General features: G+C 68.5%; 50 protein-coding genes and 1 pseudogene (1 of these 51 running past the window's edge). 18 read left to right on the top strand and 33 right to left on the bottom strand.

Annotated elements, in window-relative coordinates; genetic code table 11:
- Window positions 1-184: 184 nt before the first annotated feature.
- Window positions 185-1,249 carry a methyltransferase gene (locus ABH927_RS02875; protein WP_370017855.1) on the bottom strand — a complete coding sequence of 355 codons (1,065 nt, stop codon included), beginning with the start codon at window positions 1,247-1,249 and terminating at the stop codon, window positions 185-187.
- A gap of 708 nt (window positions 1,250-1,957) precedes the next feature.
- Here ABH927_RS02875 and ABH927_RS02880 point away from each other — a divergent pair.
- Window positions 1,958-2,728, top strand: a complete 771-nt coding sequence (locus ABH927_RS02880) for a BTAD domain-containing putative transcriptional regulator (RefSeq protein ID WP_370017856.1) — start codon at window positions 1,958-1,960, stop codon at window positions 2,726-2,728.
- A gap of 13 nt (window positions 2,729-2,741) precedes the next feature.
- Here the strand turns inward: ABH927_RS02880 and ABH927_RS02885 are convergent, their stop codons facing one another.
- From ABH927_RS02885 to ABH927_RS02900, 4 genes are all read right to left on the bottom strand, one after another.
- Window positions 2,742-3,647 (bottom strand): BTAD domain-containing putative transcriptional regulator, encoded by a 906-nt coding sequence (locus tag ABH927_RS02885; RefSeq protein WP_370017857.1) that lies wholly within the window; start codon window positions 3,645-3,647, stop codon window positions 2,742-2,744.
- Between the two features lie 40 nt (window positions 3,648-3,687).
- The gene (locus tag ABH927_RS02890) at window positions 3,688-4,683 is read right to left on the bottom strand and encodes a class I SAM-dependent methyltransferase (RefSeq protein ID WP_370017858.1); all 996 of its coding nucleotides are present in this window, start codon (window positions 4,681-4,683) and stop codon (window positions 3,688-3,690) included.
- A 65-nt stretch (window positions 4,684-4,748) separates the two neighbouring features.
- Entirely contained in the window at window positions 4,749-5,846 is a 1,098-nt protein-coding gene (locus ABH927_RS02895; RefSeq protein WP_370017859.1) for a type III polyketide synthase, read from the bottom strand.
- Window positions 5,847-6,145: 299 nt separating this feature from the next.
- Window positions 6,146-6,607 carry a MarR family winged helix-turn-helix transcriptional regulator gene (locus ABH927_RS02900; RefSeq protein WP_370017860.1) on the bottom strand — a complete coding sequence of 154 codons (462 nt, stop codon included), beginning with the start codon at window positions 6,605-6,607 and terminating at the stop codon, window positions 6,146-6,148.
- Between the two features lie 178 nt (window positions 6,608-6,785).
- Here ABH927_RS02900 and ABH927_RS02905 point away from each other — a divergent pair, with 178 nt between their 5' ends.
- Window positions 6,786-8,204 carry an FAD-binding oxidoreductase gene (locus tag ABH927_RS02905; protein ID WP_370017861.1) on the top strand — a complete coding sequence of 473 codons (1,419 nt, stop codon included), beginning with the start codon at window positions 6,786-6,788 and terminating at the stop codon, window positions 8,202-8,204.
- 120 nt (window positions 8,205-8,324) lie between these two features.
- Here ABH927_RS02905 and ABH927_RS02910 read toward each other — a convergent pair whose 3' ends face one another.
- The 4 genes from ABH927_RS02910 to ABH927_RS02925 all read right to left on the bottom strand — a co-directional run bounded on the left by ABH927_RS02910 (window position 8,325) and on the right by ABH927_RS02925 (window position 12,941).
- Complete coding sequence (locus ABH927_RS02910; protein WP_370017862.1) at window positions 8,325-9,161, bottom strand: alpha/beta fold hydrolase; 837 nt, start codon at window positions 9,159-9,161, stop codon at window positions 8,325-8,327.
- Between the two features lie 113 nt (window positions 9,162-9,274).
- Window positions 9,275-9,949, bottom strand: a complete 675-nt coding sequence (locus ABH927_RS02915; protein WP_370017863.1) for an alpha/beta fold hydrolase — start codon at window positions 9,947-9,949, stop codon at window positions 9,275-9,277.
- A gap of 73 nt (window positions 9,950-10,022) precedes the next feature.
- On the bottom strand, window positions 10,023-12,719 hold the full coding sequence (locus ABH927_RS02920; protein WP_370017864.1) for an AAA family ATPase: 2,697 nt from the start codon (window positions 12,717-12,719) through the stop codon (window positions 10,023-10,025).
- Window positions 12,720-12,758: 39 nt separating this feature from the next.
- On the bottom strand, window positions 12,759-12,941 hold the full coding sequence (locus ABH927_RS02925) for a LuxR C-terminal-related transcriptional regulator (protein ID WP_370017865.1): 183 nt from the start codon (window positions 12,939-12,941) through the stop codon (window positions 12,759-12,761).
- A 312-nt stretch (window positions 12,942-13,253) separates the two neighbouring features.
- Here ABH927_RS02925 and ABH927_RS02930 point away from each other — a divergent pair, with 312 nt between their 5' ends.
- On the top strand, window positions 13,254-13,625 hold the full coding sequence (locus tag ABH927_RS02930) for a DUF6247 family protein (protein WP_370017866.1): 372 nt from the start codon (window positions 13,254-13,256) through the stop codon (window positions 13,623-13,625).
- 320 nt (window positions 13,626-13,945) lie between these two features.
- Here ABH927_RS02930 and ABH927_RS02935 read toward each other — a convergent pair whose 3' ends face one another.
- The 3 genes from ABH927_RS02935 to ABH927_RS02945 all read right to left on the bottom strand — a co-directional run bounded on the left by ABH927_RS02935 (window position 13,946) and on the right by ABH927_RS02945 (window position 16,175).
- Complete coding sequence (locus ABH927_RS02935; protein ID WP_370017867.1) at window positions 13,946-14,158, bottom strand: hypothetical protein; 213 nt, start codon at window positions 14,156-14,158, stop codon at window positions 13,946-13,948.
- 117 nt (window positions 14,159-14,275) lie between these two features.
- Window positions 14,276-14,932: a response regulator gene (locus ABH927_RS02940; protein WP_370017868.1), complete on the bottom strand. Its 657-nt coding sequence runs from the start codon at window positions 14,930-14,932 to the stop codon at window positions 14,276-14,278.
- Window position 14,933: 1 nt separating this feature from the next.
- The gene (locus ABH927_RS02945; RefSeq protein WP_370017869.1) at window positions 14,934-16,175 is read right to left on the bottom strand and encodes a sensor histidine kinase; all 1,242 of its coding nucleotides are present in this window, start codon (window positions 16,173-16,175) and stop codon (window positions 14,934-14,936) included.
- Window positions 16,176-16,277: 102 nt separating this feature from the next.
- On the opposite strand from ABH927_RS02945, the gene ABH927_RS02950 reads away from it, so the two are divergent.
- Both ABH927_RS02950 and ABH927_RS02955 read left to right on the top strand, forming a co-directional pair.
- Window positions 16,278-17,192: an ATP-binding cassette domain-containing protein gene (locus ABH927_RS02950; protein ID WP_370017870.1), complete on the top strand. Its 915-nt coding sequence runs from the start codon at window positions 16,278-16,280 to the stop codon at window positions 17,190-17,192.
- Window positions 17,189-17,977: an ABC transporter permease subunit gene (locus tag ABH927_RS02955; RefSeq protein WP_370017871.1), complete on the top strand. Its 789-nt coding sequence runs from the start codon at window positions 17,189-17,191 to the stop codon at window positions 17,975-17,977. The genes ABH927_RS02950 and ABH927_RS02955 overlap by 4 nt, the downstream gene beginning before the upstream one ends.
- A gap of 118 nt (window positions 17,978-18,095) precedes the next feature.
- Here ABH927_RS02955 and ABH927_RS02960 read toward each other — a convergent pair whose 3' ends face one another.
- The 10 genes and pseudogenes from ABH927_RS02960 to ABH927_RS03005 form a co-directional block, all read right to left on the bottom strand.
- Complete coding sequence (locus tag ABH927_RS02960) at window positions 18,096-18,737, bottom strand: GNAT family N-acetyltransferase (RefSeq protein ID WP_370017872.1); 642 nt, start codon at window positions 18,735-18,737, stop codon at window positions 18,096-18,098.
- On the bottom strand, window positions 18,734-20,206 hold the full coding sequence (locus ABH927_RS02965; RefSeq protein WP_370017873.1) for an APC family permease: 1,473 nt from the start codon (window positions 20,204-20,206) through the stop codon (window positions 18,734-18,736). Before ABH927_RS02965 ends, ABH927_RS02960 begins: the two co-directional genes overlap by 4 nt.
- A 599-nt stretch (window positions 20,207-20,805) precedes the next feature.
- Window positions 20,806-21,231 (bottom strand): nuclear transport factor 2 family protein, encoded by a 426-nt coding sequence (locus tag ABH927_RS02970; RefSeq protein WP_370017874.1) that lies wholly within the window; start codon window positions 21,229-21,231, stop codon window positions 20,806-20,808.
- Between the two features lie 409 nt (window positions 21,232-21,640).
- A complete protein-coding gene (locus tag ABH927_RS02975) occupies window positions 21,641-26,707 on the bottom strand; it encodes a DNA repair ATPase (protein WP_370017875.1) in 5,067 nt (1,688 codons plus the stop codon).
- Window positions 26,708-26,714: 7 nt separating this feature from the next.
- Window positions 26,715-28,790: a flotillin family protein gene (locus ABH927_RS02980; RefSeq protein ID WP_370017876.1), complete on the bottom strand. Its 2,076-nt coding sequence runs from the start codon at window positions 28,788-28,790 to the stop codon at window positions 26,715-26,717.
- Between the two features lie 12 nt (window positions 28,791-28,802).
- Complete coding sequence (locus tag ABH927_RS02985; RefSeq protein WP_370017877.1) at window positions 28,803-29,363, bottom strand: hypothetical protein; 561 nt, start codon at window positions 29,361-29,363, stop codon at window positions 28,803-28,805.
- Window positions 29,364-29,606: 243 nt separating this feature from the next.
- Entirely contained in the window at window positions 29,607-30,419 is an 813-nt protein-coding gene (locus tag ABH927_RS02990; protein ID WP_370017878.1) for an SAM-dependent methyltransferase, read from the bottom strand.
- Between the two features lie 425 nt (window positions 30,420-30,844).
- Window positions 30,845-31,090, bottom strand: a complete 246-nt coding sequence (locus ABH927_RS02995; protein WP_370017879.1) for a hypothetical protein — start codon at window positions 31,088-31,090, stop codon at window positions 30,845-30,847.
- 10 nt (window positions 31,091-31,100) lie between these two features.
- Window positions 31,101-31,310, bottom strand: a pseudogene (locus tag ABH927_RS03000) (alkaline phosphatase family protein); the annotation flags it as partial.
- A 176-nt stretch (window positions 31,311-31,486) separates the two neighbouring features.
- On the bottom strand, window positions 31,487-31,630 hold the full coding sequence (locus ABH927_RS03005; protein WP_370017880.1) for a hypothetical protein: 144 nt from the start codon (window positions 31,628-31,630) through the stop codon (window positions 31,487-31,489).
- Between the two features lie 374 nt (window positions 31,631-32,004).
- On the opposite strand from ABH927_RS03005, the gene ABH927_RS03010 reads away from it, so the two are divergent.
- Window positions 32,005-33,420 (top strand): WD40 repeat domain-containing protein, encoded by a 1,416-nt coding sequence (locus ABH927_RS03010; RefSeq protein WP_370017881.1) that lies wholly within the window; start codon window positions 32,005-32,007, stop codon window positions 33,418-33,420.
- A 99-nt stretch (window positions 33,421-33,519) separates the two neighbouring features.
- Here the strand turns inward: ABH927_RS03010 and ABH927_RS03015 are convergent, their stop codons facing one another.
- The 10 genes from ABH927_RS03015 to ABH927_RS03060 all read right to left on the bottom strand — a co-directional run bounded on the left by ABH927_RS03015 (window position 33,520) and on the right by ABH927_RS03060 (window position 43,436).
- On the bottom strand, window positions 33,520-34,170 hold the full coding sequence (locus ABH927_RS03015) for a formylglycine-generating enzyme family protein (protein WP_370017882.1): 651 nt from the start codon (window positions 34,168-34,170) through the stop codon (window positions 33,520-33,522).
- 55 nt (window positions 34,171-34,225) lie between these two features.
- The gene (locus tag ABH927_RS03020; RefSeq protein WP_370017883.1) at window positions 34,226-34,933 is read right to left on the bottom strand and encodes an SDR family oxidoreductase; all 708 of its coding nucleotides are present in this window, start codon (window positions 34,931-34,933) and stop codon (window positions 34,226-34,228) included.
- 175 nt (window positions 34,934-35,108) lie between these two features.
- A complete protein-coding gene (locus ABH927_RS03025; RefSeq protein WP_370017884.1) occupies window positions 35,109-36,044 on the bottom strand; it encodes a DUF2332 domain-containing protein in 936 nt (311 codons plus the stop codon).
- A gap of 73 nt (window positions 36,045-36,117) precedes the next feature.
- A complete protein-coding gene (locus ABH927_RS03030) occupies window positions 36,118-37,986 on the bottom strand; it encodes a BTAD domain-containing putative transcriptional regulator (RefSeq protein WP_370017885.1) in 1,869 nt (622 codons plus the stop codon).
- A gap of 68 nt (window positions 37,987-38,054) precedes the next feature.
- Window positions 38,055-38,675, bottom strand: a complete 621-nt coding sequence (locus tag ABH927_RS03035) for an FMN reductase (RefSeq protein WP_370018382.1) — start codon at window positions 38,673-38,675, stop codon at window positions 38,055-38,057.
- On the bottom strand, window positions 38,672-39,745 hold the full coding sequence (locus ABH927_RS03040) for an LLM class flavin-dependent oxidoreductase (RefSeq protein ID WP_370017886.1): 1,074 nt from the start codon (window positions 39,743-39,745) through the stop codon (window positions 38,672-38,674). Before ABH927_RS03040 ends, ABH927_RS03035 begins: the two co-directional genes overlap by 4 nt.
- A gap of 12 nt (window positions 39,746-39,757) precedes the next feature.
- Complete coding sequence (locus ABH927_RS03045; RefSeq protein ID WP_370017887.1) at window positions 39,758-40,702, bottom strand: NmrA/HSCARG family protein; 945 nt, start codon at window positions 40,700-40,702, stop codon at window positions 39,758-39,760.
- Between the two features lie 313 nt (window positions 40,703-41,015).
- Window positions 41,016-41,615 (bottom strand): tetratricopeptide repeat protein, encoded by a 600-nt coding sequence (locus tag ABH927_RS03050; protein WP_370017888.1) that lies wholly within the window; start codon window positions 41,613-41,615, stop codon window positions 41,016-41,018.
- Between the two features lie 25 nt (window positions 41,616-41,640).
- Window positions 41,641-42,570, bottom strand: a complete 930-nt coding sequence (locus ABH927_RS03055; protein WP_370017889.1) for an NB-ARC domain-containing protein — start codon at window positions 42,568-42,570, stop codon at window positions 41,641-41,643.
- A gap of 218 nt (window positions 42,571-42,788) precedes the next feature.
- A complete protein-coding gene (locus ABH927_RS03060) occupies window positions 42,789-43,436 on the bottom strand; it encodes a winged helix-turn-helix transcriptional regulator (RefSeq protein WP_370017890.1) in 648 nt (215 codons plus the stop codon).
- Window positions 43,437-43,507: 71 nt separating this feature from the next.
- Between ABH927_RS03060 and ABH927_RS03065 the strand changes: the two genes are divergently transcribed.
- The 4 genes from ABH927_RS03065 (at window position 43,508) to ABH927_RS03080 (ending at window position 48,176) form a co-directional block, all read left to right on the top strand.
- Entirely contained in the window at window positions 43,508-44,230 is a 723-nt protein-coding gene (locus ABH927_RS03065) for a hypothetical protein (protein ID WP_370017891.1), read from the top strand.
- A 238-nt stretch (window positions 44,231-44,468) separates the two neighbouring features.
- On the top strand, window positions 44,469-46,073 hold the full coding sequence (locus ABH927_RS03070; protein WP_370017892.1) for a GMC family oxidoreductase: 1,605 nt from the start codon (window positions 44,469-44,471) through the stop codon (window positions 46,071-46,073).
- A gap of 28 nt (window positions 46,074-46,101) precedes the next feature.
- Window positions 46,102-46,566: a hypothetical protein gene (locus ABH927_RS03075; RefSeq protein ID WP_370017893.1), complete on the top strand. Its 465-nt coding sequence runs from the start codon at window positions 46,102-46,104 to the stop codon at window positions 46,564-46,566.
- A gap of 116 nt (window positions 46,567-46,682) precedes the next feature.
- Window positions 46,683-48,176, top strand: a complete 1,494-nt coding sequence (locus ABH927_RS03080) for an NAD-dependent succinate-semialdehyde dehydrogenase (RefSeq protein WP_370017894.1) — start codon at window positions 46,683-46,685, stop codon at window positions 48,174-48,176.
- Between the two features lie 155 nt (window positions 48,177-48,331).
- Here the strand turns inward: ABH927_RS03080 and ABH927_RS03085 are convergent, their stop codons facing one another.
- Window positions 48,332-49,711 (bottom strand): ricin-type beta-trefoil lectin domain protein, encoded by a 1,380-nt coding sequence (locus ABH927_RS03085; protein WP_370017895.1) that lies wholly within the window; start codon window positions 49,709-49,711, stop codon window positions 48,332-48,334.
- Between the two features lie 671 nt (window positions 49,712-50,382).
- Between ABH927_RS03085 and ABH927_RS03090 the strand changes: the two genes are divergently transcribed.
- The 8 genes from ABH927_RS03090 to ABH927_RS03125 all read left to right on the top strand — a co-directional run.
- Window positions 50,383-51,225, top strand: a complete 843-nt coding sequence (locus ABH927_RS03090) for a transporter substrate-binding domain-containing protein (RefSeq protein ID WP_370017896.1) — start codon at window positions 50,383-50,385, stop codon at window positions 51,223-51,225.
- Window positions 51,226-51,453: 228 nt separating this feature from the next.
- A complete protein-coding gene (locus ABH927_RS03095) occupies window positions 51,454-52,365 on the top strand; it encodes an amino acid ABC transporter permease (protein WP_370017897.1) in 912 nt (303 codons plus the stop codon).
- A gap of 55 nt (window positions 52,366-52,420) precedes the next feature.
- Window positions 52,421-53,113 carry an amino acid ABC transporter ATP-binding protein gene (locus tag ABH927_RS03100; protein WP_370017898.1) on the top strand — a complete coding sequence of 231 codons (693 nt, stop codon included), beginning with the start codon at window positions 52,421-52,423 and terminating at the stop codon, window positions 53,111-53,113.
- 86 nt (window positions 53,114-53,199) lie between these two features.
- Entirely contained in the window at window positions 53,200-53,703 is a 504-nt protein-coding gene (locus ABH927_RS03105; protein WP_370017899.1) for a hypothetical protein, read from the top strand.
- 44 nt (window positions 53,704-53,747) lie between these two features.
- Window positions 53,748-54,926: an NAD(P)/FAD-dependent oxidoreductase gene (locus ABH927_RS03110; protein ID WP_370017900.1), complete on the top strand. Its 1,179-nt coding sequence runs from the start codon at window positions 53,748-53,750 to the stop codon at window positions 54,924-54,926.
- Between the two features lie 40 nt (window positions 54,927-54,966).
- Window positions 54,967-55,449, top strand: a complete 483-nt coding sequence (locus ABH927_RS03115) for a gamma-glutamylcyclotransferase family protein (protein ID WP_370017901.1) — start codon at window positions 54,967-54,969, stop codon at window positions 55,447-55,449.
- A gap of 12 nt (window positions 55,450-55,461) precedes the next feature.
- Window positions 55,462-56,817: a flavin-containing monooxygenase gene (locus ABH927_RS03120; RefSeq protein WP_370017902.1), complete on the top strand. Its 1,356-nt coding sequence runs from the start codon at window positions 55,462-55,464 to the stop codon at window positions 56,815-56,817.
- 130 nt (window positions 56,818-56,947) lie between these two features.
- A protein-coding gene (locus tag ABH927_RS03125; protein ID WP_370018384.1) for a Glu/Leu/Phe/Val dehydrogenase crosses the window boundary here: on the top strand, window positions 56,948-57,671 show its 5' portion. 422 nt of this gene lie beyond the right edge of the window; only the first 724 of its 1,146 coding nucleotides appear in the window; it begins with the start codon at window positions 56,948-56,950; its stop codon lies beyond the right edge, outside the window.

The following is a 57,671-nucleotide window of genomic DNA, read 5'->3' on the forward strand; positions in this document are numbered from 1 at the left end:
TGATGCCCAGTTCGAAACAGGACAGCAGGTTCATGAACCGCGCGGGTCCAACCATGTATTCACGGAATCGCGCGAGCGTGGCTTCTGCGGTCATGTTCTGATCCCTCCGAGTCATGCGGTTCGTGAAAGAGGTGTACGGGGTGGATTCGCTATCCCTGCGTGGAGCCGGTCCCACGCCGGCCGGTCACACGGTCTTCGTCGCGCTCAAAATGCCCTGCAAGGGGAGGGCGTCCGGGGGCAGTTCGGAAGGATGCTGGGCGATCGCCTTCGTGACGGTGAAACCGCATTCTTCCAACCAGCTCCGGAACGTCGACAGCTTCTGCGGCCCGCCCTGCCCTGTAGCGCAGCCGAGGAAGAAGCTCGGGTAGTAGTCGACGGTGCCGGATTCCTTGATGTCCTCGGAATAGATCGGCACCAGGATGTGGACCTGGCCGCCGACCTCCAGCGAGTCCCGGACGCCGTTGAGGATCTTGAACACCTCGCTCTTGTCGAACATGTTGAGGAAGTGTTTGATCAGCACGACGTCGAAGCCCTTGGGAACCTCCACGAAGACGTCACCGCCGATGAACGAGCATTGCTCGTCCACCCCGTGCTCCCGGAAGTTCCTCAGGCACGCCTCTTCCCGGCCGGGCAGGTCGAACGTCGTCACCCGTAGCCCGGGCGACGGCTTCATCTTGAGGGTGTGGATCGCGCCGAGGCCGGTGTTGCCCGCCAGGTCGAGAACCCGCGAACCCGCCGGGATGTCGACGTTGTCGAAGAACCAGGGGTCGATGCGGGCGGTGACCGAGTCCATCAGCCTCGACCAGGATTCCCGCAGGTCCGCGTGCACGGTCATGGCCTCGTACAGGTCCCCGTCGAACCCGTAGAGCTCGCGAAGGCCGACGGGCTTGCCGGTCCGCACGCTCTCGGTGAGGTAGAACAGCTGCCGGAGCGTGGTGACCTTGATCTTGTCCATGAAGTCGAGCGGCCGCTTGAGGTCGATGTCGTCCAGCTCAGCGAGCGCGTCGAGGGAGTACGCCCCGGACGCCTCGTCGTAGGCGACGAAACCCTCCTTGACCGGCAGGAACAGCAGCTGCTCCACGGCCGCGGGCTTGGCCCCGGCAACGGCGCCGAGCTCGACCGCGGTCATGCCGGGGCCAGCCCGGAGCGCGTCGATGATGCCCAGTTCGAAACAGGACAGCAGGTTCATGAACCGCGCGGGTCCAACCATGTATTCACGGAATCGCGCGAGCGTGGCTTCTGCGGTCATGCACTAATCCCTTCGAGTTGGTTACGCTCCAGCGGCACATAACGCGAACCCGCTGCCACCCCGATGAGGAGCACTGTGGGGCACCGCGCCGCGTCGCCACGATCCGGCGGGGACCCGGGCGGTCGCGGCTACCCACTCTCCAGCATCGGCCACGGGACTTGGCTGGGACTGTTCGGCGAGTTGGCGTCGACTTGGCGGCCGCCACGATGGTGCGGCGGCCGGGCGCACATCGCCGCAGGTCTACCGCTGTAGACGTATCGACAACGGTGATGTCCGACCATTCGCGGCCGACCGCCTCACCAGTACCAGAATGAGTCGGTCACGCGGAATGCCACCACAGAACACCAATTATCAGGTTTCTTGACAACCGCCTGTGGCGAATATACGATCGGTCGGAGTTTATAGTTCACAATTCAAGAGTTCGCGATTCGAGATCAGCCACCGGGTGGCGGCCACTTGGCCATGGCTGTTCATATCACGCGACGCGCGGTGACGAGTAGTTGTCCGCGCCGCCTCCAGGAAAGCCGACTTGGTGCTGGTCCACCGGCACCCGCGACTCGATTGTCGCGCGTGATCTGGTGACCTCACCAGTGCCAAGGCGGCAGGAGAACGTGTCCATGGCTTGGCCATTCGCGTTGTCCGGAGAGGAGAATCGACATCCGGATTCACCTTCTTGGGCCGCTGCGGATTTTCTGCGCTGACGGCGAGATGTCGCCGGTCGCGCGGAAACCGCGGCAGATTCTCGCTCTGCTCCTGCTCAACTACTCGCGGGTCGTGCCCACGGCCGCGTTGATAGATGAGCTGTGGGACGGGTCCGCACCGAAAACGGCGCGCGCGGCCGTGCAGATCTACGTCTTCGAACTGCGCAAGAGACTCGCCGAGGCCACCGGCCTCAGCATGGACGCCGTCGGCAACGAGATCTTGCGCAGGGCGCGCAACGGCTACGAGTTCGTCGCCGAACCGACCTGGTTCGACCTACGGTCCTTCCGTCAACGGGAGCAGACGGGGGTGGCCGCCGTGGCCGAGGGCGACCTGATCAAGGCCGCTCGGGACTTCCACACGGCGCTGTTGATGTGGAGTGGTCCGGCGTTGGCGGGCGTCGAACCGGGGCCGAGCATCCGGGCCGAGGTGGCCGGGCTCGAGCAGTCGAGGGCCACGATGCTGAACCACCGCATCGGACTGGAGCTGAGGTTCGGCAGACACCGGGAGATCCTGGGCGAGCTGATAAACCTGGTGTCGCACGACAGGTTCAACGAGGACCTGCACGCGCAGTTCATCATCGCGCTGTACCGCTGCGGCTACCGCGCCTGCGCGCTGGAGGCGTTCCGCCGGCTGCGCGAGGACATGGTCGCCAGGTTCGGCTTGGAACCGTCCCCCAAGTTACAGAGGTACTACCACGCGATCCTCACCTCCGACCCGGGGCTGGACGAGATGCCGGTATGGCCGCTGCCCAGCGAACTCCCGGCGCTGCAGCCGTAGCGCAAGCCCGCCGCTACACGGCTTTGGCATTGCCGTAGCCGCCTGCGGCGTCGACGGCCGCGGTGTCGGCGACCCGCATGACGTGCCACAGCCGGGAGATCCGGTTGGACGGCGCTATGCCGAGTTCGTCCTGTATGTTCCGCCGCAGCCGGTCGAACACCTCGAGGGCCTGGGTCCGGTATCCCGAACGGTACAGGGCGATCATGAACTGGGCGTGTAGCTCTTCGTGATGCGGATGCCGGACGACGAGCCTGGCCAGCTCGCTCAGCATCTCGCGGTGCCTGCCCATGTCCAACTGCGTACCGAAGAACAGGACCAGTGTGTCCAATCTGGACTGGTCGAGCTCGGCAACGGCGGCCCGGAGCAGCCTGCCGTGGTCGACGTCCAGCAACGCCGGGCCCCGCCACAACCCCAGTGCCTCACTCAGCAGCCGGCTGGCGCCGAGGACGTCCCCGGTGTTCAGCAGTGTCCGCCCCAAGGACCGCAGCCGGTGGAACTCGGGCAGGTCGAAGGACGCCTTGCCGAGGTCCAACCGGTAGCCGCCGACGTGAGTTTGCAGCAGGTCTTGTGCGACCAGGTCGCGCGGAACACCGAGCTTTCGAGCGAACTCCGTACGTAGGTAGAAGATATGGGTCTGCAGCGTGGTCGCGGCGCTCCGCGGCGGCGAGTTGTCCCACAATTCGGTGATCAGCGAACTAGTCGACACCCGGTGCGGTTCGTTGAGCAGCAACAAGGCAAGCAACTGCCGAGGCTTCCCGGTAATGTGCACCAGGTCTTCGCCGTCTCGCTGGATGGACAGCGAACCCAACACCTGAAATTCCATAAACCCACCCAGATGCACCGCGTCGAGAATACCCGCCGGACGGCGGCCGCGCCAGCGCTGTCGCTCTCCTGGAGAACGTGCGACGACGGGCTTCACGGCGATTACGGCAAATAGCGCAATGCCCGCGCCGCCGGGTTTACCGCGCGAAGACCAAAGTGGTGGGCGACGGCGTCGAATGGAACGAGACGTCGTCGAAACCCGCCTCCGTGAGCCAGGCCCGGTAGTCGGCCTGCCGCCAAGTCCCGCCCTTCTTGCTCTTGAGCAGCATTTCCGAGGCGAACAGGAGCGGGAAGAACGGGCCGCCGCGGTCGTCGTCGACGACGTAGTCGCAGACGACCAGCGTGCCCCCGGGCTTGAGGGCTGCCCTGACCTTCGCGAAAATCGCGATGTTGTCCTCCGGCCCTTCCTGGTGCGCGACGTGCGAGTACACCGCGATGTCGTAGGCGGCGGTGCCGAACTCCACAGTGTGGAGGTCCCCGTCGACGCAGGTGAACCGGTCGGCCACCCGCCGCTCCTTCAGCAGCCTGTGAGCGATCGCGTTGATCGGCCCCCAGTCGAGCTGGGTCGAGCGGGCGGCGGGGTTGAGCTCGAGCCAGATGGCCGAGAAGATGCCCGAGCCGCCGCCGAGGTCGAGGATCGAGACCTCCCCGGCCTCCGCCAGCCCCAGCAGGTCGGCGGCGACCGTCGCCACCGGGACCGACTGCGCGGCGATGGCGGGGACCACGTCCTCCCAATGCGGGTTGTCGGCCACCTCGGTCATGGCGTCCACCGGTCCCCCTGTGCGAAACACCTCGAGCAGGCTTCCCATCTTGTCCATCTGCCCCAGCTTGAGCTTGGCGTAGCCGCTCAAGCTGGCGGGCCTGCCGTCGACAAGGAACGCGGCCGCTTCTGCGGTGTTGCGGTAGCTCGCGCCGTGCAGCTCGACCAGGCCCAAGCCGACGAGCCCGTCGAGCAGGGTCTGCGCACCCCGCTTCGAGATCCCAGCTTTGGCGGCCAGCTGGTCCGCAGTGTCCACACCCGCGTCGAGGTGGGTGAAAAGCGAGTACTTCGCCGCCGAACCGAGGATGCCGGTGGCCCAGTAGCCGTTGGCGATCTCCATGATCCGGTCCGGCCTCGGTTGGTCGTTACTCACGCTGCCTCCTGAGTCCTGCGTGTAGGTGGCACGCGACCGCGCGCCGATGTTCCGGCGGCCGGCCCTCAGTGGGACGCCGATACGGCCTCGGGAATCCGCTCCATGCTCGCCGGCGCGTCCAGGGACCAACTACCCACCGCCATTTCCGCGGTGATGCCCGGTCCGAAACCGGCGATCACACCGGTGGCACCGGGTGTCATCGTGTCTTCCTCGAACAGCCTGCGCAGCGCGTCGAGCACCACAGCGCTGGCGATGTTGCCGTACTCGGTCAGCGTCGCCCAGCTGTGGCGGAACATGCTGTTGTCGACACCGAGGTACTTGCTCAGGTCGGCCAGGATCCGCGGGCCGCCCGCGTGGATGACGTAGAAGTCGAGGTTGCCGACGTCCCAGCCGTGGTCGAGGGCGAGTTCGCGCAGCACCGGGGCGAGCGGCTCCATCGTCCCGGGCACCCGGCGATCCAGTTGGAAGTGGAAGCCGGTGGAGCGCACGGCGTAGGAGATCCAGTTCTCGGTGTCCGGGATGATGTAGGAGGCGTTGCGCTCCAGCGCCACACCGTAGCCGCCGCTCCCCCGCACCACGGCGGCCGCGACCCCGTCTCCGAACAGCCCGTCGGACAGCAGGGACCCGACACCGTCGTCCTCGGGCTGGTAGCACAGCGAGCACAGCTCGCAGGAGACGATCAGGACGTTGTTGTCCGGATAGGCCATGCAGAAGTCGTGGGCGCGGTTGATCGCCGCGCCGCCCGCCGCGCAACCCAGCTGCGCGATGGGAATCTGCCGGGTGTTGTACCGGAATCCCATGTTGTTGATCAACCATGCGGTCTGCGACGGCATCGTGAACCCGGTGCACGACACGAAGATGATCGCGTCGATGTCCTGCGCCGTCAGCGAGGCGTTCGCCAGGGCCTCCTCGATGACCACGGGGCACCTCTTCTGCGACTCCAACTCGAAGATGCGGTTGCGCTCCTCGAAGCCGGGGTGGCGCAGCGTATCCTCGATGGGCTGCACCAAATGCCGCTTCTGCACGCCCGTGTTCCTGATCAATCGGAGCGCCAACGGAAGCTGCGGCTTTCCGGCGTGTGCCTTCTCGGCGAATTTCAACGTGTCGTCCAGCGTGATGACATATTCCGGCACACGCACCGACGGCTTGCATAACGTTGGCATGTCTGGAGTCTCCTCCTGTAGAAGTCCACCCTCTGTGCGGAAAGCGCCCTTCCTGTACCCCCGGTAAAGCTGTCAGGTCACAACGCGCGGCATACGCCGCGCCGCGGATCGCCATCGGCTCGGAGATACACGTTCACTACCGTCGCCCATCTCGCTTGCCGTGGGCTTGGCGTGGACTTGGCACCCCTTCCGGCGGCGGAGGAGGAAGACACTTGGGACGCGCTTGCCCCAACGGCGCGGTCGCACCGTCTGACGAGGGTTCCGGTGTCGCACAGGGTGCAGGCGCCCGCGGCGGACTTCTATCCACTGTGGAGGGCGATGATCTCCTCCACCGTCCGGCGCAGCATGGCGATCCGGTCTTGACCGAGGTGCAGCACCCACTGCTGTTCGATGTCCCTGAGGATTCGCGCGGCGGCCGCCTGGCCCGCCACGCCCCGCTCGGTCAGCCGGATGATCTTCGCCCGGCGGTCCTTCGGGTCGGTCGCCCGCTCGACGTAGCCGAGCCGCTCGAGTTCGTCGACCAGCTCGGCGATGGCCTGTTTCGTGAGCCCGGCGCGGTCGGCGAGCACGGTCAGCCGCGCCCCCTCCTCGTCGATGAACCGGAAGACGGAGCCGTGCCGGTACCGGATTCCCTCCAACCCCTCCTCGCCGAGCCGCTGGTGGAGCAACTCGATCGTGATGTCCTTGGCCCGTGTGAGCAGAGCGGGAAGCGGCGCCTGGCCCGCGTCCTCCTCGCCGCGCTCCCCGGATTGCGTCGTCATCCCGAGCGACCTCTCTAATGCAGCCCACTTCGTCAGGCTGCTTGACAATACAATACTCCTAATAGGACAGTAGCTTTACTGAACTTGACAACCATGATGCGACCGAGCGAGCCATCGTGTGTTGTCGTATGGCCGATCCAGTGGCGAATCCCCGAATACCGGTAGAGGTGGGAATTTGATGAGCCGTTTCGACCACGAGGGAAACAAGGTCACCGGCGTCGACGCCGCGGCGATCGACGCTTTGGCCAAGCAGGTGAAGGGTCCGGTGCTCACCCCTGACAACGAGCAGTACGACGCCGAACGCGCCGGGCACCAGACCACCCGCTGGCACCGGCCCGACGTGGTAGTGGGCGCGATCGGGCCCGCCGACGTGCAGGCGGCGGTGGCGTTCGCGCACAGCCACGGACTCCCGGTGGCGGTGCAAGGCACAGGGCACGCGCTCTCCGCCGTCGCCGCCGAGGGCGGAGTGCTGATCAACACCTCACGGATGGCGGATGTCCGGGTGAATACCGAGGCGGGCACCGTGTGGGTGGGCGCCGGGACGAAGTGGGACCAAGTGATCCACGAGGCGGCAGCGGCCGGGCTGGCCCCGCTGTCGGGCTCGGCCCCGGGCGTCGGCGTGGTCTCCTACACCCTCGGCGGCGGCTTGGGCCCGCTGTCGCGGCGGTACGGGTACGCCGCCGACCATGTGCGCAGCATCGACGTCGTCACGGCGGACAGCACGCTGCGGCACGTCACCGAGACCTCCGACCCGGACCTGTTCTGGGCGCTGCGCGGCGGCCGGGACAACTTCGGCGTGGTGACCGGCATCGAGGTCGACCTCATGCCGATCACGACGATCTACGGCGGCGGACTGTTCTTCGACGCCGGGTCGGCCGCCGAGGTCCTCGACACCTACGCGCAATGGACGACCACCGTGCCCGACGAGATGACCTCGTCGGTCGCGCTGATCTCCTTCCCCGAGGTCCCGGCGCTCCCGGAGCCGTTGCGCGGCCGCTACGTCGTCCACATCCGTATCGCCTACGCCGCAGACACCCTCGGGGCGGGCGAGGGCCTGGTGGCGCCGCTGCGGGCGCTCAACCCGTTCATCGACACCGTCGCCGAGATACCCTTCGCCCAGGCCGGATCCATCCACAACGACCCGCCCTTCCCGGGGACCTTCGAGTCCGGCACCGCCCTGCTGGGCGAGTTCGACTCCGCCGCGGTGCGCGCCCTGCTCGAGCACGTCGGCCCCCAAGCACCGGTGCCGCACGTCGTCGAACTGCGCCACCTCGGCGGGCAGCTCGCCCGTCCCCCCGCCGTCCCGAACGCCGTCGGCCATCGCAACGCGCGTTACGTGATCAACGTGGTCTCCCGGCTGGAGCGCGCCGAGATCACCGCCGTCCGGCCCGCGCACGAGCGCGTGTTCGCGGCGATCATGCCGTGGACCACCGGCGGCCGGGCGCTGAACTTCATGATCGGCGAGAATGACGCCAAGGACGTGGCCTCCGCGTACGACCCCAAGGACTACCAGCGCCTGACCGAGGTCAAGGCCGTCTACGACCCCCAGAACATCTTCCGGCTCAACCACAACATCCCGCCCGCCGTCGCCGGGTGACCCCGGCAGGCAAGAGCGCGGGGTATCACTCTGGATGCTCTGTCTCTACTCCTTTCGGTGGTGACGGAAAGTCAGGCCGAGAGGATGCGGTGGTAGCAGCGCGAAGCCGGCCCGGCCGGCTCAGCCGGCCGCACGCGCGGCGTCCTCGATGAGGCGGGTGGTGGTCCCCGGGTGGCTGATCATGGCGACGTGGGAGGCGGCGACCTCGACGACGTGGGCCTTGGCACGCTCGTAGAAGAAGCGTTCCAGGGCGGGCGGGATGGCCTTGTCCTGGGTGGCGACCAGCCCCCAGGAAGGGATCGAGTGCCAGGCGGCGGCCTTGGTCACGTCGGTGAAGGAGGAGGCGCTGAAGGGCCGCTGGGTGGCCTGCATGAGCCGGGTGGTGGAGGCGGGCAGGTCGGCGGCGAACGCGGCCCGGAACTTGTCGGCCCGCAGGTAAAGGTCGGTGCCGGTGGTGCCGTCCGGGTTGGCGTAGGGGACCTCCTGCACGGCGGCGGGGATCTGGGTGCCTGGGTATTTGTTGATCAGGACGCCGAGCTGTTCGCCTTCGTCGGGAACGAACGCGGCGATGTAGACCAGCGCCTTGACGTTGGGGTTGTCGGCGGCGGCGTTGGTGATCACGGCGCCGCCGTAGGAGTGGCCGACCAGCACGATCGGGCCGTCGATCGACTTCAGGACGCTGGCGATGTACGGCGCGTCGGTGGGCAGCCCGCGCAGCGGGTTGGCGGGGGCGATCGTCTGGTAGCCGTCGTGCTGGAGCCGGCTGATCACGCCGTTCCAGTTGGAGCCGTCGGCGAAGCCGCCGTGCACCAAGACGATCGTGGGCTTGGCCGTGGGAGAAGCGCCCTCGTGCGCGGCGGTCGCGGACGCGGACGGCACGGTGAGCAGCGCGGCGGCCAGGCCGCCGGCAGCGACGGCGAGCACCATACGGCGCGGCAATGCGGAACGAGCGTTCATGTCTGTCTCCAGTGGGAGTTGGTTGGGGGAACCGGGTGGGCCCGGCCGACTCGGTGAACCCAGGAGCGGCGCTCGGCCTGTACGGCACGGCCCCTGGTCAGCCAGGGTCGTCGTCAGGCGGCGGCCTGGCGGATGAGGGCGGCCACCGCCGCGGGCTGCGACAGGTAGACCGAGTGGCTGCCCGGCGTCTCCGCGACGGTCGCCCCGGCGCGCTGCGCCATGGCGCGCTGGGCCGGCGGCGGGATCATCCGGTCGTCGGTCGCCACCAGGTACCAGGAAGGCTTGGCGCGCCACGCGGGTTCGGCGACCGCGCCGCCGAGGGCGTCCACGCCCCACGGGACCTGCGAGTCGGCCATGAACGCCGCCTGGTCGGCGGGCAGATCTCCCGCGAACGACGCGGCGAACTTGTCCCGGTCGAGGAAGAGGAACCCGTTCACCGGGGGCAGGATCGGCGGGACGGGCGCGCCGGGCGGCGGGTCGGCGATGAGCGTGTTGACCGACTCGCCCTTGTCCGGGGCGAAGGCTGCGATGTACACGAGTGCCGCGACGTCCGGGTGGCCGCCCGCCTCGGTGATCACGACGCCGCCGTAGGAGTGGCCGACCAGGACGCACGGGCCGTGCAGGCCGTCGACGACCTGGTGAGTGGCGGCGACGTCCCCGGCCAGGGACAGGGTCGGGTTCTGCACGACCGACACGCGGAAGCCGTCGGCGACGAGCAGGTCGTAGACGGCCTGCCAGCCGGAGCCGTCGACGAAGCCGCCGTGGACGAGCACGATGTTGCGGATCATGGCGTTCCTCTGCGAGGGGAGAAGGGGTGGAACACGTCCCACGGTAGGAACCGGGCGGCTCCCCTCGCGTACGTCAAATGATGTAGTCGCCCTCCCTCGCGGCCATGAGACGGCTCAGCTCACCGCGCGTGGTGATGCCGAGCTTGGGGAAGATGCGCGACAGGTGCGTGCTGACCGTGCGGGGCGAGACGAACAGCCGCTGGCCGATGTCGCGGTTGGTCAGGCCGTCCGCGACGAGCTGCGCGATCTGGAGCTCCTGGGCGGTGAGCCGGTCGCGGGTGTCGTGCTTGCGGCGGATCCGCTCGCCGCTCGCGCGCAGCTCGCGCAGCGCGCGCTCCGACCAGGGCACCGCGCCGAGCGCGTCGAACGCCTCAGCCGCCGCGCGTAGCGGCGCCCTGGCCTCGGCGGCACGGCGCTGGCGGCGCAGCCACGCGCCCCACGCGTGCCGCAGCCGCGCCCGTTCGAACGGCCAGCCGACCAGGTCCTCGCGCAGCGCCTGCGTGAACAGCTCCTCGGCGGTCTCGTCGGGCGCGGTGACGGCCCTGACGTAGGCGAGCGCCACGTGCCCGACCGGCGACCCGCTCTCCTCGATCACCGGGGCCAGCTCGTCTGCGACCGCGCGCAGCTCCTCCTGCCGTCCGCTGAGCAACGCCGCCTCCGCCAGGTGCGGCAGCGCCCACAGCCGCATGTACTGGCTGTAGCTGACTTCGCTGGGGTCGAAGATCGGGCGCAGCGCGTCCCAGGCCGCGCCGAAGGTCCCGTCGGCCAGCTCGGCGGCTCCGCGCGCGAGCTGCACCAGGGCCAGCATCGGGTGCGCGCCCGCCGACAGGAACGCCCGTTCGGCCTGCGCGGCGAGGTCGCGCGTGACGTCCGTCGCGCCGCGCAGCGCGTGGATCTCGGCGGATACTGCGTCCGCGGTGAGCACCCACTGCGGCTGCCTGGTCTCCACGGCCAGCGCCCTGGCCTCGGCGGCGGCGACGACCCCGAGCCGGGTGTCGGCGAGTCGCGCCGCCGACGTCGTCTGCCCGACGAGCGCCTGCGCGAGCGCCCCGAACGGCCCCCGCGCCCGCATCCCCGCGATCGCCTCCGCGTACAGCCGCGCGCCCAGCGGGAACGCCCCGACCGCGTTCGCCGCGTTGCCCAGCAGTTGCAGGTTGTGCGGGCTGACCCAGCTCGCCGTGCTCAGCGCGTCGAGCCGGGCCAGCGACTGCCTGCCGCGCTCCACCGGGGCGATCACCGCGAGCGACGCGACGATCTGCGGGTCGTCCGGAGGCACGGCCAGCCGTTCGATCGCGGCGAGCAGGGGCGCGCGGACCTCCCGCGTGGGGTTGGAAAAGAACCAGCGCGTGCTGACGCTGGCCAGCCAGCGCAGCGCGAACGCCGAGCCGTCACGTGCGCGCATCTCGTCGAGGAACCCGGGGAGGTCGGACAGCCGGTCCACGCCGGTCCACACGAAATGCAGGGTGATGTCGCGGAAGTAGGTGAGCCTGGACCGGTCGACCGGGGCGAGGTCGGCGTCCTCCGCGCGGCCGACGAGGCGTTCCAGGGCGGCGCGGTCGCCGAGGTCGAAGGCCATCGCGGCGGCGTCGATCAGCCGCGCGCCCCGGCGGGCCGGGTCGGCGCTGAGGTAGGCGGCGCGCTCCATCGCCTCCAGCGCAAGCCCCGACGCGCCCCTGCCGTGGGCGCGCATCGCGGCGGCGGCGAGCCCGGCTGCGACGTCGTCGTCGTGGGACGTCGCGGCGGCCGCCCGGTGCCAGATCCTGCGGTCGTCGTCATCGGGCAGGGCGGCGGCGAGCGCGGCGTGTGCGTCGCGTAACAGGTCGGCCCCGGCCGCCTGGACGATCGCCGACCTGATCAGGGGGTGCCGGAACCTGACGCGCACGGCGTCGGCCACGACCAGCCCCGCCCGGGTCGCGGGGGCCAGCGCGGCCGCCTCGATCGGCGCGCCCGCCAGCAGGGACGCGACCCGTGTGTTCTCCTCGATCGCGTCGTGCTCGTTGACGGCGGCGATGAGAGCCAGGGTCCTGGTGTCGGCGGGCAGCGCGGCGAGCGCCTGGGCGAACGCGCGTTCCAGCCGCTCCGTCAGAGGCAGCCTGCTCGACGCGAGCATCTCCTGGTCCTGCCGGGACGCCAGCGCGGCGAACTCCATCAGCGCGAGCGGGTTGCCCGCCGCCTCCGCCAGCACGCGGGCGCGCAGCGCGGTGCCCAGGTCGGGCGCGACCCTCGCCAGCAGCTCCGCCGCCGCCTGGTGGGTCAGCGGCGGCACGGTCAGCGCGGGCAGCCCCGACGCGGCGAGCCTGGCCTGGGAGTCGGCGTCGTCGCGCAGGGTCGCCAGCAGCACGACGGCGTCCGAGCGCAGCCGGCGGCCGACGAACGCGAGCGCCTCCCAGCTCGGCCCGTCCAACCAGTGCGCGTCCTCGACGGCGAGCACCACGGGCGTGTCGCCCGCCAGCGCGGACAGCCGGTGCAGCACGGACATCGCGGTGCGCAGCGGCCCGCCGTCGAGGTCACCGGGCTCGAGCCCGGTCCCCGCGAGCAGCCTGCGCAGACCCTCGTACGGGACCTGGGCTTCGGCGGGCACGCCGGTCACGGTCAGCACGCGCGCGCCCCTGGCCTCGGCCTCGGCCGTGGCGGCCCCGAGCAGCGCCGACTTGCCGACGCCCGCCGCGCCGCTCAACACGAGCGCCCCGCCGCCTTCCTTCGCGCCGTCCAACAGTGCCAGCAGGTCGCGCAGTTCGGCGTCTCGTCCCACGAGGGCGTGCAGTGTCACGAGGACGATGCTCACACCGCACGCCCCGCGCCGTCCAATTCAGCCCGCGCCCTGCCGTTCCGACCGGATGTGCGCGAGCACCGCCAGGACGCGGCGGTGCGAGTCTGGCGAGTCGCGCAACCCCAGCTTGGCGAAGATCTGCGCCACATACGCTTCGACCGCGCACTCGGTGATCGTCAGCCGGGCCGCGATGGCGCGGTTGGGCAGGCGCTGCAGCCACACCGCGCTGCCGAGCGACAGGAGGATTGCCCCTATCTGCCAAGATCAACGGTGCTCGCAAGAGTCGTCAGAACCGCGCAGAACCCGGCTCAGCCTGGTTGCCGTGACCAGCGGGAAAAGACAAACCCACAGGTGAGAACCTTATAACCGGTCCGGTTCGATTTCACGTCACCCGCTCCACTACCTCAATGACGCTCGGTCATCCCAACGCTCCCATCAGCCGTCCATGGTCGGCCGCCGACGGCTAAGCTCGGTAGCAGATGCCTCGGCTCGCTTACCACGTCAGGGCACCTATCAGCGCAAGGAGGTAGCGGCATGACCGCCCAACCGCACGAACTGATCAGCGTTCGGACGCCTGAACAGATCGTGGAGTCTCTGAAGGCCGATCGGAGTCCGCGTAACATCCGTGCTTGCCTTCCTCCTACCGATCGCGACTACTTCGACAGGGACTACCGGCGGGCCATGACCAAGGCCACCGAGGAACTAGACCTCGCGCCTGTCAACACCCTGCTCACTCATTGGTGGCACATGGCCAGGATGAAGGCGACTGGGGAGTACGAAACGGTCCTGGAACACGGCGCTCGCATCCAAGAGCAGATCGAACGGGGCGAATACGTCCCGGGGAGACCGCTGCGGGAGGTTATTGCCGAACGAGCATCCGAACTCGGCGTGCAACTCGACCTTTAGATGTACACGGTTGGCAAGAGCAAGCAGGTAGACGAGCAGATCGCTACCCTTCCCGCCGAAGCGCTCGCAGCGTTCCACGAGGTGACTGTGTTCCTTCAAGTCGCGCCTTGGAACGGCAACCCCTTCATAGGAGAACGGCCCGACGCCCCGATGCGGACCCAGACGTTCGGTGGTGGCGGTTCGGGCATGGTTACCTACCTGACGTCGAGTACCGACGCCTGGTGGAGATCATTCAAGTTGCTTGGTACGACTGAGCGCCACAGAAGACAGACGTGCCCGTTGCGTGCCCGTCCGCTCGGCGATCAGCGATCAGCGGGGACCTAGGGCACGGGGGCCGACGCCGTCCGGATCGCAGAGCCATGCGCCGTCTTCCACGGAGTGTCCTCCGGCAGGTCGAATTGTGCAAACCACTCCTCCCGGGTTTTGAAGGGAGCGGGGGGAGGCTCGTCGACATACCCCAGTGCCGTCTTCCAGAACTGGGCGAGGAGCTGAGCGTTCGTACGGTCAAGGGTCAGATCGATTCTGGCTGCCATGACAGGACCGTACTGCGCGCCTCTGACAGTCGCGGCTGGGCCGTGTCCTTGAGAAACCACCCCTGGCCGTGGCTGCATCGCCTTGAGCCTTCCGGGCAGGACTTCGGCTGATCGGCCTCAACCGCGGGTGCCTGGGCCGGTGTCGCGGACCAGCAGAGCTGCCTGGACGCGGTTGGAGCAGTCGAGCTTGGCCAGGATCCTGCTTACGTACGTCTTGATGGTCGTTTCGGTCATGCGCAGCCGCCGGCCGATCTCGGCGTTGGACATGCCCTCGGCCAATAGGTGGAGGACTTCCGACTCGCGGGGCGTGAGCGCCGCCAGCCGCTCGGCCGCTTCCCGCCGGCGCCGGGCGTCTATGGGCGTGACCATGCCCAGCACCAGCCGGGTCACCTCGGGGGACAGGTAGGCGTCACCGACATGCGCCGCCCGGACCGCGCGGATCAGTTCGTCGGGCGTACAGTTCTTGAGCACGAACCCGGCCGCGCCGTTCTGCAGCGCGCGCAGCACGTTCGGCTCCGCGCTGAACGAGGTCAGCACCACGATCCGCAGCACGGGCACCTGCCTGCGCAGCTCCTCGATCGCGCTCAGCCCGTCCAGCACCGGCATTTTGATATCGATCAGCGCCACGTCGACGCGGTGCCTGATCGCCTCGTTCACGGCCCCCCGGCCGGTTTCGGCCTGGGCGACGACCTCGATGTCGGCCGCCGATTCCAGCACGGTGCGGATGCCGGCTCTGATCAGCGGCTCGTCGTCGGCGACCAGAACCCTGATCACCTCAGCGCACTCCCAGCAGCATGCTCGCGGGCAAGAGTGCGAACATCAACACCGCGGTGGCGAACCCGATCACCACCGTACGGATGTGTCCGACCGCGGGCAGGTCATCGTCGTCGGCCGTCTCCCCTGGCGAGCTTACGAGCCGGACTGGAAGCTCTTCGGCGACGGCGGGCAGCATCGCGACGAGCCGGAACATTCCATCGGAAATGCTGTGATCCAGGACCCCGCCTACCGGTCGTACCCGCTCGCCCAGCCCGGACAGGCCGTGCCGGGCCCCCTCGGCAGCCGGGAGAACCGGATGGTCTTGGAGCGGATTGGCGACGGTGAGCAGCAGCGTGTCCGGCTCCCACTCGACGCTCACCGTGATCGGCTGGTCAGGGGCGTGTTTGGCCGCGTTGGTCAGGCCTTCCTCGACCACTCGGTACGCCGCCTGCCCGGCCGCAGGGGACAGCAGCCGCGGCTCTCCGCGCTGCCGCAGCGTCACTGTCACTCCGGCCGCCTGGAACTCCTCCACCACCGTGCCGATCGCCTCCACTCCAGGCGACCGCCCTGGCGTTTCATCCTCTGCGCGAAGCACCCCGACCAGCTCGTACAACTCATTCATGGCGCCACGCGCCGCCTTCGCCAGTTGCTCGACGGCCTGCCGCTGCTGCGGCGGCAGCGGCGACACCTCCAGCGCGGCCGCCTGGACTGACACCAGGCTGAGCCGGTGACCGAGGGAATCGTGCATGTCTCGGGCGATCCGCAGCCGCTCACCCAGCCGCTCCTGCTCGACAAGGAGCTCCCGCTGGCGGCGGAGCTGCCGGTTGTGCTGATCGAGTGCCGACACCAGCCGCTCATGCTGGGCGAGGTATCGGCCGGCCAGCAGCGGCAGCGCCACGAACACGACGTACGTCGAGACAATGCGGGGAATCGCCTGCGGCTCCGCCGACTCGGTCACGAACTGTACGCCGAGGCCGCCCAGCGCCGCGCCGACGACCATGGCTGTGTCCGACCGCGACAGGACAGCATGACCGGCCTGGTAGGCGGCCCAGAGCAGCAGGACAAACGACCCACCGGTCAGCGAGGCGAGCACCAGCGCGGCGACGAACGCAGCCATGGGTGTCCGGTGTCCCAGCGCGATCACCATCGCGACAGCCAGCGCGTAGATCGGTACGCCCCAGAGGGGCAGACCACCCGGGTGCCCGGCCATGAGCGCGGTGTCCGCGACAACCACGACAGCGACGAGAAGGTGTCGGGTCATGGTCACCAGGCTACTGCTCGGCCGCCGCGTCAACTTTGGTCGGCGCAGACCGGCGACTTTCGAGGACTGCCCGCGGCCGGCCCGGCTCCTACGGTGAGCCAGGTGATCGAAGTGCGGAACCTCAGCAAGAGATACGGGAAAGCTGTCGCGGTCGACGAGCTGTCCTTCACGGTGCGGCCCGGCCAGGTAACCGGGTTCCTCGGGCCGAACGGGGCCGGCAAGTCCACCACGATGCGAATGATGCTGGACCTCGACCGCCCCACCGGAGGTCAGGTCCTCATCGACGGCAGGCATTACCGGCGGCTGCCCGAGCCGCTGCGGCACGTCGGCGCCCTGCTGGAGGCCAAGGCTGTGCACGGCGGCCGCAGCGCGTACCACCATCTGCTGTGGCTGGCCCAGAGCAACCGGATCCCCAAGGCGCGGGTGCGGCAGGTCCTCGCGCTGGTCGGACTGGAGCACGCCGCCAGGAAACGGGCCGGGACCTTTTCCCTCGGCATGGCCCAGCGGCTCGGCATCGCCGCGGCACTGCTCGGAGACCCACCGGTGCTTCTTCTGGACGAACCGGTCAACGGGCTCGACCCCGAAGGCATCCTTTGGATCCGGAACCTGATGAAGGGATTGGCCGCGGAGGGCCGCACAGTGTTCGTCTCCAGCCACCTGATGAGCGAGACGGCGCTCGCCGCGGAGCACCTCATTGTGATCGGCCGCGGCCGGCTGCTCGCCGACACCAGCGTGCGGGAGTTCATCCAGGAAAACGCACGCTCGTATGTACGGATCCGTACGCCCGAGCCGGAGCGGATGCGCGACGCCCTAACCGGGGCCGGCATCAGAGTGAAGCAGACAGCCGATGGCGCGCTGGAGGCATACGAGACGGAGGCCGCGAAGATCGGCGAACTCGTCGCCGCCAACAGCCTGACGGTGCACGAGGTCAGCACCCAGTCGGCTTCGCTGGAGGAGGCGTTCATGCGGCTTACCAGCGACGCCGTGGAGTATCGGGCCGGAGGTCTGCAGCAGTGAGCAGAACCTCCCCACGAGCGGTCCTCACCGCCGAATGGACCAAGATCCGGACTGTGCGGTCGACGGTGTGGACGCTGCTGCCGACGTTGGTCCTCAGCGTGGGCCTCGGCTTCCTGGTCGGGCTCAGCTTCCGTAACGGCTTCTCCCACATGTCCCGCGAGCAGCAGGAGACCTTCGACCCGCTCTTCGCCACCTTCTACAGCCTCACCCTCGGCCAGCTTGCCCTGGTGGTGTTCGGGGTGCTCGTCATGAGCAGCGAATACAGCTCCGGGTCGATCCGCGCCTCGCTCGCGGCGGTGCCGCGGCGCGGCCTGTTCTACGGCTGCAAGCTGCTCGCGGCGACATTGCCGGTTCTCGGCGTCTCGCTGGTCACCGTGCTGGCCACCTTCTACACGGCACAGGCGGCGCTTGGCCCACACCGCACCCCGCCTGGCTCGGACGGTGCACCCCAAGCCATTGTGGGGGCCTGCCTCTACCTGACACTCATCTCCCTGTTCGCCACGGGTGTGGCGGCAATGTCGCGCAGCTCGGTGCGCTCGCTCGCGATCCTGCTCCCGCTGCTCTTCCTTGGCTCACAAGGGCTCGGCAACGTCCCGAAGGTGAAGACCGTCGCGCAGTACCTGCCGGACCAGGCCGGCATGGTGATCATGCATCTTGCCGGCCCGCCGGGTGACCCGCGCTTCGCCCGCCCCTACGGCCCGTGGACCGGACTGGGTATCGTCGCGCTCTGGACCGCCGCCTCGCTTATCGGCGGCTACCTGGTCCTGCGCCGCCGCGACGCTTGAACGGTCGCGACAGGTGCCGCCGCGACGGAGGGGGCAGCGCCCCTCGGCCGGGTGCCGGTCAGCCCCCGGCGAGGTGGAGGCCACACCTGTCGGGCCTCCACCTGCTTCTCCGGGCTGATCACTCGAGCGTGCCTGGACCGTTCTCCTCGATATGGCCGTCGGCCAGGCGGCCGACGCGGGAGAACGGCGCGCGCCACATCGGATACATGACCGGACCGTCGGGCAGCCGGACCAACTCCGGCATGTCTACGTAGCCGTGCCGGAGATAGAGCCGGCGGCTCGCCTCACTGCTGGCCTCCAGGTAGGCCGGCATCCCCTGGGCGTCGAGCCGCCGGTGGTGCTCCTCCAGCAGCAGACTGCCGAGGCCACGCCCGGTCTTCCCCCGTACCAGAGCGATGAATGCCAGGTAGTGGTGCGGCTCGGTCGGGTGGAGCTTGTCCATCTGCCGGCCGAGGGTGTCGTACCTATCGGCGTATTTCCCGGCGAAGGAGGCGATCGCCTCCTCCTCGCCCGGGATCTCCGGGAACGGCGCGGTGAACCAGACCGCGACCCCGGCGAGCTCGCCTGACTCGTGGATCCCGTAGACGTCGCCGTGGTCGAGCGCGTGCGCGACGTACATGGTGAAGAACCGCAGCTGGATCGGCGGCCGATCCTGCGCCGGAGGGATGAGCCAAGTGCTGATCGCGTCGGAGCCGAACGTGTCGGCGATGACCGCGCCGGCCACGGCGGCGTCCGTCATCCGGGTGATCTCAGCCGTCACTTTGAGCCTCCCGTGACGGCCTGCGCGCCGAAGCCGATGTTGGCGTACACCTCCGGCCTGGTCGCCTTCAGCACACGAGCCCACACGACGCCGAAGACGATCGCGACGACGAAGATGCCGGGCAGGATCCAGCGAAGGACCGAGTCGGGCGCGACCCCCAGGACCGTGTCGAAGTTGATCAGCGTCAGTCCGATGATCACACATAGCGCCAGGGCCGCCAGGGCCGGGGCGACGCGTGTCCGCCACGCCGTCTCCCCCGAGGGGTTCTTGGAGAAGAACACGATCACCGCGATCGAGGTGACGGCGAGCAGGGCCAGCAGCCCGAGGCCACCGAACGCGCCGAAAGTGAAGAACAGTTTCGTGACCGGATCGAGGCCGGTGATCGCGTAGACGGCGATCACAATCAGCCCGAGCGCCGTCTGCAGCAACGATCCGGCCACCGGAGCGGCGGTGCGGGCCGAGGTGCGCCCGAACACCGGGGGAAGCACGTTTTCACGGCCCAGGGCGAAGATGTAGCGGGCCGTGGTGTTGTGGAAGGCGATCATGCAGGCGATGCTGCTGGTCACGAACAGCACGGAGCCGATCGCCGCGACGGTGGAGCCCAGATGGGCGGCCGCCTGGTTGAAGACGAGCACGGGCCCCTGTTCGGACGCCGCCTTGACGATTCCGTCCGGCCCGGTCGGCACCGTCTGGGCCCAGGCGGAGATCGCGTACAGGACCGCGATGATCGCGATGCCCAGGTAGGTGGCGACGGGGACGGTCCTGTCGCGGTCCCTGGACTCCTCGGCGAAGACCACCGACGACTCGAATCCGGCGAACCCCGCGACGACAGTGGCGAGCGCGGCGCCCACACCGGGCACGAACAGCGAGCCCGGGGTGAAGCCCTCGAAGTTGACGCCGCTCGGGGCGGCGTGGAACAGGTCACCGATGTCGAACACCAGGACGACGGTGATCTCGCTGACCAGCAGGACAGAGAGGACCTTGCCGTTGACGTCCACCCGCAGCAGGCCGAGCAGGCCGGTCAGCGCCCACGCCGCCAGCGCGATCACCCACCACGCGGGCGAGGCGTCGAACCAGTCGCGGAGCAGCGGCTCGGCCGCCGACCCGATGATTCCGTAGAGGCCAAGCTGCAGCGCGTTGTAGGCCAGCAGTGCCACCCACGCGGTCACCACCCCCTGCGTCCGGCCGAGCCCTTGGGCGGCATAGGCGTAGAACGCGCCCGCGTTCACGACGTGCCTGGCCATCGTCACGTATCCGACAGCGAAAAGCGCGAAGATCGCGCCCAGCATCAGGAACGCGAACGGCACACCGATGACGCCCGTCACCGCGTACGCCGTCGGGACCGAACCCGCGACGACCATCAGCGGCGCCGCCGCGGAGATGACGAAGAACACGACCGATGGGATGCCGAGCCGATCGTTGGCCAGCGCGCCGGACACGGCGCTGGGTCGTTGCTCTGTGAGGGACATCCGGAAACTCCGTTAGATGGGGGGTGGGGGTCGCCAACGGTTGATCACACGGCTTCGCCGACGGCGACCTCGGTCTGAACGATGAGTCTCTGCAGCGGTACGGGGAAGCATGGCGATCGTGGCGGCCGCGAACGCGGGATCGCGCTCCCGCAGAGCCCGCTGGGCACCGCCGGTGGCGACGACAAGCCCGACGAGAGCCCAACGACGAGCCCGTGGAGGACGCGGTCACCGGCCCCGGGCGGCCTGCCCCGCTGGACGGCGAGGGTTAGGCGGGCGAGCGGCCACGCGGCCGTGTTGGCATTCACGGGGGCCGCGGGCTTGAAAGATCACCTTTAGGCACGAACCGCGATGATATAGGCGAATTGTTCAATCTGTCATCGATGAAAAAGTTTCGGATCGTCCGAGAAACAGTCCGCCCTCAATCCCCCAATGGCCGGATATATGCTGAGATGTTATCCTTCCGACCTAATGCGGACAGCGACCAGCGCGGAAATCACGGCTCATGGTCACTCGGCCGGCGTATATCCGGCTGCGCGAGTCTCCATGCGTGACCCGCTTCCCACCGGCGCCGATAGCGCGCGGTCGGGGGCGGAAGACGATTACTTCGGCAGCACGCCGATTTGCTGCAGTACGGCGAGCACGTCGTAATAGTCCGTCTGCCGCCTGATCAGGCCGTCTTCGGTGAACTCCATGAGGCTCAGCCCGCGGTTGTCGATGCGGCTGCCTCTGGCGGCGCTTTCCGGCAGGTGCGGGAAGTTGCCCAGCAGGGTTCCCGTCCCGTTCCAGGGCACGGCTGCCCGGCGGTCCGCGATGACGGCCTCGCCCATCTCGACATGGGTGTCCGGACACGCCTCGACCCATATCCGCATGAAGTCCGCCAGCTCCTTGCGTCCCTTGAAGGTCCGCCGAAGGGCGATGTCCTCGAAGACGGCGTCCTCGGTGTAGCACTCCGCCCAGCGCTCGGCGTCGTAGCTGTTGAAGGTGGCGAACCACTTCTCGATCGTGTCGGCCGGATCGTTCGTCATCGCCTTGCCTTCTTTCCGGTGAGGGGCTTTCGCTGAGCCGAGCCGTACAGGGCTGGGGGAAACGGGCGATCAGGGGCCTACCATTCGCGATCGATCAGGAGAGCCGAGAGCTCCTCGAGATCCTCACGCGCGCCCCCGGCGACGGAAGAAGCTGCCAACGACCTGGTTGGCCTCGAGAAACATCTCCTCGATGGCGTCTCCCCGTGATCCGACATCAGCTCCGAACAGCGATCGGATGTCGCCTGGTGGGCGGCTCTCGGCCGCACGCCGAAAGAATTGGCCGGCGGGTGCCGGTGGACTTCGCGGATGAGCCGCGGCACAACGCGATCCGCGTCATTCACGCGGAGATTTTCTACAAATGGCTTGGCACGGCTGCGGGGAGGGCAGTGGTCTCACGGCCGGCGGCTCGTCAATGAGCCGATCCGTCAGGCAGGGCCGCACGTTCGATCGCCTTCTCGACGCCCCCTACGCGGTCGGCGAGGAGACCGATGGCGCCGACGGCCCGGGAGACGGGGTCGTCTCCGTCCCCGCCCAGGGCCTTGGAGCGGAGGTAGCCGGATTTCACCTCCGCCCAGCGCCTGGCCTGGTCGGCGGTCATCGTGCCGCGCAACTCCGCCAGCTTGAGCAGGTTGGCCTCGGCCCCTGAGGCGAGAGTCTGGGCCTCCCCCAGGTAGTGGTCGTCGATCACCGCGTGGAGTTCGCCGTCGTTCATGACCGGAGCTATCCGCTCGGCCAGCTTGTTCATGTTCCGGTACGACCCCTGCAGCTGGAAGGGGGGCTCCGTGCGAGAGGCATCGGACTGGGCGGCCGACGCGATGTACGCCTCGTTGATCGCCAGCACGACTTCCTGGACCCGCAGAAGCTTGTCCAGCACCGCGAGGATCTGGTCGAGCTCGACTCTGGAATAGGGGTGGCTCAGCTGGTCGGCGCGCACCCCCGAATCACCTCGTGCCAGCCGTACCAGCAGTTCGACGTCGGCGCGGTCCCGCGTGGAGAGCGGCGCGAGAACGGGATTGGAAGTCAGCGCGTTCTCTATGTAACTCAGCGCGAACAGTTCCTCCTTGCCGGACAGCACGTCGCCGAGGTTCCACACGTCGGCACGGTTGGCCAGCATGTCCGGGATGCGGAACCGCCCGCCCGACTCGGTGTACGGGTTGCCCGCCATGCAGACGGCGAAGCGCTTGCCGCGCAGATCGTAGGTCCGGGTCCGGCCGTTCCAGACGCCCTCCATCCGGCGCTGCGCGTCGCACATCGAGATGAACTTCTGCAGCAGCTCGGGAGAGGTGTGCTGGATGTCGTCCAGATAGAGCAGCACGTTGTTCCCGCATTCCAGCGCGAACGAGACCTTCTCGATCTCCTGTCGCGCGGTGGCGTCCGGCGCCTGCGCCGGATCGAGCGAGGTGATCGCGTGGCCGAGTGACGGGCCGTTGACCTTGACGAACACCAGACCCAGCCGGCTCGCGACGTACTCCATGAGCGTCGTCTTGCCGTACCCCGGCGGGGAGATGAGCAGCAGGAGCCCCATCTGATCGGTGCGCTTGGCCTCCCCCGCCGCGCCGAGCTGCTTGGCCAGGTTGTCACCGATCAGCGGCAGGTACACCTCGTCCAGCAGCCGGTTGCGCACGAACGCGCTCATCACCTTGGGCTGGTATTCGCCGAGCCGCAGCCGCGCCCGCTCGCGCTCGATGAGTTCGTTACGCCGCCGCTGGTAGGCCCGGTAGGCGGGCACCCGCTCGGTCCGGAACCGCCGGGTGCGGGTGAGCGTCTCGTCGAGGCGCAGCCCGAGGCTCCGCCCGGACAGCCGGGGATGCGCGCCCAGCAGACGCTCGACGGTGGTCGTCAGCGCCGCCGACGAGTCGTACCGCGGGACATCACACAGCTGTACGGCGATCGCCTCCGCGAGGTCTCCGGCCTGTACAGCTCCCGCTTCCGCGTTCTGTTCGCCGGATTCGCGCAGGAAGGACGTGCGCAGGAAAGCCGCCAGCCAGGCCTCCGCCAGCTGATACCGGACTCCCAGGGCTCCCGGGACTCCCGGGACTCCCGCGGCGTCCGGATCATCGTCCAGGGCGCGCAGATCGTCCTCGAACTCCTTGAGGGAACCGCCGAGTGCCGCTCGAAACCTCCCCAGGATGCCTCGGGCGGCGGCGCTGGTGACGAAGCCGGAGGGCGAGCTCGACAGCTCCTCGAAGAGGTACTCCCCCGCGAGGCCGGTCTCACCGCCCGGCAGTCCGGCATCCCGCAGGAAACCGGCCATGGCCGACGCCAGTTCGGCTCGGATCTCGCCGATCGCGTCCATCCGAGGCTGCGAGAGCCGGGCCACCTCCGCCCCATGCCCGAACGCGCCCCGGGCCCGGGCCAGTGATCGGGCCCGCGTGGTCCAGGCCCTGCGGGCGGCCTCCGCCGTACCGAACGTCCAGAAGAGCTGTGCCGCGGCCCGCGCTTCGGGCGGGAAGCGCAGCAGACCGGCTCCCGTGTGGAGGCGGAGCAGGGCATCGAGGATCGCGGCGGCGTCCTGGTCATGGACGCCGCGCTCGTAACCCTCGTCGTAACGCGTCTCCGCGACGCGGCGCACCACCCCGAGCAGACCGCCGTCGGCGAGCGCGGCCGCGTGCAGAGCGTCGAGAGACAGTCCCGCGCCGCTGACGGCATCGGCCCCCGCGAGGCCGCCGGCCTCCGCTTCGGCGAGGATCGAAGCGGCGAGATGTTCCGCCCGATACACGTCGGCGGACTCGGAGACGAGCAACTGGTCCCAGAACGGCCGGGTCGCCTCGAACGACTCCTCGTCGACAGGCGACCGGTAGTCGGTCCCGGTGATGGCGAACGCCATTCGCCCGTCCAGGGGAACGAGCGTGAGGTCGAGCGGCTGGGTGTTGACGGCGAACCGGTGACGGCCGAGGCGGATGGTCGTCCCGGCGTCGGAGTAGAGGTCGACGCGGTCGCGCAGGGCACGGCCCGCGTCCAGGCGGGCCGACTTGATCCGGCCCTCCAGCTCTTCGGCCCGGACCTGGTCACCCAGCGAGCGCAGCTCATCGGCGACCGTTCGCAGCTTGGCCACCATGGGATCGGAGGCGAAGTAGGTGTTCACCTCCTCGATCGACTCGAGGCTCACAACACGCCGTCGCACGCTGCTCAGGATCCGGTCGGCGGAGACCGCCAGCCTGTCGGCCCGGCGCGCGCGCTCGTCCAGCAGCGCCTGCTTGCGTGAGGAGAACGCCTCGTAGACGTCCTCCCGCTTCTGCTCCAGCCGGGCCACGAGGTCGTCGAACTCCCCGAAGCGAGACCCCAGGTTCTCCAGTTGGAGCAGCAGTCGGCCCAACTGCTCGTCGCAGTGCTCGGGGGTGTCCGCCACCGCGAGCGCGCCGGTTATGGTCTGGCCGAGCACGGCGAACTCGGCGGCGAAGCCGGCCCTTCCTTCGGCCGCGAGCAGCTCCCCGCGTTTCGCCGCGAGAGTGGCCCGGGCCCGGTTGATCCCGCCGAGCACCTCCCCGATCCGTTCCAGAATCGCGGTGCGCACGGTGACGTCGGTGATCTCCAGGGTGCCGACGACCTCGGTCAGGATCGCCAGCCCCTCGCCCTGCTCCACCAGCCGCTCCGAGATCGGCGCGGACTCCGCGACGGTCCTGATGGCCTGGGCGTCCGAGGTGAGCCGTTCCACGTCGGCGTGGTAGCCGGTGAACGCGTCGTCACGCTGGAGGAACGCGACAGCGCGCTGCGCGGCCGCGGCGAGCTCGGTCTCGAGGTGGCCGGCCAGCGCGTCGACCCGCTCGGTGTCGATGTAGCGCAGCTCCCGCAACGTCGCGAGGCGTCCCTGCGCACGCCGCAGCTCAGCGAGCTGCCGCACCCACGCGTCAGACGTCATGGGCGACTCGCCGCGCGCCTGCCGTACCAGCGACTCGATCCGCGCGGCGGCCTCGTCCAGCTCGGACGCCGCCTGGCGGGTGAGCGACTGGACCTTCTCGAACTCGTCCAGCACCTGCTCGGCGGTCGCCCTGACGTCGGCGAGCGGCGAGCGGAGATCGTGGTCGTTCAGCCAGTGGTAGTGGTCGAAAGCCCGGACGCATGCCGCGATCAGCGCCTCGAAGACCGGCACCGACGGCGCCATCTCCTCGACCATGCGGACGACGGACAGGCAGTCCGAGACCCCGCGCACCAGCTCGGCGTTGCCGATGCGCTCCAGCGGCCCGGCGCCCACCGGCTGGGCCGCGGCGAAGGTGTCCGAGACGTACGGCGTCTGCCATACCTGCATGGGATGGACGCGGGTCGGCTCGTCACCGGTCGCCCGGAACACCACGAGGGTTCCGTCGTCGAACAGCGAGTAGCCGTGGCACGGGATCGGGTTGGCGACCTCCTTGCGGATCACGTTGTACGGCAGCAGCAGCGTCCGGCCCTCCGCCCTCGCGTGGAAGACGTAGAGCACGTCCTCCCCGTTGGGTGAGCGGATGACGCGCTCGAACTCCAGGCTGGCGACGTCCGTGTCGAAGGTCTTCGCCGTACCGGTGGCGAGGTAGTAGCCACCGGGGAAGATGATGCCCTGGTCTTCGGGTAGCCGCTGGCAGGCCTGTCCGATGCCGTCCAGCCGGACCACGCCTCTGGTCCTGGTGTTGAACACCAGGTGCCGCCACTCGGCCTCGTTGTAGGGCCGGATGCGGAGCAGGATCAGCGGACCGACCCTGGCATAGTGGACGTCCGCGTCCGCCAGGCTCTGCAGCGGCTCGACGACGGGCTCACGGTAGATCCCCTCACCGGTCTCGGTGTTGTTCTCGACCTTGACGGTGAGGTCGCCGCCCACGGTCTCGACGAACACCTCGTCGCCGATCGAGATGTGCGGGTGACGGCCGAGGACGTGGTCGTCCCTGGTGGTCGCCGTCCACTCGAAGTCGTGCGACGGCGGGAAGACGTGGTCACGCTCGCCCCGGTTGTCCAGGTAGCTGACGGAGCCATCGGTTCCGACGCTCCATCGCAGCACTCGGATGTCCTGCGGGCCGGTCTGGAAGACGGCCAGCAGCCGGCCTTCCAGCCGGCGCAGCTGCGTCAGCCGGGTTTCCTTGTAGTACCGGTACAGTTCGCCGAAGTCCCGCTCGAACTGCTGGTCGTCGAGCAGCAGGGGGGCGTCGTCGAACCGGAAGGCGTCGCCGTCGCGGATGAAACGGTGACACGAGAACACGTCCCGGACGGTCGTCTCGGACTTCAGCCCGATGAACACGTTGTAGCCGAACAGCATGACCCCGCCCACCGACACGATGTCGCGGGGCACGCAGTTGTTCTCGGTGCGGATGCGCTCGGTGCCGACCAGCCGGAGCTCGGCGCCGCCGAAGACCTCCAGGCGCCGGGCGTTGAGCGCCTCGGCCCGGCGGGCGAGCTCCTTGGCCTGCTCGGACAGCCGGGACCGGAGCACCTCATAGGTGCCCGCGTCGAGCCCCGCCCGCGTCTCGATGAGCTGTGTCTCGGTGAGCTGTGTCTCGATGGCCTCTGTCACGGGCGCGTCAGTGCTTCCCGGAGTTGAGTGCCGCGACCGGCTGCTCGGCCACGCCCAGCCGCTGCGCGGCGCTCAGCAGATCCTGCAGCTTGCCGGCGTCGGGGCCACCCGCCTTGATCAGCTTCACGAGCAGGGCGGACAGCGTGAGATTCCGCACGTCCGCCGTGTCCAGCGAGCCGAGCATCCGGGAGAGGTCCTGCGGAAGGCTTAAGGTCCCGTCGAGGTACGGCGTGGCGAGCGCCCGTGCCACGCTCGAATTCTCGACGAAGCCGTCCACGCTCTTGCCCATCGTGATCGAGCTCATGAGCCGGTCGAAGAAGATGCTCTCGCCGCCGACGATATCGATGTCGGCCTTCTCCAGTCCCGCCGCCAGCACGGTCGCCTGCGCCTGCGCGACGTCCCGCTGGACGTCGATGCTCTTGAGACGGATCTCCTTCTCCGCGTCCAGCCGGAGCCGGTACTCCTCGTGCCCGCGGCTCGCCTCGTCCAGCGCGGCCAGCGCCGCGGCCTTCTGGGTGAGGCCTTCCGCCTCGGCCTTGAGCTTCTCGCCCACAGCCGCCGCGGCGGCCAGCGCCATCGCCTGCTCACCCTCGGCTTCCGCCTTGAGCTTCTCACCCATGGCCAGCGCGGCGGCGAGGGCCTTCTCCCGCTCGACGGTGGCCTCCGCGCGTCCCATCTTCTCGACGGCTTCGGCGTCGCGCTCGCGCACCTGGACCTCGGCGAGCCCGACCGCGGCCGCCTCCGCCTGGAGACCCTCCGCGAGGCGGATCTTCGCCCGGCTGTCGAGCTCGGCCGCCTGCTGGCGGGCCTCGGCGAGGACGAGCTCCTCACGGGCCTTGTACTTCGCGGCCTGCTCGGCGGCCTCGGCGGCCTTGATGTCCTTGACCAGGTTCTCCTGCGCCACGGCCTCGGCCTGGATCACCAGCGCCTGTCGCGTCCGCTCCGCCTCCTCGACGACACGCAGGCGCTTGATGTTCTCCTCCTGCTCTGCGACCGTCTTGTCCACCGCGATCCGCTCGCGCGTCACCTCGGCGATCGCCCGCTTCTCGACCTCGAGTTCCTTGTCCTTGGCGATTCGCGACAGCTCGGTCTCGCGCTCCCGGGCGATTACCTCGAGCATGCGGTCCTTCTCGATCCGCTCGCTCTCGATCGCGATGACACGCTCGCGGTTCTTCTCCGCGACGGCGATCTCCCTCGCCCGGTTCTCGTGCTGGATGCCGAGTTGCTCGTCGGTGCGGATGTTCGCGGCCTGGGCCTTCAGCCGCTCCTCGGCCTGGACCCTGGCGGTCTCGGCCTCCTCGCGCGCCTTCATGGTCTCGATCTCGCGCCTCTGCTTGGTCTCCGCGTCGGCCTGCCGTCGCTCCAGCTCCAGGATGGCCTCCCGCGCGTCGACATTCTGGCGGGTGATCTCCTTCTGCTCGTTGCGCTGATACTCGTTGGTCCGGATGTGCTCTATCGCGGTCAGCTCAGTGATCTTGCGAATGCCCTGCGCGTCGAGGATGTTGGCCGGGTCGAGCTGCGCCATGGGCGTCTGCTCGAGGAAGTCGATGGCGGCGTCCTCGAGGCTGTAGCCGTTCAGGTCGGTGCCGATCACCCGGACGATCTGGTCGCGGAACTCGTCGCGCTTCGTGTAGAGGTCGACGAAGTCGAGTTGCTTGCCGACCGTCTTGAGCGCCTCGGAGAACTTGGCGTTGAACAGCACCTGCAGCGTCGACTCGTCGCTGGCCCGGGCGGTGCCGATCGCCTGGGCCACCTTGATGACGTCTTCGACGGTCTTGTTGACCCGCACGAAGAACGTGATGCGTATGTCGGCCCGGATGTTGTCCCGGCAGATCAGCCCCTCCTGGCCGGTCCGGGTGATCTCGATCGTCTTCACCGAGATGTCCATCACCTCGGCCTTGTGCAGCACGGGCAGGACGATGGCGCCGGTGAACGTCACGTCGACGTTCCTGACCTTGGAGACGATCAGGGCCTTACCCTGCTCGACCTTGTGAAACAGCCGGGTCACGGCGAACACGAGACCGATGACGACGAGAAGGAGAACGGCGAGAAGAACGCCCATCCCCGTGGTGATGACATCCATCCAAGTCCCCTGTCAGTGGAGGTCGTAGGGCATGACCCAGAAGAACTCGCCCTCTGGGTCGTAGTCGAAGATGAGGGCGGAGCTGCCGGCGCGGAGATCGTCGGCTCCCGTCTGGCGCACCTGGACGAGGGCCGAGGAGCCGTCCTCCGCCGTGACCTCGGCCTGGCCGAAATCGGGTCCGACCCGTCCAGTACGGATGACGCACATGCGGCCGACGAAGTCGCTCCGCGACGGCGCGGGCACGGCCGGGAACAGCGCGCGGATCGGCAGCACCAACAGGCGGGTGCACAGCCAGCCGGCGAGAAGCGCGACCAGAAGGACAGCGGTCCGTGCGGCCGTCCCCTCCACCAGCGCCGCGCCGGCGAGGCTGACGAACCAGGAGATCACCACCATGAGCGAGATCACGACGCTGGCCGGCACTCCGCGCAGCCCGATGCCGGTCAGGAGATCGTCGGGCAACTCCAACCCCAGGCCCCCCAGCGGCACGAGCAGCCAGTAGCCGATGACGACCAGCAGCATGAAGCTGAACAGGACCGCCGGGAACCCGAGCGCCGCGCCCACGAAATCCCGCATTGACTCCCACCGTTTTGCGAGCGTCTCCCCCGAGACGTAACGCATTATTGCCCGATAGCCAGGCAATTGTCAGCATCTATTTCGCTTGGAATAGTGGGCACTTTTCGCCGTTTTCGCGCGTTGTTACCGACGCCCATAGGTAACACAGCAGAAGACAGGCCGCGGCTGCCGGCCCGCGAACACCACCGCAGGGACGCGTTGCCGTCTGCTCGCCCGGCGAGCTGGGACTTGTCGCCCGGCGAGCTAGGACTTGCGGGCTACGGCCCCGTACAACGATGCCTCGGCCAACGGGACGGGCTCGATTTCGGGGTAGTCCGGACGCCAGGCGGAGACGGGAACCACGCCCGGATCAACGAGGTCGAGCCCATCGAAGAAGCTCTCGACCTCCCCGAGACCGCGGATCCGAAGATCGATGCCGGCCCTGGTGTAGATCTGGCTGCCGGTCTCGGATTGGCCGGGGGGCAGATGGTCGCCCGTCCCATGGGACAGGGCAAGGTAGCTACCTGGCGGAACGGCGTCGATCAACTGGTTGACGATCGCGTACGGCTGATCCTGGTCTGGGATGAAATGGAGAATCGCGAACAGCAACACGGCGATCGGTTGCGAGAAGTCCAGTGCGCTCATCCGCTTGTCGGACAAGATCTCGCCGGGGTCGCGCAGGTCGGCATCGATGTAATCGACGACTCCGTCCGCGGTGGTCAACAGTGCCCGAGCGTGAGTGAGCACGATCGGGTCGTTGTCCACGTAGATCACGCGCACATCCGGGTCGATACGTTGAGCGACCTGGTGGGTGTTGTTCGCCGTGGGGATCCCCGTACCGATATCTATGAACTGCCTGATCCCGGCCTCTGCCGCCAGATAGCGGATAACACGCCCGAGGAAGGCTCGATTCTCCCGGGCCGTGGTCCGCATTGCCGGAAAGTTGGCCAGGACCTTCTCGGCGGCTTCGCGATCGGACGCGAAATTGTCCTTTCCGCCGAGATAGTAGTCGTACATCCGGGCCGAGCTCGGGATGGTCGGATCGATGACGATCGGATCCCGATCCCAGGCAGCCATTCCCGCATCCTTCCGTCTGTATAAGCACACTGTAGATCATCTGGGTGTTCCCATTCGCCGGGGGCGCTTCCCCGCCAAGCCGCTGACGCTCGCGTTCTGCGCGCTGACCCGCCAGGTGGCCGCCACGCCGCGGCCATGCGCATGGAGTCATGACGAGTGAGTCTTGGACGGCGCGCGCCCCCGATCTCATCGTGGTGAGCGGTACGCCGAGCGCTCTGCCGGAAGGGTGACAGACATCCCGGCCCGCACGCGCGGACGACCACGTCATCTGCGCGGTCGTCTTCACGGTTGCCACGGGATCAAGCCAGTCGAAGGCAGCAGGAGCGGCCCCTCCAACTCTTCGAGCAGTCGCACACATGAGGCATGGTGCTTGTCATCCCGATCGACAACAGCGATCAATGGACCCGTGTCCAGGAGCGTGGCGGTCACGTTGACCGATTGAACCGCTCCGCCAGCAGATCTTCGACCCGTTCCGACAGATCCCCCTGACCGGAGGCACCAATCCCCGCGATCGACAACCGCCGACGGCGAACGGGCTCAGACGGTTCAGCTGATGCCGCCTCAGCCAAGTCAGGGTCCGTCTTCACCAAACGCAGGAGACGACGCGCCTGGTCCGGTGACAGCCGGTCCACCAGGTGGTGAAGCTCCTCATGCGCATGCCCGGCGCTCATAGCAACGAGTCTACGCAAGCGACATCGCCTGCGTCAGTGACTGCAGCGCCGGGTTCACCCTGTGGGCGCCGTAGTCGGGGCTGGCCGCCGGATGCTCGCAGAACAGGTAGGGCGCCACAAGCCAGGAGACCGTGGGCAGGGTGCCGTCCTTGCAGTGCTGGTCGAAGGCGGTCAGATCCCACTTCGTCATCACGTTGACGTACCGCGGGTCGTCCTTGGCGAAGGCGTGGAACCCGGCATAACCCCATGGGTCACGAACTGCCGAAACAGCAAACCCACAGGTGAGAGTCCTGTTACTGGCCCGGTTCGATTCCCGTCACCCGCTCGCAACCTCTTCCGGGGAACCGCTCGCTCCGAAAGGCGGGGCGGGCGGCGCGGCGCGGCGGTGATGGGTGATCACCGGCGCAGCAGGAGCCGCAGCACCCGCAGGGCCCGGGCCCGGCGGTCGGGCTTGGCCGAGAACAGGTAGACGACCGCGGGGGTGGCCACCAGGAGCGCGCCGATGGTGCCGAGGTCCGCCAGCTGGGTGAGGATGGTCATGGGGTGCGTCCCTTTCGCGTGTGGAGTGCGCCCCGTGGGGTGGTGTGGTGCCGGCGACGGTTGCGACGGGGCCGGGCCACGCCACCCCGATTCACCTGCCGGTACGGCGGTGCGGGACCGCCATCGGCGGGGATGCCGACGGCGTATCTCCAAGGTGCGGTACGCCAGAGCCCCGTTGACGATCTCGTCCGATCGTTGACGGGAACGGATGAACCCGTACACCTCATGACGCCCGCTGACAGACGCGGACACCGGTAGGGCGCTGACGAATCCTGACGAACCCCTCCCTCCCGGGGGAGAGTGCGGCCATTTCTGGCGGCAGTTCCGCAAAGGGGCTTTACGTTTTCTGACGGTCTGGAATGCTCGATCCCGCCATGCCCGACGCCCCCGCCACCCCGCCCGGCGACGACGCCCTGGCCGCCCTGCGCGACCGGCTCCAGGAGCTGTATCGCCACCGCGGCAGGCCCAGCTACCGCCAGCTGGCCGACCGCACCGGCGCACTGAGCCACACCACCGCCCACGCGGTCATCCGCTGCCAGAAGCTGCCACGCTGGGGCCAGATCGAGCTCACCGTCGAGGCGCTCGGCGGCGATGTGGAGGAGTTCCGCGCCCTGTGGCTAGCCGCCGACGAAGCCGCCACCCGTGCGGCGGCCACGCCGCCCCCAGCCGAGCCGACGGGGCTGTACCAGCCGGTCGGCGAACTCCTCACCGGCCACACCCACCCGGTCTGTGGGGTGGCCTTCCACCCTGACGGCCACTTACTCGCTACCACTGGCGCCGACACGACGGTGCGGCTGTGGGACACCATCACCGGCCAACCCATCGGCGAGCCCCTCACCGGCCACACCAACGTCGTCTGGAGGGTGGCCTTCCACCCGGACGGCCACCTCCTCGCCACCGCCAGCTACGACAAGACGGTGCGGCTGTGGGACGTCGCCACCGGCCAGCAGGTCGGCGAGCCCCTCGCACACACCGACCTCCTCATCGGGGTGGCCTTCCACCCCGACGGCCACCTCCTCGCCACCAACGGTAAGGGGGAAACGGTCTGGCTCTGGGACCCCATCACGCGCCAGCCCGTCGGCGCGCTTCTCACACACACCGGCTCCCTCATCGGGGTGGCCTTCCACCCCGAGGGCCATCTCCTCGCCACCACAAGCCACGACCAGACAGTTCGGCTGTGGGACGTCGCCACCGGCCAGCAGGTCGGCGAGCCCCTCACCGGCCACACCCGCCCCGTCTATGGGGTGGCCTTCCACCCCGACGGCCACCTCCTCGCCACCACTGGCGCCGACACGACGGTGCGGCTGTGGGACACCAGCACCGGCCAACCCATCGGCGAACCCCTCACCGGCCACACCGACGCTGTCTCGAAGGTGGCCTTTCACCCCGACGGCCACCTCCTCGCCACCGCCAGCAACGACGCCACGGTGCGGCTGTGGGACACCATCACCGGCCAACCCATCGGCGAACCCCTCACCGGCCACACCGGCTGGGTTCAAGGGGTGGCTTTCCACCCCGACGGCCACCTCCTCGCCACCAGCGGCTGGGACCGCACGGTGCGGCTCTGGCAGGGCCCGCGCGCATCCGATCCTCAGGCGTCGCGCCGACGCGTTCAGGACCTGCGCGCCCGGCTGGCGAAACTACGCACCGCCCACGACCGGCTGGTACGTGAGGTTGCCGCCGTACGGGGTGAACGTGACCAGCTGCTCGCCAAGATCGCCGAGTGTCGGGACAATCTCACAGACCAGGCGCCGGAAGGAAGACCGGATTCCGCAGAGCACCCTGTATGACGTTCTCAACTCCAACTTCCTGCCCCACCAGAGGAGCAGGACTCGGAGCGGGTTGGACGAGGCTCCGTAAATCGGCGCAGGTCTCCGAGGACCCATAGCTCACAGCGATCGGGCGAGACGGAACCCGAGGTCGTCGATGCGAAAGGTCGGGTGACTCTTCCGGCGGCACGACGCCCGGCATCCTCGGGGTCGATCATGCGCACCTCCACCCCGGAACACGCGGTACGGGCCATAGACCCCGGGATCATAGAGATCCCAGCACCACTCCCACACGTTGCCGATCATGTCGTGGACACCCCACGCGTTCGGCGCCTTGGTCGCGACGTCATGCACTTCGCCGCCGGAGTTCTCGCGGTACCAGGCGATCTCGTCCAACTCTCCGTAGCGAACACCGGAGGTCCCGGCCCTGCACGCGTACTCCCACTCCGCCTCGGACGGAAGGCGATAGCCGTCGGCCGCCCAGTCGCAAACCACGTCCTGCCCGTCGGGGTCATCACCCATCCGGTAGCAGGGTTCGAGCCCCGCCTCCTGCGAGAGCAGGTTGCAGAACCGAACGGCCTCCTTCCAGGAGACCTCGGTCATCGGCATCCGCGGCCCCGCCGAGCTGTCGAGCCCCTCGCCTCGAACCGCGCGGTACAGCTCACGGGTCACCGGATACGGCGCCAGCCGGAAGGCCCCGACCTCGACCTTCCAGTTCGTCTGCGTGCCCTCGTCCCGCAGGACGATCTCACCGGCAGGGATCCCGATCATGTGCTCGGCCATTCCTGACGCGGCATCGGGGCCAGTGCTTCCACCGGGTGAAGCCTTACCAGGGGATGGGGCCTGTGGCATCGAAGTAGCCTCCGGTCGGACCGTCGGGGCCCACCTGCGCCATGCGAACGATGATCTCGGCGCCCTCCTCGACGGTCTGCGTGCCGCTGTGCCCGTTCAGGTCCGTCGCGGTGTAACCGGGCTCCACCGCGTTGATCCGCATGCCCGGGAACGCCTTGGCGTACTGCACGGTGATCATGTTGACCGCGGCCTTCGACGCCGGATAGGCGACCCCCGGGTACGCGTACGCCGGTGCGCCCGGGGCGGAGACCCGGGCCATCGACGCCAGACCGCTGCTCACGTTCACCACGACCGGGGCCGCGGACCGCCGCAGCAGCGGCAGGAACGCGTGGGTGACCCGCACAACGCCGAAGACGTTCGTCTCGAACACCTGCCGCATTATGTCGGCGGTCACCTCCGCGGCGCCGACCACGGTGTTCCCTTCGCCGCGCCGTTCGATGCCGGCGTTGTTGATCAGCACGTCCAGCCCGCCGTCGGCGTCGATGGTTTTCGCCGCGTCCGCGACGGACGCGTCGTCGGTGACATCGATGAGGAGCATCCGCGCGCCCAGCTGCTCAGCGGCCCGGCGCCCGCGTTCGGCGTTCCGGCTGCCCACGTAGACGGTATGACCTGCTGCGATGAGTCGGCGGGCGGTCTCAAAGCCCAGCCCCTTGTTCGCTCCGGTGATCAGTGTTGTCGTCATGCCTCCAGCCTTCCAGCCGGGCGGTATGGTCAGCCACTCGTCCCGTCTTCCTGGGACTACCGGTACCAGGCAGGTCCCGCGGCCGGCGGTGCTCACTGGTGGGCATGGCGACCGGCAGGCCACCCAGGTCACCCAGGTCACCCAGGTCACCATGGTCGACCCGCCACGGCATGAGTTACGCGAACCAGGTGATCGCCTGGCCGTGCGACCGGGTCCAGGCGAGCGGCGTCCCGTCCAGCGCGAGCACGTTGTGCAGCACCGCGCCTGGCGGCTTCGGCAGCGCGTCGTACGGCAGCACGTCAGGGGCCTCGTTCGCGATCCAGTGCCCGGGTAGCGCGCGTACGACCCCGGTGAACGCCTCCCGCCGTGGCGCCGGCACCTGGTACATCACGGAGGTGTGGAACACCACCAGCGTCGCGCCGGCCGGTGCCCGCGCGGCCAGCGCCGGGAGGTCGTCCACCAAGTCGCCGCGCACGAGTAGCGGCGGATCGGCCGCGGCTACGGCCGCTGCGGCCCGCAGCCGGGCGCGGCGTTGTGCGTGCTCCGGCCAGATCAGGGCGTCGAGCCACGCGACGTCCGCGGAGTCGGTCACGTCGAGCGGGTTCAGATCCAGGCCGGCCCGCCACACCACATCGGGTACGCAGGCCGGCGGCGCCACTCCGGTCGCCGCGCAGTCGAGGACCGGTTCGCCAGAGCCGATCATGTGTTGCCCGTAGCGGTAGGCGTACCGGTCGGGGTAGAGGCACAGCCCGGCGGACGCGCCGACCTCCAGCAGCGCGAGCGGCTGCGGCAGCGCGGCGAGCACTGGCAGCAGTACGGCACACCGCCCCGCCTCGTTCGTCTGCGTGGCCCGGGTGCCCATCTCCGCCTCGATCGCCGGCCAGTTCGCCACCGTGTAATCGTGGAACGCGGCCGGGTCATCGACCGGGCCGCCGAGGAACCGTACGACACCGAACAGCAGGTTCGGCTGCCGCTTGATCGGCGGAAGCGTGCCGAGCAGGGCGAGCACCTCGTCGTCGCGGGAGACCGCGAGAGACAGGCGCTCGTACGCGGCTGACACGCCGTGCGCCTCGCGCGCGGCGAACTCGGCGTATTCCGCAGCGGTCGTCATGTGCAAATGATCTTCATCGCGCGGACTCGGCCCACCAGCCGGCCGATGCGTCCCAAGGGCAACAGATGCCGATTCATGCCTGGAGGCGCAGACGCTGATTGAAGTGGTGTCCGGCGCGGAACCGAGCCTCCTCCGCGCTGTAGAACCGGGCGAGCCTGGTCAGCGCCGCCTGGCTCGCTTCGGGACCGTCGTCGGCGAACGCGCGGCTGCGGGCGAAACTCCGCAGTGGCTCCTGGTAGTAGTACCGGTCCAGGCCTCCAGGCTCCAGCAGGTGCATGTCCACGAGGGATTCCAGCAGCGCCGAGGTGTCGCCGGGCGGCAGGTCCAACAGGGCCGAAGCGGCGGTGAGCGAGATGTCCGGCCCATCCGCCAAGGAGAGCAGGCGGAACGCCCTCGCCTGCGTGGGTGACAGCTGCTCCATCGCCGAAGTGTACGGCCGGTCGATGGCCGCGCAATCCGGCGGGAGCACTGGCGAGCCAGGGTCGGGCCTGCTGAGCCGTTGCCTCGCCTCCGCGATGCTCCAGCCCGGCCGCGCGGCGATCCGCGCGCCGACCACCTGCAGCACCTGCGGCAGGCCGGCGGTGTTCCGGACAATCTCGCGGATGTCCGCCAGCTCCGGGCGCACCCGTTCGATGCCGATGAGCCGTTCCAGCAGGGCGACCGAGTCGTCCTCGCTCAGCCCGCCCAGCTTCAGCCAGTGCACGTACGCCAGGCCGTACAGCCGCTGCCGCGCAGTGATTATGACCGTGGACCCGCCCGGGCCGGGCAGCAGCGGCCGCACCTGCTCGGTGTCGCGGGCGTCGTCCAGCACGACGAGCAGCCGGCGGCCGGTGGTCAGCGTCCGCCACAACGCCACCCGCTCGCTGAACGACTCGGGCAGCCCCGCGTACGGCACGCCGACGCCACGCAACAGCTCGGCCAGCGGCTCGCCGGCCGCGCCGAGGTCGACGAACAGCTGACCGTCGGGGAAGCTCGCGGCGACCGCATGCCCGACGTGCACGGCGAGAGTGGTCTTGCCGATGCCGGCGAGCCCCTCGACACCGACCACCGGCACGCTCGCGTTGGACGGGGTCAGTGCGTCGGCCATACGGTATTTCGTCTCGTCTCGGCCGACGAAGTCCGGCAGGTCAGGCGGCAGCTGCGCGGGGATGCGCGACGGAGTCATCGCCGGCGTCGGTGCGACGGGAGCGGCCAGCGCCGGGTCGGACACGAGGATCCGCCGCTGCATCTCCCGCAGGTCCGGGCCGGGGTCCAGGCCCAGCTCGTCGGCGAGCAGCCGCTGGACCTGCCCGAACACGGCGAGCGCGTCGGCCTGCCGGCCCGACCGGTACAGCGCGAGCATCAGCAGCTCGCGTGGCCGTTCCCTCAGCGGCTGCTCGGCGATCACCTCTGCCAGCTCGGCGGCCGCCTCGACGGGCCTGCCCGACTCGATGTCGGCCGCCGCCAAGTCTTCGATCACCGTGAGCCGCAACTGCCCGAGCCTGGTGCGTTCGAATTCGGCGTACTCACCGTTGACGCCGGCGAGCGGCGTGCCGTGCCACAGATCGAGCGCGGTGCGCAGCGCGGTCGCCGCGGCGGGCGCGTCACCGGCGCGGCGGGCCTCCCTGGCGACCCCGAGCTGCCGATGGAACTCGGTGAGGTCGAGCTCCTCGGCCCGCACCGCGTAGCCGCCGCCGAGCGACTCGATCACCGTCGCCGGGTGGCCGGGATCGAGCACGCGGCGCAGCCGGGACACGTACGAGCGGACCATGCCGATCGCGGCGGGCGGCGGAGCGCCGCCCCAGATCGCCGTGACCAGTTGGTCGGCCGAGGCGGGCGTGCCCGCCTGTAGCAGGAGGATCGCGAGGATCGCCCGCTGCTGCGGGGAGCCAAGCTCGATCTCAACGTCCCCGCGCCAGGCACGCACCGGACCGAGCAGCTCGAACCGCAGCTGTTCGCCCACCAGACCTCCTCGGGAACCGACCGCACACTCAAGCGCCGCAACCGCCGGCGTACGGCCGATATTCCGGGTCAGCCCGCATCGAGGAGGTCTTCGAACGGCGTCGGCTCGAACGGATCTCGGCCAACCGGCGCATCTCGTCGGTGGATCTCCGCGGCGAGCTGAGCCGCGGCCCGGTCGATCCGGCGGGCCAGCAGGTCCGGGGCGGCCGCGCCGCCCCAGTCCTCCGGCGCCGCGAACACCGAGGTCGGCACGACCACACCTCGCAGATAGGTGAACAACGGCCGCATAGCGTGCTCCAGCACGAGCGAGTGCCTCGCGGTGCCGCCCGTCGCGCCGATCAGCACCGGCTTGTCCGCCAGCGCCTCGCCGTCCAACATGTCGAGGACGTCGAAGAACGTCTTGAACATTCCACTGTAGGAGGAGGCGAACGTGGGAGTCACGGCGATCAGCCCGTCGGCTCCGGTCACCGCGTCGAATGCGTCCCGGAGCTCCGGGGCGGGGTAGCTGCTGACCAGGTTGTTGACCAGGTCGTGCGCGTGGTCGCGGACCTCCACCACGCGCACCTCCACCTCGTCGCCCACCTGGCGCAGCTCCCGCTCCGTGGCCGCGGCCAGCCGGTCGGCGAGCAGCCGGCTCGACGACGGGCGGCCGAGCCCGGCGGACACAACGGCGATGGTGCGCTTCATCAGGCTCTCGCCGCCTTCAGTGACTCGTGCGTCGGCGCGTCCGGGATGTGCGCCGGACGCACCACCGCGAACTCCTTACGGAGCACGGGGACGACTTCCTCGCCGAGGAAGTCGATCTGCTCCAGCACCGCCTTGAGGGGCAGGCCCATGCCGTCCACATTGAACAGCTGGCGCTGGTAGTCGCCGAAGTGCTCCCGGAACCGGAGCGTCGTGTCGATGACCTCCTGCGGGCTGCCCACCACCAGCGGCGTGTACTGCATGGTCTCCTCAAGCGACGGCCCGCTGCCGTACGCCGGGGAGCTGTCGAAGTACGGGCGGAACTCGGCGATCGCGTCCTGCGATCTGCGCCGCATGAACACGTGCCCGCCGAGCCCGACGATCGCCTGGTCGGCCGGTCCGTGCCCGTAGTGCTCGAAGCGCGTGCGGTACAGATCGATCATCTGCCGGGTGTGCTCTATCGGCAGCAGGACGTTGTTGTGGAAGAACCCGTCGCCGTAGTAGGCGGCCTGCTCGGCGATCTCCGGGCTGCGGATCGAGCCGTGCCAGACGAACGGCGGCACGTCGTCGAGCGGGCGCGGGGTCGAGGTGAACGCCTGAAGCGGCGTGCGGAACTTACCCTGCCAGTCGACCACGTCCTCACGCCACAACTGGCGTAGCAGCGCGTAGTTCTCCACCGCGAGCGCGATCCCGTCGCGGATGTCCTTGCCGAACCACGGATACACCGGGCCGGTGTTACCGCGGCCCAGAATCAGGTCGACCCGGCCGTCCGCGAGGTGCTGGAGCATCGCGTAGTCCTCGGCGATCTTCACCGGATCGTTCGTGGTGATCAGCGTCGTCGACGTCGACAGCAGGATCTCGCTGGTCCGCGCCGCGATGTAGCCGAGAATCGTGGTGGGCGACGACGGGACGAACGGCCGATTGTGGTGCTCTCCCATCGCGAAGACGTCGAGGCCCACCTCCTCCGCCTTCAGCGCCATCTCGACAAACCCCTTGATCCGCTCGTACTCGGTCGGCGCGCGCCCGGTCGTGGGATCGGGCACGATGTCGCCGACCGTGAAGATGCCGAATTGCATGGCTTTCATCCCTCAGCTCGTGAACTTGTCGTGGTTGGCGGCGAGCCAGGTGGCGAAGTCCTGCAGCCGCGGGTTGAGCTCCCGCACCTTTTCGGGGTCGCGGACGCCGGCGAACACGTCCTCGTGCTCGGCGTAGAAGAAGAACATGTTCGCGGCCTCGTCGGCGATCGGGGACGGCCACCCGCGGACCACGTCGAGACTCGCCGGCCGGTAGAGGACGGGCTCGCCGAGCTCTTTGCTGAACGCGGCGGCGTACTCCTCGCCGGTCAGGTTCTCGCCGGAGATGTTGATCGTCTGCCCGACCAGCTCCGTGCCGCGCTTGAAGATGCCGAACGCGGTGCGGCCGATGTCCTCGGACGCGATCCCGGGGAGCTTCCGGTCGCCCATCGGGAGATTGATCGCGAGGGTGCCGTCCTCACCGCGCGCCGGGCGGAATAAGTCGAGGAACGCCTCGAAGTAGAACGTGGTGGACAGGAACGTGGTCGGCACACCCGCGTCGGTGAAGAACGAGTCGGCCTCGCCCTTGCCGTCGAAGTGCGGCACCTTGTACTTGCCGTGCAGCGTCGGGACGCGATCGTCGTGGAGCGGGATGTGCTCGCGGGTGTCGGGCAGCGTCGACCAGATGACGTGCTGGAGCCCCGCGGCCTTGGCGGCCGCGGCCATCGCGCGGGCCTGGGCCTGCTCACGCTCGACGGACTGCAGCTCCCAGAACGCGGTGACGAAGTAGGCGCCGTACGCGCCCTGCAGTGCCCTCGTCAGGCCTGCCTCGTCGTCGGCGTCCGCGGCCACGACCTCGGCGCCGCGGTCGGCCAGCGCCTTCGCGGCGTCCGAGTCGGGCCGCCGCGTGAGCGCGCGGAGGGCGAACCGTCCCGCCGGGTCATCGAGGATGGCACGGGCCAGACCGCCACCCTGCTGGCCGGTGGCGCCGACCACGGCAATGATCTTCTTGTCGATCATCGGGACCTACTCCCCTGGTCACCTGCGATCGGTCGTTCCGATCACGTCCCCATGGAAGCGCCGCGGCATTGACACCTCGTGCACGTCTGCTTCATGTGCCGTCCACGCCTGTCGCGCCGCCTTGCCGCAGTCGCGAAGTCTGGTGTGTGTGTGCGTGACACCGGCGCCATGGCGGGCACCATCAACATCAACAGCATCATCCGCGGGCGCTTCCAATCCGCCTCGCTCGCCTATGCGGCCTTCGCTCCCACCGCCGGCCGGGCATCGAGCTCGACGCCCCACCGGTCCGGGTGGGCGGCACGCCGATGGGGGGTCATGACTCCTGCGGAACCTGTAGCGCAGCCAGATTGTCGCGCGTTATCCGCGTGTAAGGGTGATCACAACCGAGCACCCTTTCCATCTCCGTGATCGTCTGCTTGTAGAGCGCGGTCGCCCCATCCAGCCTGCCCGCCGACCGATACGCCCCCGCGAGATTGCTCTTGGACATCAGCGTGTCCGGGTGATCCGCCCCGAGCACCCGCTCCCGGTCCGCCAGCGTGCGCTCGTGCAACCCGATCGCCTCGTCCGACCTCCCCGCCGACCCGTAGGCATTCGCCAGGTTGTTCTGCGACATCAGCGTGCAGGTATGGTCCGCACCAAGCACCCGCTCCCGGTCCGCCAAGGTCCGCTCGTGCAACCCGATCGCCTCATCCAGCCTGCCCGCCGACCAATACGCCCCCGCGAGATTGCTCTTCGAGGTCAGCGTGTCCGGGTGATCGGCACCCAACAGGCGATCCTGATCTGCCAGCGTCCGTTCGTGCAACCCGATCGCCTCGTCCAGCCTGCCCGCTGACCGGTACGCATAAGCCAGATTGTTCCGCGACATCAGCGTGTCCTGATGATCTATCCCGAGCACCCGCTCCCGGTCCGCCAAGGTCCGCTCGTGCAGCCCGATCGCCTCATCCAGCCTGCCCGCCGACCGATACGCACGGCTGGGCGTAGCTCAACCGAGGCGGGCCGACGATGCGGGTGGCAGCCAACGCCAGTGCCAGGGGCAGGTGATCCACCTCGTCGATGAGCGCCCGGGCACCGGGACCGTCGGCCGGGCCCACTCGCTCATGGAGGAACGCCAGAGCCTCGTCGGTGGTGAAGCGGTCCACGGGGACCATGTCGGCCAGGGTGCCGAACTCCTGACGATTGGTGGTGATGAGCACCTGAGCATGGCCGACAGTCGGCAGATATTCGCTCAGCAGGTCGGGGTCCACGGCGTTGTCGAAAATAATGAGGTACGGCACGCGGCGGCCTTCGAGCCATTCCCGCACCCGATGCCCAGTACGGATGGAGTCCTCACCCAAGATGCGGATATTGAGCGCTTGGGCCATCGTGTCAAGACCGCTGAACAGTTGTTCCTGCGTTTCCGCCGTAAGCCAGGCGACCGGAACACCCGAGTCCAGCGACGATCGCGCATAAGCCGCGGCAAGCTGCGTTTTGCCGACTCCACGCGCTCCGGTGAGCGAACACACGGCCGCTGGACGACCTCCCGCCAGCGCCTCGCCGATTCGCTCCATCAGGTCGGTTCTCCACTGGAACGCCTTGGGCGCCCGAGGCAGATATCCGATCAACGGCGGCACACCGGCAAGCTGCGCGGCTCCTACGTCCAATGCGAGCGGTGTGCCTTCGGGAGTGAATTGAGGTGGATCCGCCGGCGCTTTCTCCTCAGCGAGGTCAAGGCGTGAACGGCGGCCGACCCTCTCGGAGGCCTCCTTGCCGACCCAGAGACTCGTCGGAGTAGCCAGGACTCCGACCACCAGACCCACGATGATGCCGGTCTCATCCAGTGCGAGGCCGTACACGTCGCAGACCCACCAGGAACCTATGGCGGCGAGCACTGGTAGGACCGTGGCGACCAGCACCCTCAGCGCCCGTCGCACTGTTCATCACCGCCCGGGAACCCGCCTGTATGCCGTGACAACGGGCTCGTGCGAGCCCAAGTTCCCCCCGACGTCAGCATAGGGCGGCGAGTCACCAAGGTGAAGGTCACCAACGGCGGGTCTCAGCCGGCCGGCGGCCCGGTCGTGGGCCGTTGCCGCAAGGGAGAGTCAGCCTGTCACGACGGCGGCAGGCCGAAGAGTGTGAAGAACCGCTGCCCCGCGGCCTGGTCCCCGGTCACCTCCAGGACCCCCGCGTCGACGGCCGACGCGACGGTCGCGTCAGTGAAGATCAGGCTCAACAGCGTCGGGACGTCGGCGCGGGCGGTGGCGTCCACGTCCGCGCGCGCCCCTCGCACGACGCTGATCGACGCCGGCTCCACCTCGACATCGAACGAGTCCACGCCGACGAGGAGACGGACGGCCATCGTCGGGACTCCGTCCGCGGGCGGGAGATAGAGCGCCTTCAGCAGCAGCATGAAGGCGTCGGTGCTCATGTCGGCACCGTCCTTCCCCTGGATGTGCGCTCCCCAGCGGGCCAGGGCGATCAGTACGGCCTCCAGTTGCCGTCCTCGCTCCGTGAGCTCGTACACGTGCGTGCTCACTGGCGGGCCGAGCTCCACCCGGCGCACGACGCCGTTCCCCTCCAGCTCCCTGAGTCGCTGGCTCAGCACGTTCTGGCTCGCCTTCGGCAAGCCGCCGCGCAGGTCCCTGAAGCGCTTGGGGCCGAACATCAACTCGCGGGCGATCAGCAGGGCCCACCGCTCACCGATGACGTCCATGGCGAGGGCGGCTCCACAGGCGTCCTCATAGCTCCTCTGCGACACAGATCGAGGATACGCACGAGCACTCATCAGTGCTACTCTCGCACTCATTGGTCCTAATCTAGGAGTAAGCAATGGACGCACTGCTTGAAAAGGTGCTCGAAGCCCACGGCGGGCTCGACCGCTGGAAGAACCTCTCGACCATCAGCGCACGGATCACGTACGGTGGCCCATTCTGGGAGTTCAAGGGCCACGCCGACTTCGCCGGCGCCGACACCCTGGAGGCGAACCTCCAGGAGCAGCACTCCCGCCAGGTCCAGGAGTCGACCGGCCGCACGGTCGTCTTCGACAAGAAGGCGAACCGGATCACCGTCACCGGAGCGGACGGCGAGATCATCGAGGCGCTCGACGACCCGCGCGCGAGCTTCGACGGCTACACCCCGGACACCAGGTGGAGCCTCGCGCGGATCGCCTACTTCCGCAGCTACGCCACCTGGCACTACCTGGTCGAGCCGTACGTCTTCACCTGGCCCGGCGTCGATGCGCATGAGGTGGAGCCGTGGACGGAGAACGGGCAGACCTGGCGCGTCCTCAGCGTGACCTTCCCCGACTCGATCGACACCCACTGCGAGACGCAGCTCTACTACTTCGACGAGGCCGGTCTGCTACGCCGGATGGACTACCAGCCCGTCGTCAACGGCCAGACGCCGGTCGCCCACTACATCCGCGAATCCCGGACGTTCGACGGGATCACGGTGCCGATCAAGCGGCACATCCACGTCCGTAACGAGGATCGGACACCGGACCTGTCGTGGATCCCGATCACACTGGACCTCGGCGAGGTCAGGTTCAGCTGACGGGCTGACGCCGGCCTCGCGAGCAGGCCGCGCGCGAGACTCGAACAACTCCTCGTACTGCCCGAGGTCGAAACCGAACAGCGGGAACGACTCCGTGAAGGAAACCACGGCCGAGGATGATCTCGGCCCGGCCCTGGGACACACCGACAGCCTCGGACCGACGCCTCCTTGCCACCGTTTGGGCGCTTTCATATGGTGTCGGGAAAGCGGTTTCCGAGGCGGCGCGGAAGAGGACAGCATGGAACAGGCCGAGGTTCTGATCATCGGTGCCGGGGCGTCGGGCGGTGTCGCGGCCGCCGCGCTCGCGGACGCGGGTTTCGATGTGCTGTGCCTCGAACAGGGCACGTGGCCCGACCGGGCCGACTTCCCCGCGCAACGGATGACCTACGAGCTCGAGGCCCGCAAACAGTGGTCGGGCAGCCCGAACGTACGGCGGAACGCCGCCGACTACCCGATCGACGACGGCGACTCCGACATCGTGCCGCTCATGTACGCCGGTGTCGGCGGCAGCATGACCCTCTATGCGGCGGACTGGCCCCGGCTCCTGCCGTCCGACTTCCGGGTCCGGTCGCTCGACGGCGTCGCCGACGACTGGCCGCTGCGCTACGCGGACCTGCGGCCCTATTACGAGCGCACCGACGTGGCCTTCGGGGTCTCCGGTGCCGGCGGCGACCCGGCCTACCCGGATGGGGCGGAACCGCCGCTGCCGCCCCTGCCCATCGGGCAGACCGGGCTGCGGATGGCCCGCGCGCACGACCGGCTCGGCTGGCACTGGTGGCCGGCGGCGCAGGCCGTGCTGTCGGCTCCCTACGCCGGACGCCGGCCGTGCGTCCAGTACGGCGCGTGCATGCAGGGCTGCCCCGAAGGCGCCAAGGCGTCGACCGACCTGACCCACTGGCCGGCCGCCATCGGCAGGGGCACCCGGCTCATCACGGAGGCGCGGGTGGCCCGCATCCTCGTCTCGCGCCAGGGCCTGGCGACCGGCGCGGAGTTCGTCCGTCCCGACGGGTCGTGGGACATCGCGCGCGCCGACGTCGTCATCCTGGCGGCCAACGCGGTGGGCACGCCCCGGATCCTGCTCAACTCCGCGTCGCCGCTTCACCCGCAGGGCCTGGCCAACTCCAGCGGCCTGGTGGGGCGGCGGCTGATGGTGCACCCGTTCGCGAACGTCCTGGGCTACTTCGACGACGACATGGCCAGCTGGAACGGGCACGTCGGCGCCAAAATCACCTGCTATGAGTTCTACGAGACCGACCCGGACCGCGACTTCGTGCGGGGCGCCAAGTGGAGCCTGGCGCCGACGGGTGGGCCCCTGAACGCCGCACTGCCCACGCGAGCCGGCGAGGACGCCTGGGGGCCGGAGCACCACGAACACGTGCGCCGCCACCTCGGCCGGACGATCAGCTGGGGCATCTTCGGCGAGGACCTGCCGGACGAGTCGAACGCCGTCGAGCTCGACTCATCGCTCACCGACTCCTCCGGCATCCCGGCCCCGAAGATCACCTACAAGGTCGGCGCGAACTCGCGGCGGCTGCTGGACTTCCACATCGCGCGCGCCACCGAGTCGCTGCGCGAGGCCGGCGCCTATGACATCGCCACGGAGTCGCTGATGCGCTACTCCGGCTGGCACCTCCTCGGCACGGCCCGGATGGGCACCGACCCTGCGACCTCCGTGGTCGACGAGTTCGGCCGGAGCCATGACGTGCCGAACCTCTACCTGATGGACGGCAGCGTGTTCGTCACATCGGGCGGCGTTAACCCGACGAGCACCATCGTGGCGCTCGCCCTGCGGTCGGCCGAGCACCTGATCGCCAACCGCAGGCAGCAGCGGATCCCCGCCTGATGGCGGGACGAGTGAAGGAGGCTGCGAAATGACCGCAGATGCGGTTTCCGTTGACGTCGCCGGCCCCGGTGGGATCGGCGACGCCGGACCGGCCGTACCGGACGAGTGCCGTGACTGGCTGCGGCGCGTCGCCGACCTGCTGATCCCCGCGTCGGAGACCATGCCCGCCGCGAGTGAGGCGGGCGTCGCCGGCCGTCAGCTCGACGTGGTGCTCAGGAGCCGGCCGGACCTGACCCACCATCTGCTGCGGGCATGGACGCTCACCGTCGACGCCGATCCGCCGGAGATCATGGCCGAGCTGGGGGCACTCGATCCCGCCGCCCACGACGCCCTCTGCCTGATCATCGCCGGGGGCTATTACACCAACCCGCGTGTCCGCGGGCTGCTCGGGTACACCGGCCAGCAGCCGCACGTCGTCGGCGTCGCCGAGGACATCGATGAGGAACTGCTGGCACGCGTGATCGAGCGCGGCCCGCGCTACCGCGAGGCCTGAGTCATGTCTGACACTCCCTGACAGCCGCCGCCCGCGGCGGGGGAACGGCCCCGCCCCCGGCACACCGCTCCTCCCTTTCACCACACCGCGGCACCGACATCCCGGCAAGGACTGATATGACCAGCGAGACCCAGACCCAGACCCAGACCGAGACCGAGCCCCAGACCCGCACCGTCGACACCGTCAATCCGGCCACCGGGCGCCCTCTGCGTTCGTACCCCGCGTTCTCCGACGAGCAGATCGACCAGGCGCTGGCCGACGCGTACGGCACGGCGCGTGCCTGGCGCGGTGTCGCCGTCGAGGAGCGTGCGAGGCGTCTCGGCGCGGTCGCGGGCGTTCTCCGGTCGCGCCGGGAGGAGCTCGCCGGGCTCATCACCGCGGAGATGGGCAAACCGCTGCCCGAGGCGCTGGCGGAGATCGACAAGTGCGCCTGGCAGTGTGACCAGTACGCCACGTCGGGAGCGGAGCTCCTGAAGCCCGAGCACATCGAGACCGCGGCGGAATCGAGCTACATCGTCTACGAACCGCTGGGTGTCGTGCTCGCGGTGATGCCGTGGAACTTCCCGTTCTGGCAGCTTTTCCGGTTCGCCGTCCCGGCGATGCTGGCGGGCAACACCGTGCTGCTGAAGCACTCGCCGAACGTCACGGGCTCCGCCCTGGCGATCGAGGAGGTCTTCGCGGCGGAGTTGCCGCCCGGGGTGCTGCGCACGCTCGTCGTGCACGAGAGCGACGTCCCGGCCGTGGCCGACCGCCTCATCGCCGACAGCAGGGTCGCCGCCGTGACCCTCACCGGGTCGACCCGTGCGGGCGGCCACGTGGCGGCGGCGGCCGGTAAGGCGCTGAAGAAGAGCGTGCTCGAACTCGGCGGCTCCGACCCGTTCGTGGTGCTCGCGGACGCGGACCTGCGGACGGCCGCGGTGCACGCGGCGAAGTCCCGTCTGATGTGCGCCGGTCAGACGTGCATCGCGGCCAAGCGGGTGATCGTGCACGCGGACGTCGCCGACGAGTTCGAGCGCCTCTTCGTCGACGCCATCGCCGCCGCGACCGTCGGCGACCCGACGGCCGAAGGCACGAGCGTGGGGCCGCTCGCCCGCGCGGACCTCCTCGACCACCTGGAGCGCCAGGTGCGGGAGTCGGTCGCGCAGGGCGCGAAGGTGCTGTGCGGCGGCGAGCGGATGGACGGCGACGGCAACTTCTTCGCGCCGACGGTCCTGACCAACGTGACGCGGGACATGCCGGTCTTCAGCGAGGAGACCTTCGGCCCGGTGGCCGCCCTGATCCGCGTCCAGGACGACGAGGAGGCCATCGCCGTGGCGAACGACACAGAGTACGGCCTGGCGGCCAGTGTCTGGAGCCGCGACGTCGAGCACGCCCTCGCGGTCGGCGGCCGGATCGAATCCGGGTGCCTGTTCGTGAACTCGTTCGTCTCCTCCGACCCGAGGGTGCCGTTCGGCGGCATCAAGCGCAGCGGGTACGGCCGGGAGTTGGGGGCGGCCGGCGTCCGCGAGTTCACCAACGTGCGAAGCGTCTGGATCGCGCCCACCGCCACCCCGCAACCCGCCACCCCGCAGCCCTCCACCCCGCAGCCCTCCACCGCCGCGACGGAGTGACCGGCCCCGTCGCACCGCCGGGCCGTACGCGTCCCGGAGAGTACGGCCCGGCGGTCAGGACGGCGCGCCGCGTGCGGCCCGGCGTTGGGATGGTCGCCGGACGCACGCCCGGCCACCGCCTCGTGACGGTGGCCGGGGCTGCTACGACGAGCTGATCAGAAACCGGCGGTTATGCGGGTGAAGTCCCAGTTGTTACCGGACAGGCCGCTGCAGGTCTCCTGAAGGCCGCCGCCCGCGCACGGACGGTCCCGGTTGACCGACCAGAACGCGAGACGGGTGAGGCCCTTGGAGTTGGCCCAGTCACGGATCTGCGTCCAGGTCGACTGGGTGGTGACCTCCCCCTGGTCGGACAGGCCGTTCATGCCGGAGATGCCCATGTGCGCGTACGCCTGGGCGTCGGTCCAGCCCCACGCGTTCTTGAGCGCGGTCTTCAGTCCCTCGGCCGCGTTGACCGTGCTCTGGTACATGTTCGCGCCGCCGCCGAAGTCGAACGGCATGATCGTGTAGTTGTCGATGGGCACGTTGAGCGCCCGGGACTGGTTGATCAGCCGGATGCCGTCGCCGCCAGGCCCGCTGGTGCTCGTGCCGAAGGTGAGGGCGACCTTGACGTTGGGGTTGTTCTGCTTGACGATCTTCAGGCCGCCCAGGATGCGGTCCTGGACCGTGTAGTTCGAGAACTCGTCGGTGTTCTCGATGTCGAAGTCCACCACGGCGGGGCCGACGGCGTTGATGACCTGCTGCACCGCGCCGGCGAAGGCGGAGGACGACGAACAGTTCGGGCCGAGCTTGTTGCCCGACCAGCCGCCGAAGGAGACCTGGACGCTGCCGCCCGCCCCCTTGATCGACGAGATCGTCTGCGCGTCCACGCCCCCCGTAAGCGGACGGGAGCCGTCCCACATCGGCGTGCAGCCTCCCCCGGAGAGGATGAACGCCATGGTGAAGGACTTGACCCCGGTGGCGCTCATCACCGAGGTGGCGCTGGGCGGGCTGCCCCAGCCCATGTAGAGGTACGGCGCGCCGGGCATCTTGCCGGGCGGGGGTGGCGGCGGCGGGGTGGTACCGCTGGGCAGCGTCCACCGCTGGTTGGCCCCGGCGAAGCAGTCCCAGAGCTGGAGCGGGGTTCCGTCGGCCGAGCTGGGTCCGGTGGCGTCCAGGCACTTGCCGAGAGCGCGCAGGGTGCCGTCGGAGCCGGCCGTCCAGTTCTGCGCCGCCGTGCCGTTGCAGTCCCAGATCTGCACCTTGGTGCCGTTGGCGCTGCTGGCGGCGGCGACGTCCAGGCACTTGCCGAGCGCCCGGATAGTGCCGTCGGTATCCACGGTCCACTGCTGGGCGCCGGTGCCGTTGCAGGTGTAGAGCTGCACCTGGGTCCCGTTGGCGCTGCTGGCGGCGGCCACGTCGACGCACTTGCCGCCGTAGCCGGTGATCTGTCCTGTGGCCGCCCACGCGGGGACGACGCCGGTCACGACGAGGGACAGGGCGGCCACCAGCGCGCCCACGAGGAGACGCAGGTGGCGGCCGGAGTGTTGCGATTTCATGGGGGGCGTGTCTCTTTCTTCGAGAGAGGCTTGACTTGAACTAACCTCCGAATTAAGGGCCTGAGAACCTCCCTTGGTCCGCCTTCCCGCAGGCCGTGACGGGCGGCCCCGATACTGACAGGAAGGTTTCTTATTTATTTTATGATCTGAATTTAAGGCTGGCCGGGCACGGTGAGTCAAGAGGCAAGTTGCCGGCCGCACTGCCGGTCAGGTTGGATCTCGGTTCTGCCGGGGTCGGAGCCTCCGTGCCCGCCGGCACCGACTGAGGGGCGGATCCTCGATCCCGGCCACTGGGCCCCTGAGCCGATCCGGGCGACGCCCGGGGCCTCTCGGAACCAGCCCACCCGGTGCGCCGGGCGGGCCTCCACTCCGGCCAAGGCAGAAATCAATCCCTCGGCCGAACACTTCAACCGGCCACGCCAAGATCCAAAAAAAACAGCGGTTAGCATCGCTAATCCTCAGCGCAATATTGGCGCGCGCTTATCGTCTGGACACTGCATCCGGCGCCCGTGAGACTCGCAGCACAGTGATTGCCCTCAGCCGCGGCGGATGGAAATTCGACAGCACAACGGTCTATCACTTGTTGCAGCACCCCGAAAAGCGCGACCCCCCGGTCCGGAGTGGCACACCCAAACTGGGATACCACGCCGGGAAGCAAGGAAAGGCAAGCGATGACCACGAAGCGCATTTCTCTGGCCATCGGCGCGGTGTTCCTCACTGCCCTCACCACGGCGGCATGTGGAAGCTCCGATCCGGCCGCCGGCGACAAGTCCGGAATCGATACCGTCAAGCCCGGCGTGCTGACCGTGGTCTTCGCGGACTTCCCTTACCCCGGGTTCATCGAAGGCAGCAACCCGACCGCCCCGACGGGCGGTTACTTCGTCGACCTGACTCAGAAGATGGGCAAGGATCTCGGTCTCAAGGTCGAATACAACAAGATCGACTTCACGGCAATGATCGGTGGGCAGGCGAAGAACTACGACATTTCAGCCGACACGTTCTCGATCCTTCCGGAGCGCGTCAAGAAATTCGATATGACCACTCCGATATGGTCCGACCATATCGCGATCGCCACCAAAAAGGGCGTGGACGCGAGCACCGCCGACAAGATCCGAGAGCTGAAGCTGGGCTCCTGCGGAGCCTGCGACACGGCCCAATACATCAACAACGTGATCAAGCCCAACGTCAAGCCTCTCGGCTTCGACGAAGACCAGCAGAAGTACGACGCGGTGATGGACGGCCGCATCGACGGCGCCCTCGGCAACCTGCCGACGATCCTTTCCAAGATGCAGACCCCCAAATACTCCGGAATGCAGGCCGCCTGCCAACTGCCCGAGGAAAGCCAGTACGCCTGGATCCTCAACAAGGGTGCAGCGGTCTTCCCCAAGGTTCAGGACCTGCTGAAGAAGTACCAGGCGGACGGAACCCTCAAGGCGATGCAGGAAAAGAACGTCCTGCCCACTCTCGGTGGAGTCGATCCGGCTTCCGTGCCGACATGCCCGTCGTTCGGCTGACGCCGGCCTCTGCGGCCGGCTCCGGCCGGCCATCGAAGAAGTGATCACGCGGGAGAGCCCGGCCGTCATCCCCCGGGACGGCCGAGCTCTCCCGCCGAGCAGGGAAGCGGACCAGGGAAGCGAACTATGGATCAAACCATTGAGAATCCAGCGCAGTCGCCGGACGGCCTGTTGGTCGTCGGGCAGGTTGATTCTGATGGCGACAACGCACCGAACAGATTCCCGAGCATGATTTCACCGATCATCGCGACGGTGCTGTTCCCGCCGGTGGGACTGGTCTCCCTCATCAACGCGGTCAGATATCGCCGGTCGGTGCGGGAGGGGAGGCCCGCCGTCGCGCAGGCCCTGAGGGCACGGGATTGGGCCACGTACGCGTTCGGCGCGGCCCTCACCACCCTCATCGTGGTGGCGATCGCGGCGTTTCTCCTGCTCAACGATCACGCCGTGCTGCGTGCGTATTTCGACCTCGACGCCCTCGGGAAGAGCATCCCGGACATCGCCGGCGCCTTCGTGAGCAACCTCACCGTTTCGATCACCGCCGAAATCGGAATCGTCATCTGGGGCCTTGTTCTCGCCGTAGGCCGCTCCCTGCCAGGCCGGGCATACCTGCCAATACGACTTATCGTCGTTGGCTACATCGACCTGTTCCGCGCGCTTCCCGGCCTTCTGACGATCCTTCTGATCGGGTTCGGACTACCCGCCACCGGCATCGGCTTCTTCGCGACCATGTCGCTGTACCAGACGGGCGCCATAGCCCTCATCGTGGTCTACGGCGCCTACGTGGCCGAGATCTTCCGCGGAGCGATCGACGCGATTCCGAGCGGGCAGCTCGCCGCGGCGCGTTCCCTGGGATTCGGATATTTCGGCGCCATGCGCCACATCATCTTGCCCCAAGCGATCCGGTCGACTCTGCCCTCGCTGCTGAACTGGTACATCTCCGTGCTCAAGGACACCTCGCTGCTCTCGGTGCTCGGCCTGGTCGAAGGCCTGACGACAGCGAGAATTCAGGTCACTTTCATGTCGAATCTGAGCCCCCTGGTGGGGGTCTCCCTGTGCTTCCTTGTCGTCACGCTGCCGCTGTCACGCCTCACGGACTACATCATCATGCGCTCAGCTCGCAAACGCCAGGGAAAGGCGTGAGTGAATGTCATTCGTCAGACTTGAACATGTGGGAAAGACCTACGGGTCCATAAAGGTGCTGAACGACCTGAATCTCCGGGTCGGCAAGCATGAGGTCGTGTGTCTGATCGGCCCCTCCGGCTGCGGAAAGTCAACGATGCTGAGATGCGTCAACGGCCTGGAGTCCATTCAGACCGGAGCCGTCTTCGTCGGCGACCTAGAGGTGTCGAGTCCCATCGTGGACATGAATGCCGTGCGCCGCCGCGTGGGCATGGTCTTCCAGCACTTCAATCTCTTCCCGCACATGACGGCCATCGAAAACGTCATGGTCGCGCAACGGCGCGTCCTGGGCAGGGACAAGGGGGCGGCCCGGGACATCGCTTTCCGGCTCCTCTCCCGCGTCGGCCTGTCGAAGAAGGTCGGCAAATATCCCGAGGCGCTCTCAGGAGGCGAGCAGCAGCGGGTGGCGATCGCCCGCACGCTTGCCATGTCCCCCCAGGCTCTTCTTCTCGACGAGATCACTTCCGCGCTCGATCCGGAACTCGTCGGCGAAGTCCTGGAAATCGTCCGCGAGCTCGCGAACGAGGGGATGACGATGCTGCTGGCGACCCATGAAATGAGCTTCGCACGCGAGGTCGCCACCCGTGTGTGCTTCGTCGCCGACGGCTCGATATACGAGGAAGGCCCCGCGGAGAAGATTCTGTCGGACCCGGATCGGCCGAAGACGCAGGCATTCCTGCGTCGTCTCGTCGAATCGCACCGGCTCTGATCGCACGGCTCTAATCGCGGCGGCTCTACACATCGGAGCGGCGACCACGGCACAGCGGAAGCCGCGTAATCGGAGATCACAAGTTCATGACGGACGAGATCGGCTACTACTTCGCCTATTGCACCTGGCTCGACCCTCGGCTCCTCAAGGCGAGGGCTCCCAGCGCGAGGGTCGTCACCCTCGGCAGAGCTCACAACCGGCGAGTCGAGTTCCGCCGGTCGGCGGACTCGGAAGGCAGCAAGGGCTGGTGTCACCTCTCGGACAGCGGTGACGCCTGGGGCCGGGTCGCATATGGCGCGATCATCGAAATGGGCCTGCCTCATAACGCGCGGGTCTTCGCGGCGAATGGGGCGCGGTTCCTCAGCGTGTACGGGGATGACGGCGCCGTCTACGACTGCTGGACGTACTGCCTGAACAATCCGGGTGAGCCGATGAGGGTCCCGGACTATGAGTGGGATCACATCGTGGCCGGCATCGAGGCGTGGGCCCTGCCGCGGTCCTACGCGGAGGAGTTGCGGGCGACGTATGACGCGGCTGAGGCCTGCCCCGATCCCGGGCGGGCCAACCCGGTCCTCCTCCCGGACGAATAGTCGACGGTCGTACCCGGACACCGGAAGAAAGCGAATCAACACCCATGACCGTGACACAAGACGTCGTCGTCATCGGCGGCGGCCTCAACGGTGCCGCGACGGCATATCACCTGTCCCGACTGGGCGCGGGGCAGGTCATTCTCCTGACCGGAACCATGGCGGACCGTAGCGCGTCTCAGGACGCCGTCGGCCTGCTGAGAACCCACCACGACAACAGGCCCGAGGCGGCTCTCGCGGCGGCGAGCATGCCGTTCTTCGAGCATTGGGAGGAGCACGTTGGGGCGCCCAACGGGTGGCTCCCCTCGGGCTTCATCCGTTTCGTCGGCGAGGACGAGGTCGAGAGCCTCAAGACCAATGTCGCCATTCAGCATGAGCTCGGAGTGGAGGCGCTCGTTCTTGGCCCCGCGGAGATCGCCGGCCTCCACCCCTACTTCGACCTGCACGGGATCGGCGCGGCGGTCTATGAGCCCAACGCCGGAACGGCCGACAACTGGCAGTGCACGACGACGCTTCGCGCCGCGGTCAAGCGGCTGGGTGTCCACGTGAGCCCCACGGACGCCACCGCGATTCTGGTCGATGACCGCGGAGTGACAGGCGTTGAGACCGCCGGCGGGGAGACCATCGCCACGCGGACCGTCGTGCTGGCGGCGGGCGCCTGGTCGAAGCCCCTCGCCGCGTCGGCGGGCATCGCGTTGCCGCTGGAATCACGGGCGATATCCGTGGGCGAGATCGACCTTCCCGAGGAGCTCGGCCGAGTCAGTTCGTACATGGATCCGATCACCGATTCCTGGCTGACGCCCAGACCCGGTCGTCGCGGCCTCATCACGCTGCATGACGAGTTCACGGCGAAGCCGGCGGATCCCGACAGGTACGGCCTGCGCGTCGACCCGGCCGCCGACGCGGAGGGGATCGCGAAGGTCGCCTCCCGCGTACCGACACTCGGCGGCTCGAAGGTCCGGCGGTCATGGACCAGAGTCGACACCTACGCCCCAGACGGCAAGCCAATCTTCGGCGGGGTGGATCAGATGCCGGGGTTATACCTGAATGTCGCAGCGGCCGGCAAAGGGCACAAGGTGGCGCCGGCGGCGGGGCTGTCCCTCAGCGAGCTCATTCTCGGCCACGACACGACGACCGTCGATCTGACGCCGTTCAACCTGAATCGATTCGCGGGTGCCGGGTTCCCGGTGTCCGGCGCGGAATACGCCAAACGAACCATCGGGTGAGCCCTGCCTCCCGAAGCCCCCGCTACTCAGAGGAATGACAATGACCTCGCCTGATGAATCCACCACCTACTACTTCGGTTACGGCACCCTGCTGGGAACCGACGAGATGCGGAAGTACTGTCCGGGCGCCGAGAAGGTCGCCGTCGCCTCCTTCCCCGGCCACCGGCTCGAATTCTGGGCCTACGACGAGAACCGCGTGGGATGCCACCTGGCCGAGGCGCCGGGAACGACGGCGTACGGCGTCGTCTACCGGGTCCCCGATTCGGAGATGGCGGACCTCGACCGAGCGTCAGGTGTCGGCAACGGCTGGTTCCGGCGCCTGCCCATCGACGTCACCACGGTGGACGGCGTGCCCATGGTGGTCACGACGTACTTCCTGACGGATCCTCTGCGACCGGCGACCCCCGACGACGCATACGTGGGCCTGGTGCGCGAAGGCTCCCGATCGGCCGGTCTCCCCGAGGACTTCGTCGTCCGGCTGAACGACTACCTCGACGCGCTGCCCCCTCGCACGACCTCCTGAAGGAATATCAACGTGACAAAGTCCACCAAACCCGCGTACTGCATCATCGGCGCGGGAGCAGCCGGCCTGGCCGCGCTCAAGGCGTTGGTGAGCGCGGGCCACGATGTCACATGTTTCGAACGCAGCGACCGCATCGGCGGGCATTGGCACACGGACTACGAGGCGTTGCATCTGATCACGCCCCGGGATTCCTCCGGCTTCGCGGACCGCGAGATGCCCAGCGCCTACCCGACGTTCCCCAGCCGGAACCAGATGCGGGACTACATCGTCGACTACGGAATGAGCAACGGACTGACCGAGCACATTCTGTTCTCCACAGAGGTGGTCCAGGTCAGACCTGTCAACGGGGACTCCAGCCAGGGCTGGCTCGTCTCGACGTCTGATGGCGCGACACGGCACTTCGACGCGGTGATCGTGGCCAACGGACACCTGTGGGATCCCGCCCTCCCGGATGTCGCCAGTGGATTCACCGGCGTTTCCCTGCACTCATCTCAATACAGGAACACCCGGGATCTCGAAGGACCGCGAGTCCTCGTGGTGGGCGCGGGCAACTCGGGATGCGACCTGGCCGTCGACGCCGCGCAGGGCGGCTTCACCACCAGCATCTCGATCAGAGGCGGCCGGGTCTACCAACCCAAGACGCTGTACGGCAGGCCGCGCAGCGAGCTGAAGCTCGTCGCGAAACTCCCGCCGCGGCTTCAGGAGCGCGTCCTGCGTGAGCTGGTGAGAATCGCCGTCGGGGACCCGGAAAGCCATCGCGGGCTCCCGAAGCCCGACAGCCGGAACCTCTTCGAGAACCTCCCCGTCGTCAACAGCCTGCTGACTTACTGGATCGACCACGGTCGTATCCGGGTGGTGGGCGAGGTCGTCGCCATCGACGGCAGGGCGGTGTCGTTCGCCGACGGCACCACCGAGGAGTTCGACTCCATCCTGTGGGCTTCGGGATTCAAAGTCGCCCTGCCATTCCTGGAACCCTCCGCCGTCGAGACCCGTGAAGGCGTTCCGTTGAGGGTCGCGGGCGGCGTGCTGCCGCTCAATGCCTCGCGTCTGTTCTTTGTGGGTCTCATCGCCCCGCGAGGTCCTCAACTGCCCGTCTATTCGGCGCAGTCGGAATTGCTCCTTGACCTGCTGGCCGTCCAGGAGAAGGTGACGAAACCCCTGGCGGAATACTTCGGCGGAGCACGGGCCGCGACGGACCAGATCGATCAACTCCGGCATGTGTGGGCGCGAGACATGGCCAAGGCGACGCGGTTGGCGCGCCGGCTGAAGGAGCGCCCACCGGCGGCCGGTGCTTTTCACCGGCCCGCCCGCTCAGCGTTTCCGGACTCGTCCGTACGGCGGGTCGACCGCGCCACGGAAGGCCCGTGACCACCAGCGGATCTGGTGCTGGAGTGTCGAAACCCAGCGGCTGAGAGCCTTCCAACCGGCTACCGCCTCAGTGATGCTGAGTCGGCATCACAATGACCTAAGGAGAACTGTGACGGACGTCCTCGCGCTCATGGATGAATGGGGTCCGGAGAAGGTTGTCTGTGTCTCGGATCGCAAATCCGGGATGAAGGGCGTGCTTGTCCTGGACAACACCGCTCGGGGCATGGGCAAAGGCGGCACCCGGATGAGTCCCACATTGTCCGTCAACGAGGTGGCTCGCCTGGCGCGCACGATGACGTGGAAATGGGCGGCCGCGGATCTTTACTACGGCGGCGCCAAGGCCGGCCTCATGGGGGACCCCAACGCGGCGAACAAGGAGCAACTCCTGCGGGCCTTCGCGCGGGCCCTTTCCAACGAGGTGCCGAAGGAGTACGTCTTCGGCCTGGACATGGGGCTTTCGGAGAAGGACGCGGCGATCTTCATCGACGAGCTCGGCGATCGTGGAGCGGCGGTCGGCCTTCCCACGGCGCTCGGAGGAGTGCCCTACGACGAGCTCGGGGTCACCGGCTTCGGCGTCGCGGAGGCGGCCGATGCCGCGGCCCAGACCCTCAGCGTCCCCATGGAGGGCGCCCGGGTCGTCATCCAGGGCTTCGGGGCGGTGGGCGCCGCGGCCGCCGAGCGGTTCCGCGCCTTGGGAGCCACGGTTGTCGGCGTGTCCACGTCCGTCGGCTCGGTGCACGATCCTGACGGCCTGGACCTGAACCGGCTCCTGCAACTGCGCGGCGAGGCCGGCGACGGGTGTGTGCGCGAGTACGGCGGGGTCCGGCCGACCGGCGACGCGCTGGCCTTCGACT

The sequence above is a fragment of the Planotetraspora sp. GP83 genome (assembly GCF_041262585.1).
GTDB lineage: Bacteria > Actinomycetota > Actinomycetes > Streptosporangiales > Streptosporangiaceae > JAOEGB01.

Coding starts and splice junctions, on each gene's coding strand:
- ABH927_RS02875 (WP_370017855.1), bottom strand. CDS start 1,249: ATGACCGCAGAAGCCACGCTCGCGCGATTCCGTGAATACATGGTTGGA.
- ABH927_RS02880 (WP_370017856.1), top strand. CDS start 1,958: ATGTCGCCGGTCGCGCGGAAACCGCGGCAGATTCTCGCTCTGCTCCTG.
- ABH927_RS02895 (WP_370017859.1), bottom strand. CDS start 5,846: ATGCCAACGTTATGCAAGCCGTCGGTGCGTGTGCCGGAATATGTCATC.
- ABH927_RS02900 (WP_370017860.1), bottom strand. CDS start 6,607: ATGACGACGCAATCCGGGGAGCGCGGCGAGGAGGACGCGGGCCAGGCG.
- ABH927_RS02905 (WP_370017861.1), top strand. CDS start 6,786: ATGAGCCGTTTCGACCACGAGGGAAACAAGGTCACCGGCGTCGACGCC.
- ABH927_RS02910 (WP_370017862.1), bottom strand. CDS start 9,161: ATGAACGCTCGTTCCGCATTGCCGCGCCGTATGGTGCTCGCCGTCGCT.
- ABH927_RS02915 (WP_370017863.1), bottom strand. CDS start 9,949: ATGATCCGCAACATCGTGCTCGTCCACGGCGGCTTCGTCGACGGCTCC.
- ABH927_RS02930 (WP_370017866.1), top strand. CDS start 13,254: ATGACCGCCCAACCGCACGAACTGATCAGCGTTCGGACGCCTGAACAG.
- ABH927_RS02935 (WP_370017867.1), bottom strand. CDS start 14,158: ATGGCAGCCAGAATCGATCTGACCCTTGACCGTACGAACGCTCAGCTC.
- ABH927_RS02945 (WP_370017869.1), bottom strand. CDS start 16,175: ATGACCCGACACCTTCTCGTCGCTGTCGTGGTTGTCGCGGACACCGCG.
- ABH927_RS02965 (WP_370017873.1), bottom strand. CDS start 20,206: ATGTCCCTCACAGAGCAACGACCCAGCGCCGTGTCCGGCGCGCTGGCC.
- ABH927_RS02970 (WP_370017874.1), bottom strand. CDS start 21,231: ATGACGAACGATCCGGCCGACACGATCGAGAAGTGGTTCGCCACCTTC.
- ABH927_RS02980 (WP_370017876.1), bottom strand. CDS start 28,790: ATGGATGTCATCACCACGGGGATGGGCGTTCTTCTCGCCGTTCTCCTT.
- ABH927_RS02985 (WP_370017877.1), bottom strand. CDS start 29,363: ATGCGGGATTTCGTGGGCGCGGCGCTCGGGTTCCCGGCGGTCCTGTTC.
- ABH927_RS02990 (WP_370017878.1), bottom strand. CDS start 30,419: ATGGCTGCCTGGGATCGGGATCCGATCGTCATCGATCCGACCATCCCG.
- ABH927_RS02995 (WP_370017879.1), bottom strand. CDS start 31,090: ATGAGCGCCGGGCATGCGCATGAGGAGCTTCACCACCTGGTGGACCGG.
- ABH927_RS03005 (WP_370017880.1), bottom strand. CDS start 31,630: ATGACCATCCTCACCCAGCTGGCGGACCTCGGCACCATCGGCGCGCTC.
- ABH927_RS03010 (WP_370017881.1), top strand. CDS start 32,005: ATGCCCGACGCCCCCGCCACCCCGCCCGGCGACGACGCCCTGGCCGCC.
- ABH927_RS03015 (WP_370017882.1), bottom strand. CDS start 34,170: ATGATCGGGATCCCTGCCGGTGAGATCGTCCTGCGGGACGAGGGCACG.
- ABH927_RS03020 (WP_370017883.1), bottom strand. CDS start 34,933: ATGACGACAACACTGATCACCGGAGCGAACAAGGGGCTGGGCTTTGAG.
- ABH927_RS03025 (WP_370017884.1), bottom strand. CDS start 36,044: ATGACGACCGCTGCGGAATACGCCGAGTTCGCCGCGCGCGAGGCGCAC.
- ABH927_RS03040 (WP_370017886.1), bottom strand. CDS start 39,745: ATGCAATTCGGCATCTTCACGGTCGGCGACATCGTGCCCGATCCCACG.
- ABH927_RS03045 (WP_370017887.1), bottom strand. CDS start 40,702: ATGATCGACAAGAAGATCATTGCCGTGGTCGGCGCCACCGGCCAGCAG.
- ABH927_RS03065 (WP_370017891.1), top strand. CDS start 43,508: ATGGACGCACTGCTTGAAAAGGTGCTCGAAGCCCACGGCGGGCTCGAC.
- ABH927_RS03070 (WP_370017892.1), top strand. CDS start 44,469: ATGGAACAGGCCGAGGTTCTGATCATCGGTGCCGGGGCGTCGGGCGGT.
- ABH927_RS03075 (WP_370017893.1), top strand. CDS start 46,102: ATGACCGCAGATGCGGTTTCCGTTGACGTCGCCGGCCCCGGTGGGATC.
- ABH927_RS03080 (WP_370017894.1), top strand. CDS start 46,683: ATGACCAGCGAGACCCAGACCCAGACCCAGACCGAGACCGAGCCCCAG.
- ABH927_RS03085 (WP_370017895.1), bottom strand. CDS start 49,711: ATGAAATCGCAACACTCCGGCCGCCACCTGCGTCTCCTCGTGGGCGCG.
- ABH927_RS03090 (WP_370017896.1), top strand. CDS start 50,383: ATGACCACGAAGCGCATTTCTCTGGCCATCGGCGCGGTGTTCCTCACT.
- ABH927_RS03095 (WP_370017897.1), top strand. CDS start 51,454: ATGATTTCACCGATCATCGCGACGGTGCTGTTCCCGCCGGTGGGACTG.
- ABH927_RS03105 (WP_370017899.1), top strand. CDS start 53,200: ATGACGGACGAGATCGGCTACTACTTCGCCTATTGCACCTGGCTCGAC.
- ABH927_RS03110 (WP_370017900.1), top strand. CDS start 53,748: ATGACCGTGACACAAGACGTCGTCGTCATCGGCGGCGGCCTCAACGGT.
- ABH927_RS03115 (WP_370017901.1), top strand. CDS start 54,967: ATGACCTCGCCTGATGAATCCACCACCTACTACTTCGGTTACGGCACC.